The 57,671-nt window shown below is 69.2% G+C and carries 33 protein-coding genes, 1 pseudogene and 1 riboswitch (1 of these 35 running past the window's edge); of the genes and pseudogenes, 12 read left to right on the forward strand and 22 right to left on the reverse strand.

The features are described 5' to 3' along the window. Positions 1 to 105: 105 nt before the first annotated feature. From A5750_RS14915 to thiO, 4 genes and pseudogenes are all read right to left on the reverse strand, one after another. A pseudogene (locus A5750_RS14915) lies at positions 106 to 525 on the reverse strand (GDSL-type esterase/lipase family protein); the annotation flags it as partial. Continuing rightward, the gene (locus tag A5750_RS14920; RefSeq protein WP_067263770.1) at positions 522 to 1,280 is read right to left on the reverse strand and encodes a thiazole synthase; all 759 of its coding nucleotides are present in this window, start codon (positions 1,278 to 1,280) and stop codon (positions 522 to 524) included. The pseudogene A5750_RS14915 and the gene A5750_RS14920, both read right to left, overlap by 4 nt. Continuing rightward, positions 1,273 to 1,470 (reverse strand): sulfur carrier protein ThiS, encoded by a 198-nt coding sequence (thiS, locus tag A5750_RS14925; protein ID WP_066954536.1) that lies wholly within the window; start codon positions 1,468 to 1,470, stop codon positions 1,273 to 1,275. Before thiS ends, A5750_RS14920 begins: the two co-directional genes overlap by 8 nt. Beyond that, positions 1,467 to 2,480 carry a glycine oxidase ThiO gene (gene thiO / locus A5750_RS14930; protein WP_066954728.1) on the reverse strand — a complete coding sequence of 338 codons (1,014 nt, stop codon included), beginning with the start codon at positions 2,478 to 2,480 and terminating at the stop codon, positions 1,467 to 1,469. Before thiO ends, thiS begins: the two co-directional genes overlap by 4 nt. A 1-nt stretch (position 2,481) precedes the next feature. Further along, a riboswitch (TPP riboswitch) is annotated at positions 2,482 to 2,591 on the reverse strand. Positions 2,592 to 2,627: 36 nt separating this feature from the next. Here thiO and thiE point away from each other — a divergent pair. Next, positions 2,628 to 3,299 (forward strand): thiamine phosphate synthase, encoded by a 672-nt coding sequence (gene thiE / locus A5750_RS14935; RefSeq protein WP_066954539.1) that lies wholly within the window; start codon positions 2,628 to 2,630, stop codon positions 3,297 to 3,299. Here thiE and A5750_RS14940 read toward each other — a convergent pair. After that, entirely contained in the window at positions 3,271 to 3,903 is a 633-nt protein-coding gene (locus tag A5750_RS14940; RefSeq protein WP_066954542.1) for an NUDIX hydrolase, read from the reverse strand. The two genes, thiE and A5750_RS14940, sit on opposite strands and share 29 nt — an antisense overlap. A 134-nt stretch (positions 3,904 to 4,037) precedes the next feature. Here A5750_RS14940 and glnX point away from each other — a divergent pair, with 134 nt between their 5' ends. From glnX to A5750_RS14965, 5 genes are all read left to right on the forward strand, one after another. Next, positions 4,038 to 5,357, forward strand: a complete 1,320-nt coding sequence (gene glnX, locus A5750_RS14945; RefSeq protein ID WP_066954545.1) for a protein kinase G-activating protein GlnX — start codon at positions 4,038 to 4,040, stop codon at positions 5,355 to 5,357. Further along, positions 5,354 to 6,325: a glutamate ABC transporter substrate-binding protein gene (locus A5750_RS14950; RefSeq protein ID WP_066954548.1), complete on the forward strand. Its 972-nt coding sequence runs from the start codon at positions 5,354 to 5,356 to the stop codon at positions 6,323 to 6,325. The genes glnX and A5750_RS14950 overlap by 4 nt, the downstream gene beginning before the upstream one ends. Next, the gene (locus A5750_RS14955; RefSeq protein ID WP_066954551.1) at positions 6,325 to 8,604 is read left to right on the forward strand and encodes a serine/threonine-protein kinase PknG; all 2,280 of its coding nucleotides are present in this window, start codon (positions 6,325 to 6,327) and stop codon (positions 8,602 to 8,604) included. The genes A5750_RS14950 and A5750_RS14955 overlap by 1 nt, the downstream gene beginning before the upstream one ends. A 75-nt stretch (positions 8,605 to 8,679) precedes the next feature. Further along, positions 8,680 to 9,993 carry a DUF1800 domain-containing protein gene (locus tag A5750_RS14960; RefSeq protein WP_067263774.1) on the forward strand — a complete coding sequence of 438 codons (1,314 nt, stop codon included), beginning with the start codon at positions 8,680 to 8,682 and terminating at the stop codon, positions 9,991 to 9,993. Between the two features lie 12 nt (positions 9,994 to 10,005). Then, positions 10,006 to 11,187 carry a DUF1501 domain-containing protein gene (locus tag A5750_RS14965; protein ID WP_067263777.1) on the forward strand — a complete coding sequence of 394 codons (1,182 nt, stop codon included), beginning with the start codon at positions 10,006 to 10,008 and terminating at the stop codon, positions 11,185 to 11,187. On the opposite strand, the gene A5750_RS14970 is transcribed toward A5750_RS14965, so the two are convergent. The 3 genes from A5750_RS14970 to fgd are packed head-to-tail and all read right to left on the reverse strand — an operon-like array spanning position 11,176 to position 15,450. Then, the gene (locus A5750_RS14970) at positions 11,176 to 12,333 is read right to left on the reverse strand and encodes an acetate kinase (RefSeq protein WP_156659575.1); all 1,158 of its coding nucleotides are present in this window, start codon (positions 12,331 to 12,333) and stop codon (positions 11,176 to 11,178) included. The two genes, A5750_RS14965 and A5750_RS14970, sit on opposite strands and share 12 nt — an antisense overlap. After that, positions 12,326 to 14,422 carry a phosphate acetyltransferase gene (pta, locus tag A5750_RS14975; RefSeq protein ID WP_066954559.1) on the reverse strand — a complete coding sequence of 699 codons (2,097 nt, stop codon included), beginning with the start codon at positions 14,420 to 14,422 and terminating at the stop codon, positions 12,326 to 12,328. Before pta ends, A5750_RS14970 begins: the two co-directional genes overlap by 8 nt. A 14-nt stretch (positions 14,423 to 14,436) precedes the next feature. Then, positions 14,437 to 15,450, reverse strand: coding sequence for a glucose-6-phosphate dehydrogenase (coenzyme-F420) (gene fgd, locus A5750_RS14980; RefSeq protein ID WP_067263780.1), 1,014 nt, complete (start codon positions 15,448 to 15,450; stop codon positions 14,437 to 14,439). A gap of 45 nt (positions 15,451 to 15,495) precedes the next feature. On the opposite strand from fgd, the gene A5750_RS14985 reads away from it, so the two are divergent. Beyond that, positions 15,496 to 16,248 carry an MBL fold metallo-hydrolase gene (locus tag A5750_RS14985; RefSeq protein ID WP_067263783.1) on the forward strand — a complete coding sequence of 251 codons (753 nt, stop codon included), beginning with the start codon at positions 15,496 to 15,498 and terminating at the stop codon, positions 16,246 to 16,248. Positions 16,249 to 16,270: 22 nt separating this feature from the next. Further along, positions 16,271 to 17,020: a 4'-phosphopantetheinyl transferase superfamily protein gene (locus tag A5750_RS14990; RefSeq protein WP_156659577.1), complete on the forward strand. Its 750-nt coding sequence runs from the start codon at positions 16,271 to 16,273 to the stop codon at positions 17,018 to 17,020. Here A5750_RS14990 and A5750_RS14995 read toward each other — a convergent pair. Genes A5750_RS14995 through A5750_RS15005 form a run of 3 tightly spaced genes read right to left on the reverse strand, consistent with a single transcriptional unit; the run spans position 17,009 to position 32,250 of the window. Continuing rightward, positions 17,009 to 22,525 (reverse strand): biotin carboxylase N-terminal domain-containing protein, encoded by a 5,517-nt coding sequence (locus tag A5750_RS14995; protein WP_067263786.1) that lies wholly within the window; start codon positions 22,523 to 22,525, stop codon positions 17,009 to 17,011. The two genes, A5750_RS14990 and A5750_RS14995, sit on opposite strands and share 12 nt — an antisense overlap. A gap of 12 nt (positions 22,526 to 22,537) precedes the next feature. Then, positions 22,538 to 30,592 (reverse strand): type I polyketide synthase, encoded by an 8,055-nt coding sequence (locus A5750_RS15000; protein ID WP_067263790.1) that lies wholly within the window; start codon positions 30,590 to 30,592, stop codon positions 22,538 to 22,540. Then, positions 30,589 to 32,250 (reverse strand): acyl-CoA dehydrogenase family protein, encoded by a 1,662-nt coding sequence (locus A5750_RS15005; protein WP_066954577.1) that lies wholly within the window; start codon positions 32,248 to 32,250, stop codon positions 30,589 to 30,591. Before A5750_RS15005 ends, A5750_RS15000 begins: the two co-directional genes overlap by 4 nt. 300 nt (positions 32,251 to 32,550) lie before the next feature. Between A5750_RS15005 and A5750_RS15010 the strand changes: the two genes are divergently transcribed. The 3 genes from A5750_RS15010 to A5750_RS15020 all read left to right on the forward strand — a co-directional run bounded on the left by A5750_RS15010 (position 32,551) and on the right by A5750_RS15020 (position 35,145). Next, positions 32,551 to 33,993: an amidase family protein gene (locus A5750_RS15010; RefSeq protein ID WP_066954580.1), complete on the forward strand. Its 1,443-nt coding sequence runs from the start codon at positions 32,551 to 32,553 to the stop codon at positions 33,991 to 33,993. 239 nt (positions 33,994 to 34,232) lie between these two features. Then, positions 34,233 to 34,589, forward strand: coding sequence for a hemophore-related protein (locus A5750_RS15015; protein WP_066954583.1), 357 nt, complete (start codon positions 34,233 to 34,235; stop codon positions 34,587 to 34,589). A gap of 217 nt (positions 34,590 to 34,806) precedes the next feature. Next, positions 34,807 to 35,145 (forward strand): hemophore-related protein, encoded by a 339-nt coding sequence (locus tag A5750_RS15020; RefSeq protein WP_066954586.1) that lies wholly within the window; start codon positions 34,807 to 34,809, stop codon positions 35,143 to 35,145. Here A5750_RS15020 and A5750_RS15025 read toward each other — a convergent pair. The 11 genes from A5750_RS15025 to A5750_RS15075 form a co-directional block, all read right to left on the reverse strand. After that, complete coding sequence (locus A5750_RS15025) at positions 35,142 to 36,509, reverse strand: FAD-binding oxidoreductase (RefSeq protein ID WP_066954589.1); 1,368 nt, start codon at positions 36,507 to 36,509, stop codon at positions 35,142 to 35,144. The genes A5750_RS15020 and A5750_RS15025 overlap by 4 nt on opposite strands. Continuing rightward, complete coding sequence (locus tag A5750_RS15030; protein WP_066954592.1) at positions 36,506 to 37,531, reverse strand: NAD-dependent epimerase/dehydratase family protein; 1,026 nt, start codon at positions 37,529 to 37,531, stop codon at positions 36,506 to 36,508. Before A5750_RS15030 ends, A5750_RS15025 begins: the two co-directional genes overlap by 4 nt. A 4-nt stretch (positions 37,532 to 37,535) precedes the next feature. Further along, positions 37,536 to 42,857, reverse strand: coding sequence for a non-ribosomal peptide synthetase (locus A5750_RS15035; protein ID WP_067263791.1), 5,322 nt, complete (start codon positions 42,855 to 42,857; stop codon positions 37,536 to 37,538). Then, positions 42,850 to 49,731 carry a type I polyketide synthase gene (locus tag A5750_RS15040; RefSeq protein WP_231989207.1) on the reverse strand — a complete coding sequence of 2,294 codons (6,882 nt, stop codon included), beginning with the start codon at positions 49,729 to 49,731 and terminating at the stop codon, positions 42,850 to 42,852. The genes A5750_RS15035 and A5750_RS15040 overlap by 8 nt, the downstream gene beginning before the upstream one ends. Next, on the reverse strand, positions 49,728 to 50,819 hold the full coding sequence (locus tag A5750_RS15045) for an ATP-binding cassette domain-containing protein (RefSeq protein WP_067263792.1): 1,092 nt from the start codon (positions 50,817 to 50,819) through the stop codon (positions 49,728 to 49,730). Before A5750_RS15045 ends, A5750_RS15040 begins: the two co-directional genes overlap by 4 nt. Before the next feature lie 2 nt (positions 50,820 to 50,821). Further along, complete coding sequence (locus tag A5750_RS15050; RefSeq protein WP_066954599.1) at positions 50,822 to 51,865, reverse strand: FtsX-like permease family protein; 1,044 nt, start codon at positions 51,863 to 51,865, stop codon at positions 50,822 to 50,824. 320 nt (positions 51,866 to 52,185) lie between these two features. Continuing rightward, a complete protein-coding gene (locus A5750_RS15055) occupies positions 52,186 to 52,707 on the reverse strand; it encodes a GNAT family N-acetyltransferase (RefSeq protein WP_156659579.1) in 522 nt (173 codons plus the stop codon). Positions 52,708 to 52,711: 4 nt separating this feature from the next. Beyond that, entirely contained in the window at positions 52,712 to 54,934 is a 2,223-nt protein-coding gene (locus tag A5750_RS15060) for an MMPL family transporter (RefSeq protein ID WP_067263793.1), read from the reverse strand. 77 nt (positions 54,935 to 55,011) lie between these two features. Further along, complete coding sequence (locus A5750_RS15065; protein WP_231989213.1) at positions 55,012 to 56,091, reverse strand: polyprenyl synthetase family protein; 1,080 nt, start codon at positions 56,089 to 56,091, stop codon at positions 55,012 to 55,014. Positions 56,092 to 56,297: 206 nt separating this feature from the next. Then, entirely contained in the window at positions 56,298 to 57,170 is an 873-nt protein-coding gene (locus A5750_RS15070; protein ID WP_067263794.1) for an SAM-dependent methyltransferase, read from the reverse strand. A 5-nt stretch (positions 57,171 to 57,175) separates the two neighbouring features. Continuing rightward, entirely contained in the window at positions 57,176 to 57,538 is a 363-nt protein-coding gene (locus A5750_RS15075) for a DUF3054 domain-containing protein (protein WP_231989208.1), read from the reverse strand. 69 nt (positions 57,539 to 57,607) lie between these two features. On the opposite strand from A5750_RS15075, the gene A5750_RS15080 reads away from it, so the two are divergent. Further along, positions 57,608 to 57,671: the beginning of an SDR family NAD(P)-dependent oxidoreductase gene (locus A5750_RS15080; RefSeq protein ID WP_067263797.1), read on the forward strand. Its footprint extends 683 nt past the window's final position; only the first 64 of its 747 coding nucleotides appear in the window; the start codon lies at positions 57,608 to 57,610; the stop codon falls past the right edge of the window.

The raw sequence follows: 57,671 nt of genomic DNA on the forward strand, positions 1-57,671 counted from the left end.
CTTGCGGGGGGGCCTGTTCGTTTTTTATATGCTCGTGGCCGCCCGGCGGGTCGTCCAGGCCCCCAAACCCCCGGGGGCGGGGGGGCCCCCCCCCCCCCCCCCGAGACCGACCGCGCACAACGACTCGAACACCGCGTCCAGGGCCTGATTCCGCGCGTCCCGGTCCAGCAGCAGGGAAAGGCGCCGACCGAGCAACGGCAGGCGCCGGACGGCTCGCGGCAAGGAGGCGGCCATCAGCAGCGGGATGTAGCCGACGTCGTTGCCGCCGATCGTGATGGTCACCAGGCCTTCCGAGCCGTTCAGCGCGGTGATCTGGGGCGGCGCGCCGCGCTGGTGGTCGGCAAGCACGTGGGCGGTGGTCGCGCCGGAAAAGGTGACGTCTACCAGATCGAGGTCGCATCGCTGCGCGACCAGGTGCGCATAGTTGCGCGCCGAGCGGCCGGAGCCCCAGGGGGCATCCGCGGCACGGGGCCCGATGCCGGGGCCGGCGGCCATCGAACTGCCCAGCGCGACATAGCGTTTCATCGTTCGGGGCTGGACGCCTGGGCCCAGAAGCGCTTGGGAATCCGGCCCGCCCGCCGGGCCAGATAGCCGGCGGTGACGGCGGCGGCCATCGCGGCCGCCATCGTCGCCGGATCGGCGGCGCGGGTCACCGCGGTGGCCAACAGCACGGCATCGCAACCCAACTCCATCGCCAGCGCGGCGTCGCTGGCGGTGCCGATCCCGGCGTCGAGCACCACCGGAACGCCGGCCCGGGCGACGATCATCTCGATGTTGTGCGGGTTGGTGATGCCGAGCCCGGTGCCGATCGGCGAACCCAGCGGCATCACCGCCGCGCATCCGGCGTCTTCGAGCCGACGCGCCAACACCGGGTCGTCATTGGTGTAGGGCAGTACGACGAACCCGTCGTCGACCAATTGCTCTGCGGCGCGGACCAGTTCGACCGCGTCGGGCAGCAGGGTGCGTTCGTCGGCGATCACCTCCAGCTTGACCCAGTTGGTGTTCAGCGCTTCGCGGGCCAGCTGCGCGGTGAGCACCGCCTCGGCCGCGCCGCGGCAGCCCGCGGTATTGGGCAGCGGCGTGATGCCGAGCCGGTTGAGCAGGTCCAGCAGCCCCGTCCCGCCCTCCGCGTCGACCCGCCGCATCGCGACGGTGGTCAACTCGGTGCCCGACGCGACCAGCGCCTCCTCCAGCGCGGCCAGGCTGGTCGCTCCCCCGGTCCCCATGATGAGCCGCGAGGCGAAGCTGCGATCGCCGATCGTGAGCTTTGCTTCAGCCACCTTGCACCGCCGTCACCACCTCGAGCCGCGCGCCGTCGAAAAGCGTTGTCGTCCAGTTGGATCGCGGTAGCACGGCGTCGCCCATCGCCACCGCGACGCCCCGGTCCGGGTAGCCCAGCGACTGCAGCAGCGCGGCCACCGTGGTCTGCTCGTCGACGTCGACCTGCTGCTCATTGACCACCACGATCATGACGGGGCTCCGACCGGGGCCAGTTGAGAGACGATCTGTTCCGCGGTCCACGGCGCAAGCAGGAATCCGGATCGGCCGTGGCCGCCGGCCACCAGGGTTCGCTCGTCCAGCCGTTGCACCAGGGGCAGGTTGTCCGGTGTCATCGGGCGCAGCCCGGCGGCGCACTCGGCCAGCTCGTATTCGCCGAGCGCGGGCAACACCGCACACGCGTCGTCGAGCAGATCCCGCACTCCGGAGACCACCGGCGCGGTGTCGCGCCCGTGTTCGTACTGGGTGGCGCCGACGACCACCCCGTCCGCACGTGGAACCAGGTACACCTGCCGCCCGTGCACGCGGGCCCGAATGACGCGCTGCGGCACGGGCATACACCCCCGTCGCCAGCGCAGGCGCAACACCTCGCCCTTGACCGGGCGCACCGGCAGGCCAGGCCACAACGCGGGGGCGTCGATGCCGTTGGCGATCACGACCGCGTCGCCGTCGACCGTTAGGTCGTGCGCCGGCGGCGCCCACCGCACCCCCAGGCGCTCGCATTCCGCGGATAGGGCGTCCAGCACCGCGCGGTTGTCCACCGCCAGCTCGGTGGGGGCCCGAAAGCCGTGCCGGATGCCTTGCGCCAGCAGTGGTTCCAGATCCCGGGCGGCCGACTCCCAGACCACCGGATGCCCCTGCGCGGACAGCCAGTCGGCGACGGTGCGCAGGTCGGCGACGTCTGCCCGGTCGACGGCGACCACCAGCGACTCGCGCGCGGTGACCACCTGCGCCGGGAGCCCGTCCAGGAAACCGCCCTCGCGCCAGAGCCGCAGCGACTCCAGCCCCAGCTGCAGCAGCCGCTCCTCACCGGGCCAGCCCTCGCTGTGCGGGGCCAGCATGCCGCCGGCGACCCACGACGCGCCCTTGTCGGAAGTGCGGTGCACCCGGACCGACCAGCCGGCCTGGGCGGCGCGGCGCGCGACCGCCAGCCCGATGACGCCGCCGCCGATGACTGCCAGCGACCCGGGGTCTGATGGCATCCTGTCCATCCTGGGGCCTCCCTTCGCCGGCATGACCCGGATCAGGTGTGACGGTAAGGGCAGGCGCGCCCACTCTCAGACCCCGTTCCCGGGACTCCCGTGTCTGTATGTTCTTCGGCTCCCACGCTAGCGCGCTAGCGTCGCGGTGTGCATCAGCGAGTTATCCGCCTGGCATCCGCGCGGTTATATCTGTGCACCGACGCGCGCCGGGAGCGCGGCGATTTGGCCGAGTTCGCCGACGCCGCGCTGGCCGGCGGGGTCGACATCATCCAGCTGCGCGACAAGGGGTCGCCCGGTGAGCAGCGGTTCGGGGCCCTCGAGGCGCGCGACGAGCTGGCGGCGTGCGAGATCCTGGCCGAGGCGGCCCGCCAGCACGGCGCCCTGTTCGCGGTCAACGACCGGGCGGACATCGCCCGCGCGGCGGGCGCCGACGTGCTGCACCTGGGGCAGGGCGACCTGCCGCTGGAGACCGCCCGGGAAATCGTCGGGCCCGACATGTTGCTCGGGCTGTCCAGCCATGACTCCGGCCAGGCCGCCGCGGCCGCCGAGGGCGCGGCGGACTATTTCTGCGTCGGCCCGTGCTGGCCCACCCCGACCAAACCGGGCCGCGAGGCGCCGGGCCTGGGGCTGGTGCGGGCGGCCGCCGATCTCGGCGGCGAGAAGCCATGGTTCGCGATCGGTGGCATCGACGAGCGGCGACTGCCCGAGGTGCTCGGCGCCGGCGCGCGTCGGATCGTGGTGGTGCGCGCGATCACGGCGACCGCCGACCCCCTGGCCGCGGCGCAGCGGCTCAGTTCGGCGCTTGCAGCAGCGAGCTGATCCGCCGACTGAGGTGCGACGGCTCCTCGTCGGCGTCCCCCGGCATGCACCAGACGAAGACGCCGTCCTCGATCTCGATGGTGCGGGGCAGGTGCCGCCGTCGTTCGTCGGCGTGACCCAGGGGCACCAGGGCCGTGGCCGTGCGCAGCCGGTGCCAACTCGCGGCGAAGCCCGGATGCAGCGGCAGCTCGGCCACCTCGTCCTCAGCGACCCAGCGCATCTCGGCGCTTTCCCCGTTGGGCACGGTGTGCAGCAACTCGGTCGCGTCGGCGACCACGGTGGTGTAGGTCCAACGCGCGCCGCCGAGCCCGCCGACCTCGGCCGTGACCACCGTCGACCGCACGGTCAGCAGCTCGCCGTGCAGGCCGGCCTCCTCGTGCGCCTCGCGGACCGCGGTCTCCTCCGGGGTCTCGTGGCTGTCGCGGGCACCGCCCGGCAGGCCCCAGGTTCCGCCCTGATGGCTCCACACCGCGCGGTGCTGCAGCAGCACCGCGGGGGTCCCGTCCGGCCGCGGGGCCCGCAGCAGCAGACCGGCCGCGCCGAAGCGACCCCAGTAATGGGCGCCGCTGTGGGAGACCACCCAACCGTCACCGTCGCCCTGCACGAGTTCAGGATATGCACGTGATCGCCTGGTCAATTGGTCTGCCTCCACCCATCCGCCGCAAGATTCTCTTAGAATTCGCTTATAGAGGTTGGTGCAGCGTTCCAGTGGCCGCGAAAGTTGAGGGCTGATAACACGTGACGGTCGAGCTGGCGCACCCGTCGACAGAGCCGCAGGGGTCGCGGTCGCCGGCCGAACCAGCCCATCCGCGCTGGTGGTTCATCTCCACCACGCCCGGCCGCATCCTGAGCATCGGGATCGTCCTGGCGGTGCTCGGCGGTATCTGCGCGTTCGCCACCTCGACCACCATCAACCACCGGCAGCAGGTGCTGACCACGGTGCTCAACCACACCGAGCCGCTGTCGTTCGCCGCCGGGCGGCTGTACACCACCCTGTCGGTGGCCGACGCTGCGGCGGCCACCGCCTTCATCGCCGAAGCCGAGCCGCCGCCGGTCCGGCAGCGCTACGAGCAGGCCATCACCGACGCGTCGGTCGCGGTGACTCGCGCGTCGAGTGGGCTCACCGACGAACCGCTGGTGCAGCTGCTGGGCCGGATCAACGCCGAACTGGCCGTCTACACCGGCCTGATCGAAATCGCGCGCACCAACAATCGCGAGGGCAACCCCGTCGGGTCGTCGTATCTGTCGGAGGCCTCGGGCCTGATGCAGTCGACGATCCTGCCGGACGCGGCCCAGCTGTATCAGGCCACGTCCGAACGGGTGGACGCGGAAACCACCGCTTCCACTCAGATCCCGGCCCCGGTCATCCTGGTGGTCAGCGCCACCGCGGTCTTCGGCGCCTTCGCTCACCGATGGCTGGCCAGGCGCACCCGGCGCCGGATCAACCCCGGCCTGGTCGTGGGCGGTCTCGCTATCCTCGTCATGGTGGTATGGGTCGGAACAGCGCTGACCATCTCCACGGCCGCCAGCCGTAGCGCCAAGAACACGGCCGCCGACTCGCTGCGGATCGTGACCAACGTCGCGATCACCGCCCAGCAGGCGCGGGCCGACGAGACGCTATCGCTGATCCGCCGCGGGGACGAGGAGAAGCGCAAGCAGTCGTTCTATCAGCGGATCGACTCCATGCACCAACAGCTCGACCAGTACATGGCCCGCAGCGACGCCGTCGACAAACCCGACCTGGAAGGCGCCAACCAGCTGCTGTTGCGCTGGCGGCAGGCGAACGACCGGATCAGCTCCTATATCTCGGTGGGCAACTACCGGGCGGCCACCCAGGTGGCCCTGGGCAGCAGCGAGGACGACTCCACCCCGGCGTTCGACAAGCTCGAGGACCAGCTGGTGAAGGCCATCGACCAGAGCCGCACCCACCTGCGCAACGACGTCCTCAACGCGCGCAGCGGGCTGTCCGGCGCCCAGGTCGGCGGCGTGGTGCTCAGCCTCGGGGCCGCCATCGCGGTGGCGCTCGGCCTGTGGCCGCGGCTGAGAGAGTACCGATGAGGACGCGGCTGGCCCGGGCGGGCGCCGTCCTCGCGACGGCGGTCGTGCTGGCCGGATGCGGGCACACCGAATCGCTGACGGTGGCCAACGTGCCGACGCTGCCGCCGCCCACCCCGGTCGGCATGCAACAACTGCCGCCGGAGCCGCCGCTGCCGGCGGACGACCCGGCCCAGGGCTGCGACCTGACGGCGAGCCTGCGGCCCTTCCCCACCAAGGCCCAGGCCGACGCCGCGGTCGCCGACATCCGGGCCCGCGGCCGGCTGATCGTCGGGCTCGACATCGGCAGCAACCTGTTCAGCTTCCGCGACCCGATCACGGGCGAGATCACCGGTTTCGACGTCGACATCGCCGGTGAGATCGCGCGCGACATCTTCGGCGCCCCGTCGCACGTCGAATACCGCATCCTGTCGTCCGACGAACGCGTCACCGCGCTGCAGAACTCCGAGGTCGACGTGGTGGTCAAAACCATGACGATCACCTGCGACCGGCGCAAGCAGGTGAACTTCTCGACCGTCTACCTCGACGCCAACCAGCGCATCCTGGCCCCGCGCGATTCCCCCATCACCAAGGTGGGCGACCTGTCCGGCAAACGGGTCTGCGTGGCGAAGGGCACGACCTCGCTGCACCGGATCCGCCAGATCGACCCGCCCCCGATCGTCGTGTCGGTGGTCAACTGGGCCGACTGCCTGGTGGCGATGCAGCAGCGCGAGATCGACGCCGTCAGCACCGACGACTCGATCCTGGCCGGGCTGGTCGAAGAGGACCCCTACCTGCACATCGTCGGCCCGAACATGGCGACCCAGCCCTACGGCATCGGGGTCAACCTCACCAACATCCCACTGGTGCGGTTCGTCAACGGCACGCTGGAGCGGATCCGCCGGGACGGTACGTGGAACACGTTGTACCGCAAGTGGTTAACCGTGCTGGGGCCGGCACCCGCCCCACCCACGCCGAGGTACTTGGACTGATGACCGAGTCAGAGAACACCGAACAGCCGGAATCCGGGTCCGAAGACGTGAGCCCGGGCACCCAACCGCCGGACACGCAGGGCGGCGGCCCGACGACGGGGCGCATCCAGGCCACCCAGGCGCTGTTCCGTCCCGATTTCGACGACGATGACGATGACTTTCCGCACATCTCGCTGGGCACCCTGGACAGTGACGCGCACGACCGGCTGACGATCGGGACTCGGGTGCTGCCGCCGGTCAGACACCTCGGCGGCGGACTGGTCGAGATCCCCCGGGTCCGCGACATCGACCCGCTCGAGGCCCTGATGACCAGCCCGGTGGTGCCGGAGGCCAAGCGGTTCTGCTGGAACTGTGGAAAGCCCGTCGGCCGCTCCGGCAAAAAGAGCAAGGGGACGTCGGAAGGCTGGTGCCCCGCCTGCGGCAGTGCGTATTCGTTTCTGCCACAACTAAATCCGGGAGACATCGTCGCCCACCAGTACGAGGTGAAGGGTTGCATCGCGCACGGCGGCCTGGGGTGGGTGTATCTCGCGGTCGACCACAACGTCAACGACCGCCCGGTGGTCCTCAAGGGCCTGGTGCACTCGGGTGACGCCGAGGCGCAGGCGATCGCGATGGCCGAACGGCAATTCCTCGCCGAGGTGGTGCACCCGCAGATCGTGCAGATCTTCAACTTCGTCGAGCACAAAGACCGCAGCGGCAATCCGGTCGGCTACATCGTCATGGAGTACATCGGCGGGCAGCCGCTCAAGCACAGCAAGGACAAGAAGCTCCCCGTCGCCGAGGCCATCGCCTACCTGCTGGAGATCCTGCCGGCGCTGACCTATCTGCACTCCATCGGCTTGGTCTACAACGACCTCAAGCCGGAGAACATCATGCTCACCGAGGAGCAACTCAAGCTGATCGACCTGGGCGCGGTGTCGCGGGTCAATTCGTTCGGCTACCTCTACGGCACGCCGGGCTTCCAGGCGCCCGAGATCGTGCGGACCGGCCCGACGATCGCGACCGACATCTACACGGTGGGGCGCACCCTCGCCGCGCTGACGGTGAACCTGCCGACCCGCAACGGCCGCTACGTCGACGGCCTGCCCGAGGACGACCCCGTGCTCACCACCTACGACTCGTTCCGCCGATTGCTGCGCCGGGCCACCGATCCCGACCCGCGGCGCCGGTTCGGCAGCACCGAGGAGATGTCCGCCCAGCTGATGGGCGTGCTGCGCGAGGTGGTCGCCCAGGACACCGGGATACCGCGGCCCGGCCTGTCGACGGTCTTTTCCCCGAGCCGCTCGACGTTCGGGGTGGACCTGCTCGTCGCGCACACCGACGTCTACCTGGACGGCCAGGTCCATTCGGAGCGGCTGACGGCCCGCGAGATCGTGACCGCGCTGCAGGTGCCGCTGGTCGATCCGGCCGACGTCGCCGCTCCCGTCCTGCAGGCGACGGTGCTCTCCCAGCCGGTGCAGACCCTGGACTCGTTGCGCGCGGCGCGGCACGGAACGCTGGACGCCGACGGCGTCGAGGTCTCCGAATCGACCGAATTGCCGCTGATGGAAGTCCGCGCGCTGCTGGACCTGGGCGACGTGGCCAAGGCCACCAGGAAGCTGGACGACCTCGCCGAGCGGGTGGGTTGGCAATGGCGATTGGTCTGGTACAAGGCCGTCGCCGAGCTCCTCACCGGTGACTATGACTCCGCCACAAGGCATTTCACCGAGGTGCTGGACACCTTCCCCGGCGAGCTGGCGCCCAAGCTGGCGTTGGCCGCGACGGCCGAACTGGCGGGCGACGTCGACGTGCAGAAGTACTACCAAACGGTGTGGAAGACCAACGACGGGGTGATCTCGGCGGCTTTCGGGTTGGCCCGATGGCTTTCCACCGAGGGTGATCGAGCCGCCGCGGTGCGCACCCTGGACGAGGTGCCGCCCACCTCAAGGCATTTCACCACCGCGCGCCTCACCAGCGCGGTCACCCTGCTGTCCGGGCGGACGAAGAGCGAGATCAGCGAGGAGGACATCCGCGACGCCGCCCGGCGCGTGGAGGCCCTGCCGCCGACGGAACCGCGCGTGCTGCAGATCCGCGCGCTGGTGCTGGGCTGCGCGATGGACTGGCTGGAGGACAACAAGGCCAGCACCAACCACATCCTCGGCTTCCCGTTCACCGAGCACGGGCTGCGGCTGGGCGTCGAGGCCGCGCTGCGTAACCTGGCCCGGGTTGCGCCCACCCAGCGCCACCGCTACGCGCTGGTGGACATGGCGAACAAAGTCCGGCCCACGAGCACGTTCTAGATCGGCGGCTCTCCCCTTCACGTCGTGTGCAGCCCTACACAGGGAAAACATAGGTACATACCGCAAAGTTGACTCATGCCAGGGCAGTCCACCGCATGGATCACCGCGGCCCGCGGGCTGCGGCGGGCCGGGTTCGGGACGACCGGACCCGAGGTAGACGCCGCGCTCAGCACAGACTGGCCGGGCTACGTCGACGCCGTGCTGGCCGCGAATCCCGACGCGGACCAGGGTGCGGTCGCCACCCCGATGCCCGCTTTGCAGCCGCCCGCGCCGCCCGGGAAGGGCGCCGCGCCGGCGGCCCGCAAGAAGTACAACCAGCAGCTGTCCGAACAGCAGGCCGCGCTGTCCGACTGGTGGCTGCGCCGCATGGTCAGCGTGCGGCAGCCGTTTCACGAAAAGCTGACCCTGCTGTGGCACAACCACTTTGCCACCTCGGCGCAGAAGGTTCGAGTCGCCCCGTACATGGCCGCGCAGAACCAGAAGCTGCGCACCCTGTCGCTGGGCGACTTCCGGACCCTGGCTTACGCGATGCTCACCGACGCCGCGATGCTGCGCTGGCTGGACGGGCAGAGCAGCACCGCGAAGGCCCCCAATGAGAACCTTGCGCGGGAGTTCATGGAGCTGTTCGCCCTGGGCCACGGCAACGGCTACACGGAGGACGACGTGCGCAACGGCGCCCGCGCGCTGACGGGGTGGGTGATCGATGCCGACGGCCGCACCTCGATGGCATCCAGACGCCACGACGGCACGGCCAAGACGTTGTTCGGGCAGACAAGCAACTTCGACGCCGCCGGATTCTGCGACACCGTGCTGGCGCAGCCGAAATCGGTGGAGTACGTCGCGGGACGGCTGTGGCGGCAATTGGCCTCCGACGACCCGCCGTCACGCCGCGCGCTGGACAGGCTGGTCTCCGCCTACGGCCCCGGCCGGGACCTGCGAGCGCTGACCCGGGCAATTCTCACCGACGACGAATTCATCGGCGGCCGCGGAACCGTCGTCAACAGCCCGGTCGAATGGCTCGTCGGCGTGATGCGCGCGCTGCGGGTGCCCATCGACCCGGCCATCCGCAAGACCGCCGACGCGACATTGCGGGCGCTCGGGCAGCGGCCGTTCTATCCGCCGAGCGTCGGCGGCTGGCCACAGGGCCAAGTATGGCTGTCCACCGCCAGCGCCGAGGCCCGGCTGCGGGCCGCTGGCCGGCTCGCGCACGCCGGCGACCTGTCCGGCATCGAAAGCGCCGCCCCCCGTGACCGCATCGACGCGGTCGGCTACTTGATCGGTGTCGGAGACTGGTCCGATCGCACCGCCGGCGCGCTGCGGCCCCTGGTGCGCACCCCACCGCAATTGGTGGCGGCCGCCGTCAACACACCCGAATACCTGACTTCCTAGCGAGATCCGACGATGCCCGAGATGAACCGCCGCAGATTCCTGGCCGCCAGCGCCGGCGTCGGCGCGGCCGGCCTGTTGTCGACGGCGGTGGCCGTCAGTTGGCCCGACCTGATGCGCGCGGCCCAGGACCGGCCGCTGCCCGACGGCGCGGGCGTGCTGGTCCTGGTCACGCTCTACGGGGGCAACGACGGGATCAACACGTTGATCCCCTACGCGGACAACGCGTACCACGATGCCCGGCCGGAGCTGGCCTACGCCCCGGGTGGCGTCCTGCACCTCGACGATGCGCTGGCACTCAACCCCGCGCTGAAGGGCCTGGCCCAGCTGTGGGACCGGCGGCAACTGGCGATCGTGCGGGGTGTGGGCTATCCGCGGCCCGACCACAGCCACTTCCGGTCCATGGACATCTGGCAGACGGCGTCACCGGCCGAGCCCGTGTCGACGGGCTGGATCGGCCGCTGGCTGGACGCTACCGGTGACGACCCGCTGCGCGCGGTCAATATCGGGCCCGTCCTGCCCCCGCTGGCTGTCGGTGAAAAGTTCACTGCTGCCGCGCTTTCCACCACCCCGGCGCCCGGCAGACAGGGGCTCGACGCGCTGCTGGGCGCGCTCGGAATCGACGACCCTGATGACACGCCCGCAATGGCCGCCGTGTGCAAGTCGTACCGCGCCACACGCACCACCAGCAAGACCTTCGCGTCCGTGAAAGCTGATGGACACCAGCGCAATTCGCTGTCCACGCAGCTGAGCATGGTGGCCGGGGCAGTGCGGGCCCGTGTGCCGACCCGGGTGTACACGGTGCAATTGGGCGGCTTCGACACCCACGCGGGCGAGCGCGACACGCAGCAGCGCCTGCTCGGGACGTTCGACGAGGCGGTCACCTCTTTCCTGCGGCAGGTGGCCGGCTCGAACGTCGTCGTGATGGCCTATTCGGAGTTCGGGCGCCGGGTGCGCGCCAACGCCTCGCAAGGCACCGATCACGGCACCGCCGGCCCCGTCTTCGTCGCGGGCGCTCCCGTGCGGGGCGGGTTCTACGGCGAAGAACCCAGCCTGACCGACCTCGACAACGGGGACCTGAAGTACCGCACCGACTTTCGCGACGTGTACCACGAGCTGCTCGCGCGAACTGTCGGGACCGATCCCACGCCATCCGTCGGCGCCGGACGCAAGAGCCTCGGCTTCCTAACCGCTTAGTGCGCCAACGCACTCGCGGGCGATGGCGAGTTCTTCGTTGGTGGGTATCACCAGCACGGCGATCGGCGACGCCTCGGCTGAGATCTGCCGGGGGCCCTTCCCGCCGCCGAGGTTGCGGCGCTCGTCGAGCACGATGCCCAACTCCTCCAGCCCGGCCAGCGCGTCGCGGCGCACCGCCGCGTCGTTTTCCCCGATGCCGGCGGTGAAGGTGATGGCATCGGTGTGTCCGAGCACCGCGAGGTAGGCGCCGATGTACTTGCGCAGCCGGTGAGTGAACACGCTGTAGGCCAATTGGGCTGCGCCGTCGCCCGATTCGATCATGGTGCGCAGCCGACGGAAGTCGCGCTCGCCGGACAGGCCCAGCATCCCCGACCGCTGGTTGAGCATGGATTCGACCTCGTCGACGCCCATCTTCGCCGTGTGGCAGAGATAACTGACGATGCTGGGGTCGATGTCACCGCTGCGGGTGCCCATCACCAGGCCCTCCAGCGGCGTCAGGCCCATCGACGTGTCGAGGGGCCGGGTGCCGGCGATCGCCGAGGCGGAGCAACCGTTACCCAGATGCAGCACAATCTGTTTCAGGCCGCGCAGGGGCCGGCCCAAGAAGGCGGCGGCCTGCTCGCTGACATACCGGTGCGACGTGCCGTGAAACCCATAGCGGCGGATCCGCCAGCGTTCGGCCAGGCCGCGGTCGATCGCATAGGTCGCGGCCGCGGGCGGCATGTCATGGAAGAACGCCGTGTCGAAGACCGCGATGTGCGGAACGTCCGGAAGCAGCTTGCGCGCCACCTCGATCCCTTTGACCGCGGGGGGATTGTGCAGCGGCGCCAGTTCCGACAGTTCGTCCAGCTTGGCGAGCACCGCGTCGTCCACCGGTGTGGGCTTATAGAACGTCTGGCCACCGTGCACGACCCGGTGGCCCACCGCCACCAAATCGCAATCGCGTAGGTCGACGCCCTGCTCGGATAGCGCGTCGAACGCTTGCCGCAGCGCCGCGTCGTGGTCGCGCACCGGGGACGACTCCTCCCCGATCCGTTCCACGTTGCCCGTCGCCCGGGCCTTGCCGGAGTCGGGTTCGACCAATTGGTACTTCAGCGAGGACGAGCCGGAGTTGATCACCAGCACAGTCCGGTCGGCGTTAACCACGGGCACCCTGCGCCTGAATCGCGGTGATGGCAACCGTGTTCACGATGTCTTCGACCAACGCACCCCGGGACAGGTCGTTCACCGGCTTGCGTAAGCCTTGCAGCACCGGCCCTATCGCGATCGCCCCCGCGCTGCGCTGCACCGCCTTGTAGGTGTTGTTGCCGGTGTTGAGGTCGGGAAAGATCAGCACGGTGGCGCGGCCGGCCACCGGCGAGTCGCGCAGCTTGGCGGCCGCGACCGATGGCTCGATCGCGGCGTCGTACTGGATCGGACCCTCGACGGGCAGGTCGGGAGCCCGGGAGCGCACTAATTCCGTTGCTGCCCTTACCTTGTCCACATCGGCTCCGGCACCGGAGTCGCCGGTGGAATAGGACAGCATGGCCACCCGCGGCTCGATGCCGAATTGCGCGGCGGTACGCGACGAAGAGATGGCGATGTCGGCCAGCTGTTCCGGCGTCGGGTTGGGGACGATCGCACAGTCACCGTAAGCCAGCACCCGGTCGGGCAGGCACATGAAGAAAACGCTGGAGACGGTGGAGACGTCGGGGATGGTCTTGATGATTTCGAAGGCCGGCCGGACGGTGTGCGCGGTGGTGTGGGCGGCGCCGGACACCATCCCGTCGACCATGCCGTTGTGCACCATCATGGTGCCGAAATACGTGGCGTCGCACATGATCTCGCGAGCGTGCTCGACCGTGATCCCCTTGGCCTTGCGCAACTCGGCGTACTGGTCGGCGAACTGATAGCGCAATTCGCTGGTGCGGGGATCGATCACCTTCGTGTCGCCGAGTTCCACGCCGAGTTCCGCTGAACGCAAACGGATTCCGGCTTCATCGCCCAAGATCGTCAAGTCGGCGATCTGGCGCTGCAGCAGGCGGCCGGCCGACTTGAGGATACGGTCGTCGTCGCCTTCGGGCAGCACGATCCGCTTGCGATCCGCGCGCGCCAGCAGGTGCAGCCGGTGGGTGAACATCTGCGGGGTGGTCACGGTCGGAATCGGAATGGCGAGCTGCGCCAACATATCCCCGATATCGACGTAGCGGTCCATCAGCTCCAGCGCCGTGTCGATCTTGCGCTGCGAGGTGGCCGTCACGCGGCCGCGGGCCGAGGCCGCGGCGCTGGCCGTATCGTAGGTGCCCAGCGTGGTGGTGATGATGGGCAGCCGGAGCCGCAGTCCGGCCACCAGCGCGCTGATCGACGGATGCAGCTCGAACCCGCCGTTGAGCACCATGCATGACAGCGACGGAAAGCCTTCGGCCGCATGGGCGCTGGCGACCGCCAGCACCACGTCCGAGCGGTCGCCGGGGGTGATGACAGCCACCCCGTCGGCCAGCCGTTCCAGCACGTGATCGGCGGTCATACCCGCGACCATCACGCCCAGCACTTCACGTCCCATCAGCGCGGTGTCACCACTGACCAGGGTTCCGTTCACCGCCTTCTGCAGGTCTGAGACCGCGGGAGCGGGCAGCAGCGGCTCGTTCGGCAGCACGTAACTCTGCGGGATGACCGCGTGCAGCGCCTCCGCGACGGCGCTCACCTGCGACGGCTCGCAGCGGTTGGCCACCACCGCCGCGGTGTGGGCGTGCTGGGCGGCCAACTCGTCCAGACACGCCTGCACGACATGCACGACGTCCTCGGCGGTGCGCCCCTTGGCCCGCACCACCAGCAGCACCGGTGCGCCGAGATTGACCGCGATGCGCGCGTTGACGGAAAGCTCGGCGGGGCTAGCGACGTCGGTGTAGTCGCTGCCGACGATCACCACCGCGTCGCACGCTTCGGCCATCGCGTGGTACCGGTCGACGATGTCGGTGAGCGCGGCGTCGCGGTCGGCGTGCAACTCCTGATAGGTCACGCCCACGCACCGCTCGTAGGGCAGGCCCGCGGTGCTGTGCGCCAGCAGCAGCTCGAGGATGTAGTCGCGGTCTTCACCGAACCGGGTGATCGGCCGGAACACCCCGACCCTGGCCACGGTCGCGGCGAGGTGGTGCATGATTCCCAGCGCGATCGTCGACTTACCGGTGTCCCCCTCGGGCGCCGCGATGTAGATCGCGGAGGGTTGGGAATCCGGCCGCCGGGAGGCCTCGGGCACGCTGAATGCCCGCCCTATGAGGCCAGCCTGCGCAGCCTGGGCGCGAGGTCCTTCTCGAACAGCTCCAGGAAGCGACGCTGGTCGTGGCCGGGCGCGTGGAACACCAAGTGGTTCAGGCCCCATCCCACGTACTGGGCCACCTTCTCGACGGCCTCGTCGGGGTCCGACGCCACGATCCAGCGCTTGGCGACCTGCTCGATCGGCAGCGCGTCGGCCGCCTTCTCCATCTCGATCGGGTCTTCGATGCTGTGTTTCTGCTCGGCGGTCAACGACAGCGGCGCCCAGAACCGCGTGTTCTCCAGCGCCAGCTCGGGATCCGGGTCGTAGGAGATCTTGATCTCTATCATCTTGTCGACGTCGTCGACGTTGCGTTCCGCGGCGGCGGCGCCTTCCTTGACGGCGGGGATGAGCTTGTCCTTGTATAGCTCTTCGCCCTTGCCGGACGTGCAGATGAAGCCGTCGCCGGCGCGACCCGCGTATTTGGCCACCGCCGGGCCGCCGGCGGCGATGTAGATGGGCACGCCACCCTCCGGCACGTCGTAGATCGAGGCGCCCTTGAGGCGGTAGTACTCGCCGTCGAAGTCGACGCGGTCACCGCGCCACAACTCCCGCATCAACCGCACCGATTCGCGCAGCCGCGCGAAGCGCTCCTTGAACTCCGGCCAGTCGCCCTCGTAGCCGGTGGCGATCTCGTTCAACGCCTCTCCGGTGCCGACGCCCAGGAAGATCCGGTTCGGGTACAGGCAGGCCATGGTGGCGAACGCCTGCGCGATCACCGCGGGGTTGTATCGGAACGTCGGGGTGAGCACCGACGTGCCCAGCACGATCCGTTCGGTACGCTCCCCGACCGCCGTCATCCAGGCCAGCGAGAACGGCGCGTGCCCGCCCTCGTGCCGCCACGGCTGGAAATGGTCGCTGACGGTCGCGCTGTCCATGCCGTGGCCTTCGGCGGCGACGGCCAGTTCGACGAGCTCACGAGGTGCGAATTGTTCGGCGGACGCTTTGTATCCAAGTTTCAGTTCAGCCACGGGTCATTTCTACTCCTCGTGGCGATCGCTCCTAAACTCGCGGGCATGGGACCGGCGCCGACTCTCGTTCAAGTCACCGACACGGTGTACCTCGCTCAGGGCCACGCCGTGAACTGGACGGTGGTCGCCGACGACACCGGCGTGATGCTGATCGACGCCGGCTATCCCGGGGACCGCGACGACGTGCTCGCTTCGCTGCGGGAACTGGGCTACGACGCCGGCGACGTGCGCGCCATCCTGCTGACACACGCACACATCGACCACCTGGGCTCGGCGATCTGGTTCGCCAACACCTACGGCACGAAGGTGTACTGCCACGCGGACGAAGTAGGGCACGCGAAGCGCGAGTACCTGGAGCAGGTCTCGATTTTCGACGTCGCACTTCGCATTTGGCGCCCCCGATGGGCGGTGTGGGGCCTGCACGTGGTGCGCAGCGGCGGCCTGATCCGAGACGGCATCCCGTCCACCCGGCCGCTGACCGCCGAGGTGGCCGCCGGTCTGCCGGGCCGCCCGATGGCAATTCCCACCCCGGGACACACCGGCGGGCACTGCTCGTATCTAGTCGACGGTGTGCTGGCCAGTGGCGACGCGCTGATCACCGGCCATCCGTTGCTGCGTCGCTGTGGGCCGCAGCTGCTGCCGGCGGTGTTCAGCCACAGCCAGGACGATTGCGTCCGCAGCCTGGCCGCGCTGGCCCTCCTGGAGACAGAGACGCTGGCGCCCGGCCACGGCGACTTGTGGCGCGGTCCGATCCGCGAAGCCACCGATCGGGCGACCGCGCTTGCCCGCGGGGGATGAGGTGGAAGTCCGCTGGCTCGCTATGGGCGAGGACGACCTGCCCGCCGGTGAACAATGGCTGACGCCGGCGGAGGCGGCCAGCCTGGCCGCGCTGCGGTTTACCAAGCGGCGCAGCGAATATCTGCTCCGGCGGCTGGTCGCCAAGCACGCCGTCGCCGCGGTGAGCGGCCGGCCCACCGACCCGGCGGCCCTCGCCGGCATCGAGATCCGCAACGCGCCCAGCGGCGCCCCATACGTGTGCGTCGAGGGAACCACGCTCGAGTTGGAGGTGTCGATCACCGACCGCGCGGGTTGGGCGGTCTGCGTGGCGCGCCCGGCGGCGGGCGAGGGCGCGGAGTCGCCGGTCGGCTGCGACCTGGAGCTGGTGGAGCCACGCACACCGGGCTTCGTTCTCGACTTCCTCACCGCGACCGAGCAGGAACTCGTTGCCTCGCGCGCCGCCGGCGAAGAGCGAGACATGGCGGCGAACCTGATCTGGTCCGCGAAAGAAAGCGCGCTCAAGGTGTTGCGCACCGGACTGCGCCGGGACACCCGCTCCCTGGAGGTGGCGCTGGCGGCCCCGCGCGGTGACGGCTGGGGCGAGCTGACGGTGCGCGCCGCGGAGGGGACGGTATTTCCGGGCTGGTGGCGGCGAGACGGTCGTTTCGTGCTCACGGTGGCCACTGAGGTGATCGCGGCGGCGGCCGAACCGCCTGCCGCCCTTGGCGATCCCGGCGTGCTGGCGGCGGCCCAACCGCGGCATTCTTGGCTCGACCGGCCGCTACAGGGTTGACATTCCCCGGTCTAGCGCGTCGACGAGGTAGGGCCGCAGCCCGCGGGCGGTGATGATGTGGTTGACCGAGCCGACCGCCAGCGCGCGCTCGACCGTGTGCACGCGATCGAACTCGTCGGCCACTTCGCTGAGCTTCTCGGCGTGGACCGCCGCCGTGAGCTCGGCGAGGTGGGCCCGCGCGCTCGCGGCATCGGAACCCATTGCGTCGCGGGCTGTTTCGGTGGCCTCGCGGACTCGCGGATCGGAATCGGTGCGCGCCTCGACGTCCCGGACAAAGACGGTCGCGGCCGCCGGTGCACCGCCGATCACGGAGGCGAATGAGCCCTCGACGGCGGCGATCTCCAGCCGGTCGTTGAGTTTCGTCGAAAAGACCACGAACGCGCCGCCGTGGTAGCGGGACACCACGACGAAGACGATCGGCCCGCGGAAATTCGTCACCGCGCGGCCGATTTCGGCCCCGTATTCCAGTTGCCAGCGCCGCATGGATTCCGGCGAGCCGTCGAAACCGGACAGGTTAGCCAGCACGACGACCGGGCGGTTGCCGCTGGCCGCGTTGATCGCGCGGGCGAGCTTGCGGGACGACTGGGGAAACAGCGTTCCCGACGACCACGAGGTGGGGCCGCCCGCGGGCACGAATCCGCGCCGGGGCACGGTGTGCGACTCGATTCCGAGCAGGCACACCGGGATTCCGCCGATGTGGGCGTCCCACACGATCGCGGTCTCCGCGCCGCGCCAATGACTCCAGCGTTCCAGCGGCGCGGAGTCGGCGTCGGCCGCGGCCCGCATCACCGAGCGCATGTCGAACGGTTTCTTCCGCTCGGGATTGTGTTCGGCGGAGAAGATTTCGCCAACCGTTGCCATGTCGCATCCGGAGTGCGGCGCGGATCGCACGTCACGGTCCACCGGGTCGGTGGTGGTGCGCCGGCGCGGCCACCGCTCGCCGGGCAGCACGTAGGTGTACTCGTAATGGCGCAGCAGGATGTCGCAGGCGTCGGCCAGCGTGGGAGCCCAATACTGGCCCTGTCCGTTGGGTCCCATGATGCGGTCGAAACCGCCGATACCGAAGTTGTCTTCGGCGGACACCCCGCCGGAAAAGTCCAGTGCCTGTTTACCGGTCAGCACCATCGCGCTGGCCGGCGTCATCACCAGGATGCCCCGCGTGTGCATCAGCATCGTCGACTCGCCGTTCCAGTACGGCTGCGCGCCCACGTTCACCCCGGTGACAACGATGTTCACCTCCCCGCCGGACTGGGTGAACTCGATGAGACGGCGCAGGACGGCGGCGATCCAGTCCATGTTCTCCGTGCCGCTGTCCATCGCGATCTTCGCCCCGGAAGACAGCGCGAACCACTCGACCGGCACCCGCATCCGCTCGGCCAGATCCAGCGCAGCGATGATGCGCCGGCATTCCGGCTCGGCCAGGTTGCCCAGTCCGCGGGTCGGATCGCCGAACAGCGCCACCCGGGTCATGCCCTCCGGGATTTTCTCGGTGTCGTTGCCGAGCAGGCCGACGACGATGTTGGCGCTGTTGTTCCCGTACGGCCGCGACACCGGTGCCAGGCTGCCCTGCTCGTCCAGGTCGTGCTCGACGAACCGCCCGGCGGGAAACCGGGATACGGCCCCGGGCGGAGGCGTGAGCATCCGCACGATCTCGTACGGATAGGGAGCACCAAAGCGATTGGCGCGCAATAGCTTCTGCTGATACGCCGTCAACGGGCGGACGGGCTGCTTGTCCGGCGGGCGTTCGCGTATCGTCATGCCCCCGTCTAAGCCCTCCAGGTCGAGCACGGCATCGCGACCGTCGGGGTAGCGCACACGCAGCACCACCTTCTCCAGCCCGGCGCCGACCGCCAGCGGTGCCAACGATCCGGCCAGTTCGTCCCACGCCGCGCGGGAAACCTCCCACGGGGGCCGCACGTAGAGCACCATCCGGTTGGTGGCCGGCCGGTTGCGCGCCTCGAACGTGGTCAGCGCTTCCTGCATCGCCGATAGAGCCAGCAGACCCATCAGCTCCAGGCGCGGGTATCGCACCGCGCCGCCCGCGGCCCGCACCGGCGTCAGGTCACGCACTTCTGCGAGCGCGAAAAGCCGGTGATCGGTGGGATTGTCGTGGGCCACCGCGTGGAACACGTACACGTCTTCGGCCGAGCGCAGCCGCCGCAGTTCGAAGTTCGCCAGCCGCCACAACTCGAGCCGCTTGGCCAACATCGGATGCAGATTGCGATAAAGCGCGTCCTCGACGAATTGACCGTCCCGCTGCCGGTAGGTCACGTGGTGGGTGCGGAAGCGCTCCGGCGCGGCCCCGTCGAGGGTTGTCACGGTCAGATCCAGGCGCCACAACAGGCGCCCGAAATGGCATCCGGCGAGCAGCTTTTCGGCTTCCGCGATGACGGTGTCGATATCCGCCGCCTCGCCGTGCCGCCACAGCTCCAAATCCACCACGACCTGCCGATCGGGGTCGGCGGTCCGCAACTGCCCGGCGATCGCCGCGGACAGCTCGGGCAGTTCTGCCCAGGGCGCGTACGCCGTGACCAGGTGAACGTGCTTGCTCTCGAAGTTGTAGTCCGCACTGCCCAACATCCATCCGTCATGTTCACCGACGGCCACGTTGCGCAGTCGCCGGATCCGGTAGAACCGGCGGATGTACACCTCCGCCAACACCCGGTGCAGCCCCGGGTCGCGGCTGGAACGCCATCGCCGCAGCAGCTCGGCACGCAGCGGCTGCGGGCATGCGACGAGGCGGTCGATCCGGCGGGACCGGCCGGCGCCGTCGGGTTCGTCCCGCAGCGCATCGAGATCGCGCTGCACACGGGAGTACTCGTGGGTGACGGTCGCCGCCAGCAGCGGCTCGTCGAAGTAGTGGAACCGCACATCGCGAGCCAGGTCCGCGACGTTGCGCTGGCGACCCTGCATGGCCGCCAGCCGGTCAAGCCGGGACCGCATCTCGGGGTCGGCCACCTTCGCCAGCTCGGCACGGTGGCGGAGTCGGCGCTCGAGGATGGCGGTCACCGCCCCGGCCAGCTCGCCGACCCGGCGAAATGAGCGGAACATCCAGACAACGGCTTCCTCGAGCTCGGGCGTGCGTTCCAGCCCACGCACCCCGTACCGCGATAGCGCGTGCTCCAGCCGGCGCCGATACGAGTCCGGCAGCCCGGCCCGGTCCGCGTCCAGCCACTGCAGGAACGACAGCAGGTACTCCCGAGTACTGCCGTCGACGAGCGCCTCCTCGGGCTCGACCTCGCCGCGCGGCCGGTACAGCGACCCGACGTCGATGAACAGGTCCAGCAAGCTGTCCTCGCAACGCAACAGGTCGGTGTCGGTGGGCGTCGCGATCTCGCCCAGCCGGCGCTGCCGGCTCAGCATGGCCTGAACCGAGGTGGGATCCAGGTCGTAGCCGAGCAGGTAGGAGCGCAGCGCGCCGTACACGCGCTCGCACGCCGGCGTTCCGGGTGGCTCCGCGACGCGCAGGCCGGTGAAGTCGACAGCGGCCGCGCCGACGCGCTGACGGGCGTCGGACGTCGCGATGCGGACCACCGGCGCTCCCGCTTCCACCTGCACGTTCGCGCCGGCTTCGACCGAGGCGACGGTGCCGGCGAACGGCGCTGTGAGAGTGGTTTCCATCTTCATGCTCTCCAGCACGGCGAGCCGGTCGCCCTCGACGACCTGGTCACCGGGCTCGACGAGGACCGAGACCACGAACGCGGGCCCGGGGCTGCGCACCAGGCCCCCGTCGTCGCGCGACACGGTGTGCGCGACGCCGTCGATCTCGACGCGCAGGGTGGCACCTTCCACCACCGACAGCACCCGGTGCGCCACGCCGCCGACCACCACCCGCCGCTCGTAGCCGTCGCGGTCGGAGACCGTGACGTCCGCGGTGCCGGCGCCGGTGACGCGGTAGGTACGGGCACCGGTGCGGTAAACGTCCACGATGTATCGCTGGCCCCGGTAACGCAGGCGGCATCGGTGTCCCACCTCTGCCGAGGTTTCGGCACCGCCGCGGGCGGCGCGGGCGTGGAACGCGGCCCGCTCGGCGGCCTCTTCAAGGTCGTACGACTCCACGGCGGCGACCAGCAGGGCGACCGGGTCCGGGGCGGGCAGGTGCGCCCCCTCCGCGGTCAGCCGGTCCAGCCAGTGGTTGTCGAAACACCCGTCGCGCACCTCCGGTCGATTGAGCAAGCTCAGCAGGAACGAGCGGTTGGTGGTGCCACCTTCCACCACGATCGTGGTGTCGAGCAGTGCACGACGCAGCCGGGCGAGGGCCTCGGTGCGGTCACTTCCCCAGGCGACGATCTTGGCGATCATCGAGTCGAAGTCGGGCGGGATCCGGTCCCCTTCACGCACGCCCGCGTCGACGCGGATCCCGTTGCCGGTCGGCAGGCGCAGGCAGGTCAACCGGCCCGGCGCAGGGGTGAACGCCTCCTCGGGATCCTCGGCGCATACCCGGGCCTCGATCGCATGCCCGAACACCTGCGGCGGCGCGCCGACCAGCCGCCCGCCCCGAGCCACGTGCAGCTGCAGTTTCACCAGGTCCAGCCCGGTGGTCACCTCCGTCACCGGGTGCTCGACCTGCAGCCGGGTGTTGACCTCCATGAACAGGAAGTCCCCGGTGCCCGGGTCGACCAGGAACTCCACCGTGCCGGCGTTGCGGTAGCCCGCCGCGGCGGCCAGGCGTACCGCCGCTTCGCGGATCGCCCGCTCCCCCTCGGCGTCGAGCACCGTTGACGCCGATTCCTCCAGCACCTTCTGCCTGCGGCGCTGCAAGGTGCAGTCGCGGACCCCTGCCGCCCACACGGTGCCGTAGTGGTCGGCGATCACCTGTACTTCGACGTGACGGGCGGCCGGCACGAGCTTCTCCAAAAACACCGTCGGGTCACCGAACGCCAGCTGCGCCTCGGCCCGCGCCGAGGGCAGTGCCGCGGCGAGTTCGGCGGGGCTGTAAACCGTTCGGATCCCGCGGCCGCCTCCGCCGGCGGCCGCCTTGACCAGAAGCGGATAGCCGAGCGTGGTCGCGAGTGCGCTGGCGTGGGCCACGTCGTCGACCGGCCCGCCGCTCCAGCACACCACCGGGACGTCCACCTGCTCGGCGAGCCGTTTGGCGGCCACCTTGTCCCCGAGCCGCCGGATGGTGGCGCTGCCCGGCCCGACGAAGACGATGCCGGCCTCCTCGCACGCCTGCGCGAAAGACGCGTGCTCGGCGAGGAATCCCCACCCGACCCACACGGCGTCGGCCGCACTCTCGCGCAGCGCCGCCATCACCGCCGGCTGGTCGAGGTAGCGCGACCGGCGGGTGCCGTCGGCCGGGTCGGCGAAGGTCGCGGTTCCCAGCAGCACGGCCTCGTCGGCCTGGCGCACATACCAGGCGTCGGCGTCGGCGTCCGTATAGAACACGATGGTCCGGATGGGCGGTTGGTCCCCGGCCTGATTGAGTTCGGCCACCGCGGTCAGCGCGCGAACCGCGGGTTCACCGCGGTTGACGATCGCCAGCCGGCGAATCTCGTTGTCCATAGCGAACTTCCCTCAGCCGCGCATGACAGCGCGGATCGGGGCGACGACGTCCGCGGGCGGTGGCTGCGGCAACGGCACGGTGCGGTATCCGTCGAGCCGCAGCACCGGCCTGCCTTCGTCGTCGCGGACGGTGCAGACGAAACCGCCGCGCCCGTCCGGCCGCGCGGTCGCTACGAGCCCGGCCCCTTCGGTCGGGGTCCCGTTCAGGTGCAGCGCATCGACATGCAGCGGCAGGGCCAGGACACCCTCGGTGCCGGCCTCGAACAGCCCCACGGTCTGGAAGCACAGCTCGACGAGTCGCGGCCCGATCAGCACCGGCTCGCCGGTTTGCGGTGGCAGCTCGGCGGCGAATCGGGCGGCCGCGCCGTCGTCGCACCTCCACGCCGAACCGACCACCCGATAGGCCGGGCCGTGGAAGTAGAGCCGGTAGACCTGCTCCGGGCTCAGGGCGGGCACTTCGCCACCGCCAGCAGCGCCGCCGTCGGCGAGGGTCGCCGGCTCGGCCGTCAGCCGCACCGAGCCGGTGAAGTGCACGGTGCGCTGCGGCTGGTCGCTGCCGGGCAGTGTGCGTTCGGCCGACAGCCGGCATTCGGCGACGAGGTCGTCCCCGTCGGGGCGTACCAGGGCCGTCACCGTCAGGGTGCGCGGCTCGTCCCGATAGAACTTGAGCGGGGCCCGGAAGTCGACGTTCTCGATGGCGGCGACGTGCAGGTCGGGCGCCAGCAGCCGCGCGGCTTCGGCGAAGGTCTCCATGCCCATCACGCCGGGCAGCACCGGTGTGCCCTCGATGCGGTGGTGATCCAGGAACGGCCGGGTGGCCGGGTCGAGGGTGGTGTGCAGCACCAGCCCGTCGTGCACACTGGCGCGGACGACCTCGCCGATCATCGGACCGTCCGGCGTCAGCGAGGCCGGGTTGACGCCGCCGGTGTCGTGCGGTTCGGCGGTGAGCCCACCGAGCGCCCCGGCGACGACGACCTCGCCGTCGGTCAGGCCGGCGCCCAGTTCGCGCCTGATCCACGCCACCCCCGCCTCGGGCGGCAGCATCTCGACCCCGGCGGCCGCCATGATCTTCGGGATCGATCCGCGGGTGGCCATGCCGATGCCGCCCCAGGCGGTCCAGTCGATCGCCAGCGTCCTTACCTCCGGACGGGTGCGGCGCAAATTGCTCAGGATCTTGCACTGCAGGTCGTTGGCGGCGCTGTAGTCGGTCTGGCCCATGTTGCCGAACCGGCCGGCGACCGAGCTGAACGCCACGACGGCGCCCAGCGGAAGGTCGGCATGCAGCACGTTGAACAACCCGTCACCCTTGACCCCGAGCACCAGGTCGAACTCGGCGGGCTCCTTGTCGGGGAGCCCGTGGCTGACCTCGACCCCGGCGGCGTGCAGCAGGACGTCGACGCGGCCGCTGGCCTCCCGCACCTGCGCCATCACTTCGTCCACCGCGGCCGCGTCGGTGAGGTCGACGCTGTGGTAGCGCGCCGAACCACCGGCGGCCTCGACGGCACGAATTGCGGCCAGCGCGGCCTGCAGGCGCTCCAGGCGGGCCAGTTCCCGCTCGATCAGGACCGGTGTCGGGCGCTCGCCCCGCGCGCGCATCCGATCCGCCAGTTCGACCTTTAACCCGTCGCGGTCTTCGGTGTACCGGCGCAGGTCGGGGTCTGCCGGGTCGGGTTCCGGAGTGAGGTCCAGCAGGTGGAAGGTGCCCCGCCAGGCCGCGGCGAGATCGGCGGTGATCGCCGACACGATGCTGCCGGCGGCCCCGGTGACGAGGAACACCGGGTCGGGGCCGAGAGGCTCGCTCGCCTCGGCGGAGAACGGTCGCTCCGCGAGCCCGACGCCCCAGCGGCGGCCATCGGCGTGACCGACCTCGACGCAACCGGGGTCGCGCAGGGTCTCATCGATCAGCGCGTCGGCCAGCGCCGCGGTCTTGCGGTTGACCGGGAAGTCGACGGCCTTCACCAGCGCCTCGGGGCGCTCGCGCCGGTACGCCTTGGCGAACCCGGTGACCGCGCCACCCAGGGGGCAGGTCGCCCCGGTCGCGTCGTAGCCGTGGTATCCACCCAGCCGGGTGGCCACGACCAGGAACGGGCTGCGCTCGTACAGGTGCCGCATGGTGGTGTAGAGGTTGCGCACCCGGCGCCGCAACGCTTCTCGCCAGCCGGCGAGGTCCAAGCGCTCCAGCGGGCCCTCGTCGTCGAGGGCCGCCAGCCAGTAGACGCCGTCGACCTCGTCGCTCAGGACGGCGCTGACGTCGTCGTCGGGCCGCAGCGCGACCACGTCGACGCCGAGCCGGGTCAGCCGGGCAGTCAGCGCATCGGCGACGCCGCCTTCGTCGCCCATGACGGCGACGCGCGTGCCCTTGCCGAGCGTGACTCCGGTGGGCACGCAGGCCGCGAGCTCGGGTCGCAGCGCGGGTACGGGCACCCGTCGGGTGATCCGGTCGGTGGCGGCAACGTCGCCCTCGATGGTCGGCGGCACCGCGACGGCGCTTTGCGCCGCCTGCGCTGCCTCAGCGGGCGCTTTTGGGTGGGCCTGCGCCTCCGCCTTGTCGCGGATCCAGGCGATCACATGGTTCAGCGTCGGAAAATCACGAAGCTTGAGGTTCTCATCACGAGCCACCCCGTAGTGCCCCCGGATCGCAGCGAAAATCTCGGCCTGCTTGACCGTGTCCACCCCAAGATCGGCCTCCAAATCCAAGTCCAGATCCAACAATTCACGCGGATAGCCGGTCAACTCGGCCACCGTGCCCACCACCACATCGATGACGTCGTCCCCAGCCGGGACCGCCGGGGCGGCCGCCACCGGGGCCGGCGCCGGGGCCGACGCCTCGGCGGGAGGAGCCGCCACACCGGCCTTGTCGCGGATCCAGGCGATCACATGGTTCAGCGTGGGAAAATCACGAAGCTTGAGGTTCTCATCACGAGCCACCCCGTAGTGCTCCCGAATCGCAGCGAAAATCTCGGCCTGCTTGACCGTGTCCACCCCAAGATCGGCCTCCAAATCCAAGTCCAGATCCAACAATTCACGCGGATAGCCGGTCAACTCGGCCACCGTGCCCACCACCACATCGATGACGTCGTCCCCAGCCGGGACCGCCGGGGCGGCCGCCACCGGGGCCGGCGCCGGGGCCGACGCCTCGGCGGGAGGAGCCGCCACACCGGCCTTGTCGCGGATCCAGGCGATCACATGGTTCAGCGTGGGAAAATCACGAAGCTTGAGGTTCTCATCACGAGCCACCCCGTAGTGCTCCCGAATCGCAGCGAAAATCTCGGCCTGCTTGACCGTGTCCACCCCAAGATCGGCCTCCAAATCCAAGTCCAGATCCAACAATTCACGCGGATAGCCGGTCAACTCCGCCACCGTGCCCACCACCACATCGATGACCTCGTCCCCCGCGGGCACCGCCGCCGACAGCACGGCCGGTTCCGGCGCCGACAGCACGGCCGGTTCCTGCGCCGGGGCGGGCACCTCGGCGGCTACCGGAACCCGCGGGGCCGGCACCGGCGCTCCGGTGTCCACGATCCGCAGCCGGTGCTGCACGATCTCCAGGTCGGCATCGGGCCTGCCCGACACCTGCGCGAGCCAGCGCCGCCAGGCGGTGCGGTCGATGATCCGGTACTCGTAACCGAGTTCGTCCGGGGGCCGGTGACGGCCGTCGGGAACCGGGGTCCAGCGCAGTAGCGTCATCGCGATCTGTGAACCGAACCCGGCGCCCAACCGGAGCGCGTATTGCACCGGATAGCTTCCGCCCACCGACAGGTTCAGCCGGCCCAGCTCCGGGTCGGGTTCCTTGAAGTTCGGGACGGGGGGAACCAGCCCGGTCTCCAGCGACTTGATCGCCACGATGTCCTCGATGCCGGCGCCCATCGCGTGCCCGGTGAAGCCCTTGGTGTTGGTGATGACCACGGCGTCTGCGTCAGACCCGAAAACCCTTCGCAGGGCATTGATTTCGGCCGCGGCGCTGCCCCCGCGGGCCGGCGTGTATGTCTCGTGTGAGACGAACACGGTGTTCGGCGCGATGGCGTGGCGGTCCACGCCGCGAGCTTCGGCCTGGGCAACCAGGTGTTCCATGACGCCGCCGATGTGCTCGACGTCGAGCCTGGTGCCATGGAAGGCGCTGTTGGCGGTGACGGTGCCGAGGACCTCGCAGATGGGTTGCAGCCCGCGTTCGGCGGCGGACTCGGCGGACTCCACCACGAAGGCGGCCGCGCCCATGCCGAGAATCATGCCGTGCCGCCGCCGGTCGAACGGAGTGGCGGCCTCCTCGACGATGTCGTCGGTGGCGGCGGCGCCGGACGCCAGGAAGCCGGACCCCAGCCAGGGCAGCAGGGCGTCGGAGCTGGCGTCGTCGGCGGAGACGACGATCACCCGGCGGCAGCGGCCGACCCGGATCCAGTCCTCGGCGAGCGAGGTCGCCTGCGTGGTGCTCGCGCATGCGGCATTGACCTGCGTGTTGGGCCCGCGCGCGCCGATGATCTCGGCGAATTGTGAATGGCCCATCGCCAGGCAGCGGAAGATGAACCGGCGGTCGAACCGGTACGGGTTGGACTCGCACGCGTGACGCAGCTCGTGGATGCGCCGGTCGACCTCCGTCACGGCCGGTTCGTCGCCGCTCATCCGGGCGCGCACCGCCTCCAGTGCGAGGAGATGCTCCCGGTTGCTCCGGTCGACGTAGTAGTGCTCGAGGTCGCGGGCGAAGTTGTCGTAACCCGGGAACGCGGAGGCGAAGATGACGCCGGTGTCGTCGCGCATCGAGTCGGGCAGCCCCCACCGGTCGGGCAGCTGGGTGCCCAGCGTCGTGGTCTTGTAGTGCATGACCAGCGGGATTCCGGCGTCGCGCAGCGCGTCGAAGCCCGCCCCGATCGCCAGCTTGGTGGTCGAGTCCAGCGCGGCATCGCGGGCGGTGTCGACCGCGAACTCGGCGACCACGTCCAGCGGTGCGCTGCGCCCGGCCAGTTTGATGACGTCGGCCTCGTTGTCGATCGTCTCGAACGTGGGGTCGCCCGATTCCCGCTTGACCAGGCGGGTGATGTGCCGGTCGAGCATCGACCGGCGGAGCCGGTGCGGGATGGTGTCGATGAACTGTTGACCGTCGAGGATCCGGGCGACGTTTTCGTCGTCGAAAACGCGCTCGACACCGGGCAGCCCAAGCGCCGCACCGGTGATCACCACCGGTGCTTCGCTGATCATCGCGGATCTCCCATCCGGCATTGCGGCTTGCGGGGCGCTCGCCACGGCGGCGGTGGCCGTACCCGCCGCGGCAGGCGAGCCGAATCCCAGCCCGGCGGCATACAGCCCGCACAGCGCCCGGTTGAACGAGGCGACATCGCCGGTTTTCGGGTGATTGGTGAAGAGCGCCAACACATCGTCACCGAGCACGTCTTCGACGAAGCCGTGCAGCGCCTTCTTCGGGCCAACCTCGACGAAGACGCGGGCGCCCGCGTCGTACAACGTGCGCAGTCCGTCGACGAACCGCACCGGCGAGGCCACCTGACGGGAGAGCAGGTCCAGCACGGTGTCGAGGTCGGCGTCCGCCGGATAGAAGTCACCGGTCACGTTGGACACCACCGGCAGCCGGGGCGCGCTCATGCCGAGCCGGCGCAGGGCGGTCTTCAGTGGTTCGCTGACCGGCGCGACGATCGCGGTGTGGAACGCGTGGCTGACCGGGAGGCGGGAGGCGCTCATGCCGGCGGCCTGCAGTGCGGCGACGGCACGCTCGACGGCGTCGGTGGCGCCGCCGATGACAGCCTGATTGGTGCTGTTGATGTTGGCGACGACGACGTAGCCGTCGGTGGCCCCGACGATCCGCTCGATCTCGGACAGCGGACCGGTCACGGCCGCCATCGCACCGTTGTCGGGACCGGGCAGGTCGGCCATCGCCCGGCCGCGGACGCTGGCGGCTTCCAGGGCGGCGTCCAGCGACAGCGCGTCGGCGGCCATCAAGGCGCCGTATTCGCCCAGGCTGTGGCCGATCACCATGTCCGGCCGCACGCCGTAGGCATCGAGCAGCCGGGCCAGGGCGAGATCCGTGGCCAGGACGGCCGGCTGGGTGATCTCGGTTTGCATGAGTTGCTGCGAGAGCCGTTGCGCAACAGCCTCATCGGTGCTGTCGGTGAAGATGTAGTCGGTGAGCGGCTTGTCCAGCAGATGTCTGGTGACGCGGTCGGCTTCGTCGAACATCGCTTGGACGATCGGCTCCCGGGCGCGCAGGTCGGAAAGCATGTTGACGTATTGCGAGCCCTGACCGGTATAGAGGAACGCGACCTTGCCCGGTGCGCCGCGGCCGACGAAGACGCCCTGCACCCGCAGCATCCGCCACACGGCCGGGTCACCGTGCCGCAGCGCGCCGGCTGCCTTCGTCGCCTTGGTGGCGAGGTCGGCCGCGTCGGCATAGTCGATGGCAACCCGAACGGGCGCGCTCGCCAGGGTGGGGTCCGGTGGGGCCACCGCGGGGGCCTGGCCGGCCGACGCCCGTGCGGCAAGCCGGTCCAGCTGTGCGGCGACGTCGGAGTCATCCGCGCCGCCGACCACCGCCGCGCCCCGCAGCGGGGCCTTCGCCGCGACGGGTGCGTCCGTCGCCGGCGCGGAGCGCTGCTCGATGGTCGCGCCCGGGTAGGAGCGGGCCTCCCCCGGCGGGCGATGCCGACCGGGCACATACTCCTCGAGCACGGCATGGAAATTGGTGCCGCCGAACCCGAAAGAGCTGACCCCGGCGCACCGCACCCCGTTGTCCGGTGCCGGCCATTCGCTCAGTTCGGTGTTGACCCGGAACGGGATGTCATTCCAGTCCACGTTGGGGTTCGGCTGCTCGAAATGCAGGCTGGGCACCAGCACCTTGTCGTGCAGGCTGAGCACCGTCTTGAACAGGCCGGCGGCACCGGCCGCGCCCTTGAGGTGGCCGATGTTGGACTTGACCGAGCCCAGCGCGATCGAACCGGGCTGCGCGCCGGCCTTACCGAAAACGTCTGCGAGGCTGGCCAGTTCGGTGGCGTCACCCACCCGGGTGGACGTCCCGTGTGCCTCGACGCAGGTTGCCGCCGCCGGATCGAGGCCGGACACCGCCCAGGCGCGCTCCACCGCGAGCCGCTGGCCCACCGGATTGGGCGCGGTGATGCCCTTGCCACGACCGTCACTGGAGCCGGCGATGCCGAGCAGCACCGCGTAGATCCGGTCGCCGTCGCGTTCCGCGTCGGACAACCGCTTGAGGACGAACAGCGCTGCGCCCTCACCCATTACGAAGCCGTCGGCGCCCGCGTCGAATGGGCGGGTGCCGGTCGCCGACAGCGCACCGATCTTGCAGAACTTCACGAACCCCGCCGGGTCCATGTTGCGGTCGAGGCCGCCGGTCACGGCGGCATCGAAGTCGCCGGCCTGCAATCCCCGCACGGCGGCCGACATGGCGGCCAGTCCCGAGGCGCAAGCCGCGTCGGTGGTGAAGTTGGGGCCGCGGAAGTTGAACAGGTTCGCCACCCGGCCCGCTGCCACGTTCGCGAGCTCGCCGGGCATGGTGTCCTCGGTGATTTCGGAGATTCCACCCAGGAACGAGGCCCGGGTCTCGGCGAGCACGGCGTCGCGCACCGGTTCCGGCAGCGCCGCGAATGACGGTGCGGTGCATAACTTTTGAATCATCGCCGGAAACTGGATCCGCAGGTTGGTCCGGTGCTGCTTGTCGCCGCCGATGGCGCTGCCGATGATGACCGCCACTCGTTCGGGGTCCACCGTCCAGTCGGGCCACCCGGCTTCGAGCAGGGCGGAACGGGCGGCCGCCACCACCCACTTCTGACCGTCGTCCATCTGCGCGCTGACCGCCGGTGGGATGGGTAGCCGCCACGCCAGCGGCTCCCACGTGAAGTCGCGGACCCACCCACCGATTCGGGAGTAGGTCTTGTCGGGCGCGTGGGGGTCGGGGTCGTAGTAAAGCTCCGGATCCCAGCGCTCGGGCGGCACGTCGCTGATGCTGTAGCGGCCGGCCTTGATGTTGGCCCAGAAGGTGGCGGCGTCGGGCGCGTCGGGCATGATCGCGCTGACGCCGACCACTGCGATCGGCTCCTGTTGCGTGGTCGTCATGATGATCCGGCCTCTCTTCGATACAGCGCGTCCCCCACCCGGTCCATGTCATCCAGCAGGCCGGCCTGGGCGGCCCGCACCCGGTCGAGCGGCAGCGCGACGGCGAGGTCGGACCCGGTCCCGGCGCCGGTCACCCACCGTGAGCCCTCCTCGGCGACCTTCAGCGCCGCGTCGCGCGCGAAAACCCGGCTGATGGCGGCCAGCGCGGCCGCGTCGAAGCGGGTGTCCGATTTCTCCGGCAACGCACCGGTTGCCGCCGCGGCGGCGCGGCGGGCCAGTGCGCCCGCGCACTCGGCGTAGCTGATCAGTTCGCCCAGCCGCAACAACACGTGCTGGCTGCGCGTTAGCCGGCCGACGCGGCACGATTCCAGCACGGCGGCAAGGCATTCCAGCGCCAGCGCCGCCGTGGGCCCGCCACATTCACCGGGGACATCGTCAAGTGCGCGAGCCGCGTCGCGGTAATAGGCGCCGGACGTCTTGAGGTGCTGCTGCCAGCGGCCGCGCGCGATCGTCATCTCCATGATCTCCGAGGTGCCCTCGTAGATCGTGGTGATCCGGACGTCGCGCTTGATCTTCTCCACCAGGTACGGACGGGTGTAGCCGTATCCGCCGTGTGCCTGGATCGCGGCCTCGGCGGCCGCGTTACCGGCCTCGGTGGCCAGGTATTTGGCGATCGCGCCCTCGGTGTTGAGCGCGCCGCCGGCGCCCTCGCCGCTGTCGATCCGGGTCGCGGTTTCCTCGATGAACGCGCGTGCCGCCTCCAGCCGCACCGCATGCGGCACGATCAGCTTGTGGGTAAAGCCTTGCTTGTTCGAGAGCGGCGCGCCGCCCTGCACCCGCTCGGTGGAGTAGGTGATCGCCCGGTCCAGGGCCGACCAGCCGCCACCGAGCCCGAATGCGGCGACCATCACCCGCGTGTAGCCGAAAACCTGTTGGGCCTGGGCAAGTCCGTGGCCCTCCTCCCGGCCCACCAAGTGCTCCGCCGGGACCAGCACGTCATCGAGGAATAGCGCTGCGGTGTCGGACAACCGGATGCCGTGCTTGTCCTCCGGGGGCGCCGACGAGAAGCCGGGGGTGCCCTTCTCCACGACGAACCAGGACGGTCCGCCCGGCGCCAGGGCCAGGACGGAGTAGGCATCCGCGATGGAGCCGTTGCTGATCCACTGTTTGCGCCCGTTGAGCCGGTAGCCGGTCACCTGACCGTCGGTTTCCACCGGTGTGGCGGTGGTGTTCATCGCGGCCAGGTCGCTTCCCGCCTCGGGTTCCGTTGCGGCGTAAGCGAATAGAATGCCCCGTTCGGCGATGCGCCCCAGCCACTCCTTGCGCTGCTGCGCGGTCGCGCCGACGACGATCGGGTCGCTGCCGAGGAACGTGGCCAGCACGGCGGTGGCTACGCCGATGTCGAACCGGGCGAGTCGTTCGCAGACACGGTAGGAGTCGAACGCCCCGCCGCCGAATCCGCCGTACTCCTCCGGGATGAAGACCAGCTGCACGCCGAGGTCTTCACCGCACATCGCGCGAACGGTTTCCTCCGGGCAGACGTCGTCGTGGTCGAGGTCCAACCGGCGAGCGTCCGGCAGGGCCTCGGCGAGAAAATCATCGAGTGAGGCCAGCATCATTTCGAGGCTGTCGCGGTCCAGGCCGACGTCGGTGGTCATCGCTTTGCCCCCGGCCCCCAACTGGCCATGACGATCAAGCGCCACGTGCCAAACGCGGCGGACGACATGGACTTTTCCATTGAAAATGTCCTCCCTGGCAGGCAGTGACTCCCCTCCCACCGCTGCTTCTAGTCATTCTTTGACCCTCCGGGTATCGCGGACGAGAGCCGAAAGTCCTATTGCCGCAGGAGACAAGTCCTCGCTGGCCTGCATGAATTCGTTCTCGGCGGCATCGGTCAAGGTGTGCGTACACTCGGCGGGGTATTTAGTCCGACGGGGGGTTGGCGCGAAAGGGCGTGCATGACCGCCGTTGATGATCAGGGCCTGGGCTTTGCCGGGGTGGCGCGGCTGGCGCAGCTGGTGCGCGATCGCGAGGTTTCGCCGCGAGAGCTGGTGGAGTTCCACTTGGAGCGGATCGCTCAACTCGATCCGATTTTAAATGCGTTTCGGGTCGTGCTCGCCGAGCAGGCGCTGGCAGAAGCGGCGCAGGTCGAACGCCGGCTGGCCGCAGGCGAGGTGCTGCCGCTGGCGGGCGTGCCGATCGCGGTCAAAGACGACACCGATGTGGCGGGAGTGTCGTCGATGTGCGGCACCGCGATCGACACCGGCCCGGTGAGCCGCGACAGCGCCGCCGTGCGGCGCCTTCGGGAAGCCGGGGCGGTGATCATCGGCAAGACGAATCTGCCCGAGTTCGGCGCCGTCCCGATGTGCGAGTCCCCCACCTGGGGTGTTACCCGCAATCCTTGGCACCTGGAACGGACAACCGGAGGTTCCAGCGGCGGTTCGGCGGCGGCAGTGGCGGCCGGCATGGTGCCCGGCGCGCTGGGCACCGACGGCGGCGGGTCGGTTCGCATCCCGGCCGCGTGCTGCGGAGTGGTGGGCCTGAAGGGTCAGCGCGGGTGGATCAGCACCAAGCAATCGCCGGAGCGGGCCTACCGATTCCACGGGCTGCATCACATCGGTGCACTGGCCCGCAGTGTGGCCGACGCGGCGCTGCTGCACGACGCGATGGCAGGCCTGGAGCCCAACGACGAAATCGTCTCTGCGACACCGCCGCCGACACTCATCGAGGCGGTGTCGCGCGAGCCACGGCGCCTGCGGATCGCCATGTCCTTCAAACCGGTCATCCCGGTGCCGGTCAGCGACGAAGTGCGCCGACCGGTATTGGAGACCGCCGAGCTGCTGCGCTCGCTCGGCCACGAAGTCGTCGAGCGCGATCCGGTCTATCCGCCGGCCGCCGTCCTTTCGGTGTTCGCGCTGATGATGCACGGCCTCGCCGATGAAATCGAGCGGCTGCCCACACCCGAGCTGTTGGAGCGGCGGATTCAGGCCGAGGGACGTACCGCCCGGCTGATCCCCGACTGGCTGGCGCGCCGCGCGCTGGCCGCCCGCGACCGAATGAGCGAGCGCGGGCTGCGGCCCGTCGCCGATTTCGACGTGCTCTTGACGCCGGTATTGGGTAAGCCGCCGGTGCCCGTCGGGCACCTCGAGGGGCTGGGACCGACTCGCGCGATGGCGCGGGTGTTGGGGTTCATGCCATTCACCCCGACGCAGAACTACACCGGGCAACCGGCCATGTCGGTCCCGGTCGGAATCTCGCCGAACGGGCTGCCCGAAGCGGTCCATCTGGTGGGGCGGCCCAACGATGGGTTGACGCTCATTTCGCTTGCCGCGCAACTGGAGTCGGTGCGCCCGTGGGCACAGCACCGCCCACCGGCTGCGCGGTATCGCACACCGGCTTAGGGTTGGCTCCCCAAAGATCGTGCGTCGGTGGGCTGCGCGGGCCTTATTTATGTTGCGCTGCATGCGATTTGACCGGCGGACAATGCGTGGAATTGCATGACGAAAGACGTCTTATTTCGCCGCTAATGAATTCTTAGATACTCCAGAGCCCGGAAGGGACCCGTACCCCGAAACAGGCGCTAGGCTGACATAATCATCGCCGCATTTATCGCGGTGCTTCCCGTTGAAAGGTTATTCACATGGTCACGTCTTCGTGGACCAGATTGGCAGTCGCGACTGGTGGTCTGGCGTTATCCCTCGCCACTGGAGCCGGCATCGCGTCCGCGGATCCCGCTCCCGCTCCCGATCCCGATCTGGAACGGGTCATCAACTCGACCTGTACGTACGATCAGGCGACGGCGGCGCTCAACACGCAATATCCGGACGATGCCGCGAAATTCAACGGATCACCGATTGCGCAGGGCTTCTTGCATCAGTTCGTCGATTCGCCGCCCGATCAGCGCCGGCAATTGGCTGCGCAGATCCAGGGCATGCCCGACGCGCAGCCGTACCTCCAAACGATGAAGAACGTCGCGAAAATCTGCAACAAGTACTGAGCACCCGGGCCCGGGCCGCACCAGGCGCATTGGCCGGCCCGGGCCAGGTTGGACCAAGGGCCGAAGGGCCTCGGAATTTGGGCCGATTGGCGGGTTGTCGAACGGCGTGCGCGGGGTGAGGCTGTAGTTGTAACGAATCAACTACTGACCGAAAGAGGCGAGCTCCTTCAGATGTCGCCGAGACCGGCATCGACGCCTCAGTAAAGGGGGGTAAACAATGATCACTCCGTCGTTGGCCAAATTGGCCGTCGTACTTTGTGGACTGGCATTGCCGTTCACCAATGGAATCGGAGTCGCATCCGCCGACCCCGACATCACTCCGGCCGTCAACAGCCCGTGCAACTACCAGCAGGTGGTGGCGGCGCTGAATGCGGAGTTCCCGGGTCCCGCGGCGCAATTCAACGCTTCCCCGGAGGCCCAGGCCTGGTTGCACGATCTCGTCGCTGCGCCGCGGCCCAAGCGCCGGCAGTTGCTGCAGGACATGGGAAACAACCCCGACGCCGCCCCGTTCCACGGCATTGTCGTGCCGTTGGCCAACTCCTGCGGCAACTACTAGCTGTCCGCTGCGGGCTCGACGTTCTGGTTCAGCGCGAAGCGGTTGTCCGGATCGAGGCGAGCCTTCAGCTTGGCGAGTCGGCGGTAGGTTGCTTCACCGAAGCTCGCCCGGATGCGCAGCGGCCCTTCGTCGCCCACGAAATTGAGGTACACGCCGGTCGGACCGAGGGGGCGCAGCGTTTCGTACGCTTCATCCGTCCACAGTTTGCACCGTTCGGTGTCGGCGGGGTCCGTCCACGTGGTGATCAGGTGCACGATGTAGGGATAGTTGCGGGTCGAAAAGGCGGTCGCCTGCGGCGGAACGCGGCTCGCAACGCCGCCGAGCCGGATCAGGTGCACGTGCGTCTGCGGCGCGGGGCGCGTCCGCCCGAGCATCGCGATCCGCCGGATCGCGTCGTCGGATAGCTCCGTGAGAAAAGTCGACTTCCAATAGTTCAGCCGCCCGAACGGGGCCGTGTGGTCGAGGGCCTGTTGCCAAGTGGGATAGGCGACTTCGCGTTGCAGCGCCATCACCGGTTCGGTGGCCGCCCCGGCGACCTGCGCGAGCGCGCCGACGGCGGCCCGACCGATCTCGTCGGGTCTCGTCGAGCAGCTCAGTATCGTGACCAGCCGGCGCCCCGAGCCCTCATCGGTGCCGAAGTCGACGAGGGACGCGAGGTGGTCGTCGGCGTTGTTCATCTGGGCGCGAAAGTGTTTCAGCACGGCCTCGGCGTCGGTGTCGTCGTAGGCTCGCATGCCCCCGATGACCTGATCGACCGGGTGCAGATCGAGCACGAAGTGTGCGACCACCCCGAAGTTGCCGCCGCCGCCCCGCAGTCCCCACAGGACCTCCGCGTTCTGTGCCCCGCTGACGTACAGCACCTCCCCGTTGGCCAGCACGAGCTCCGCTGCGGTCAGATTGTCACAGGTCAGGCCGTATGCGCGGGCCAACCAGCCGACCCCGCCGCCGAGCGTGAAGCCGCCCACACCCGTCGTGGACACCACCCCGCCGGGGCAGGCCAGACCGTGGCGGCCGGTGACCCGGTCGATGTCGCGCCAGGTTGCGCCGGGCTGGACGACCGCGATCCGGTGCTCGGCGTCGACGACGACGCCGCGCATGAGGGAGAGGTCGATGAGGATGCCGCCGTCGGTCGAGGAGTGTCCGGCGACGCTGTGCCCGCTGCACCGCACCGCGATCTCGGCTCCGGAGCCGACGGCGTAGCGGACGGCGGCGACGATGTCCGCGCGGGAGCGGCAGCGCAGCACGACGGCGGGCCGCTTGTCGACGAGGGCGTTGAAAACCTGCCGCGCCGAGTCGTAGTCGTCGCTGCCGGGGTGGACTATGTGGCCGGTGAAGCCCGGTATCGCGTCGATCGCGCGTGTCATCTCCGTATGCGTGCCCGGGAATCCGCGGGTTGTTCCGGCAGGTAGTGGTTTTCCAGGTACCAGTCGTAGGCACTCTGGGCGGCCGTCCGAAACGGCGTATAGGGGACGCCCAATTCGGTGCGGGACTTGCTGCCGTCGGCGTAGATGCCAACGGACGACAGCCGCATCTGCTTGCCCCCGACGGGCAGTCGTGGGCCGACCACGAAGCGGGCCGCGCCCACGGCGGCCGCGGCCACCGGTATGGTCCACGCGGGGAGCACGACCCGCGGCCCGGGCCGGCCGGCTATGTCGTTGACGGTCGCGAAAGCCTCACGGAAGCTGAGGTTTTCGCCGGCCAGGATGTAGTGCTCACCGGCGCGTCCCCGCTCTGCGGCGGCGATGTGGCCCGCCACCACGTCGCCGACCGCCACAAAGTTGGTGCCCCCGGGTGCGGCGACCCGCAGCCGTCCCCGTGCGGCCTGGACGAACATCGCACTCTCCGTGCCGTTGAGGTCGCCCGGCCCGATGACGACCGACGGATTGACCGCCACGGCCGCAAGGCCGGCGGCGACGGCGAGGCGCAGCTCGGATTCGGCGAGGTGCTTGCTGTAGCCGTATGGAAACTGGCGCGGACGCAGGTTGAAGCGGTCGGACTCGGTGAGCAGGTGTCCGGGCTCCGGCACCCCGAGCGCGGCGAGGGAACTGGTGAGGACGAACCGTTTTACACCCGAGCGCAGGGCGGCGCCCAACATGTTGCGGGTACCGCCAATGTTGGTGCGGTAGAGGAGATTTTGCCCGCGGTAGCGCCAGTAGTCGGAGATCGCGGCGGTGTGGAACACCCAGTCGCAGCCGGCCATCGCGGCGGTGAGGGTGTCCATCTCGTCCAGCACGTCGCCGACGCACGTCTCGCAGTCCAGGCCGGCCAATGCAGCCAGCGACGACGTCGACCGCCGCAGCACGCGGACATCGATCCCTCGTTTGACCAAGGCGGCCACCAGGTTCGACCCCACGAACCCGGTCCCTCCGGTGACGAATGCGCGCATGGGATCAGAAACGGTAGGTCGTGCAGCCGACCTCGACGCCCGAGCCGACGGTGAGTATCAACGCGACGTCGCCCGGTCGCGCCAGCCCCTGCCGCCGGGCTTGCTCCAGCCCGTACGGCACGGACGACGTGAACGGGTCGCTGTCCGCGGCGAGCTCGACGAACCTCGATCTCCGGATGCCGATCTGGGCGGCCAGTTCGTCGAGCGCCTCCGGGGACAGATACGGCGGGAGCACCGCCGCGATGTCGGTGGGGTTGAGTCCCTCGAGGGCCAGAAGTTCCTTGGCAGCGGCGGGAATACAACTCAGGTAGATCGCGGCGAGGTTGGGGTCACGCTCGATCTGTAACCCGGCCCGCCCGTCGCGCTGCTGGGTGTAGGTGGCCAGGGCCCCGCTGTACTCCGGGTGGTGCTGGAACACGAAGCGGCCGAAGCCTTCCGGGCCGTCGCTCCTGCGCAGCAGGACCGCCGAGCCCGTCTGGCTGATGCCGCGTTGCGGATAGCCGCTGTCGGGGCCGTTGTTTTCGATCTCCGAGGCCATCACCATTGCGTGCTCCACCTTTCCCGCCCCGATCATCCCCGCGGCGACCTGGCAGGCGTTGAGGAAGCCGACGGCGCCGTTGAGGACGTCGAAGGCGAAGGTCTTGGGCCCGTCCGGGGAGTCCACCTCCCCGTTGATGTCCAGTTCGCCGGCGACGAGCGCGGCGACTGCCGGCTCGCTGAGGAACTCGTCGCGGTAGATGCCGGAATTGATGATCAGCCCCAGCGAGCTCCGATCCAGGCCGCTGCGTTCGAGGCACGCCTCTGCGGCCTGGACCGCGAGCTGGATCGAGCTGGGGGAAGCCGGTTGCTCGGCCGGAGCGAGGCCGACGCCGTCGATGCGCACGCGGGGCATCGCCGGAGCGGCTTTGTGGTTGCCGTCGGTCGCCATGCCGGGGGCGTGGCCGCCGCCGGCACCCCGGCGCATCCGGTCGGGCAGGTCGTCGAAGGTGTACAGCGCTGCGCCGACGGTCTGTCCGGAGCCGGTGATCGAAAAGACCACATTGTCACCGGAATTGATCCGATTGCTCAGGATGTAGTCGTTCAGGGCGACGATGTGGGTCGTGGTGGCGGTGTTCCCGCGCTCGGCGATGTTGTAGATGGTGTTGCCCCGGTTGGCCGCGCCGTCCCCGAACATCTGGTTGATGGCGACGACCGCGTCGTTGAGCGAGGCCTCGGACGTCTGGTGCATCACCAGGTGGTCGGTGGTCTCCGGCCGCCAGCCGTGTCGCTGCATTACCCCGGCGACGTAGGGCACCGCGTGCTTGACCGCGATCGCGGTCTGAGTAACGGAGTCGGTGAACATGATGGCACCGCCGTGCGGGCCGTCGGTCACCTTCGCGATGCACAGCTTGCTGTAGCGACTCAGGGTGGCCATATCGATGTCGTGGAAGCCGACCTTGTTGTTCGGCCCGCGCTCGAGGACCACCGCCGCACCGGCGTCGCCGAGGGTCAGGCACGCGATCCGCGGATCCATCGGCCCCTCGATTTCCTTCTGGGCGGTCTCGCACAGGTGACTGATGTATTCGCCGCTGACCACCAGGGCGTTCCGAATCAGCCCGGTCTGCAGGAATGCGTCGGCGACGGTAATGCCGGTGAACATTCCGGCGCACGCGTTGCTGATGTCGAAGGCCAGCGCATTGCCAAGGCCGCATTGGTCGCGGAGCCGCGTGGCGGTGCTGGGCTCGAAGCTGAACCGGTGCCCGAGTCCGTCACGCCGGGAGATGTTGCAGGCGATGATTAGGTCGATCTCCTCGCGCCGATAGCTGGACCGCGACAGGCAATCTTCGGCCGCCTTCCTGGCGAGGTCGATCGAGAACTCGTCCTCGCCGACCACCCGCCGGTTCTTGATGCCGGTCAGACGTTCCAGCGGTATGCGAATCTCGTTGGTGCACTCGGCCATAACCGTCTTCGTCGACACGGTCCGCGCGGGAAGGTACACGCCGATGCTTTCGATCACCGTGTTTCGCTTCTCCTCGGGTGTGGCCTGCACCGATTGCTCCGGTGCCGGCGCCGTGACGACGGCCTCGGTGGGGGCTTCGGGGTGACCCGTTGCATCGCCGGCGAGCGGACCGTATTCGGCGGCGAGCTCGGCGATGGTGCCGTAGACGAACATCGACTCCGGCCGCAGCGGCAGGCCTGCCGCATTCGCCCGCACCGCGACCTCCAGGCTTTGGGTCGAGGCACCACCGAGAGCGAAGAAGTCGTCGTTGACGCCGACACGCTCGAGATCCAGTACGGCGCACCAGATTTCGGCCAGCAACTTCTCGGTGGGGGTGCGCGGAGCGACGAATGCCGGCTCCTGCGGCCCCGATGCCCTGTCGGCCGCGATCAAGGCTTTGCGATCCACCTTTCCGCTCGACGTGAGCGGCAGCGAGTCTGTCACCTCGAAGACCGCGGGCATCATGGCGGCGGGAAGCAGGTCAAGCAGGAACCGGCGCAACTCCGCGGTCGACGGAGCCGCGCCGCCGGCCGGCACGACATGCGCGACGAGGATGGGGTTCCCGCGGCTGTCGGTTCTGATCACCACCGCGTTCTCGGCCACCGCGGGGTGTTGGGCCAGCGCGGCCTCTATCTCGCCGGGCTCGATCCGGAAGCCGTGGATCTTCACCTGAAAGTCGATGCGTCCCAGGTAGTCGATGTTGCCGTCCGGCAGATACCTGGTCAGGTCGCCGGTGCGGTAGAGCCGCTGGCCGGGGTGTGCGGTATCGCCGCCGAACGGGTCGGCCACGAAGATGGCGCCCGTCAGATCCGGCCGGTTGAGGTAGCCGCGGCCGAGCCCCACCCCGCCGATGTACAGTTCGCCGGGCACACCGATCGGCACCGGTTGCAGGTGCGCGTCCAGGATGTAGGCGCGGATGTTGGCGATCGGTCGCCCGATCGGCACCAGCGTGCCGGATTCGCCTCGCTCGCAGTGGAATGCGGTGACGTCGATCGCCGCCTCGGTGGGCCCATAGAGGTTGTAGAGCTCGGCGTCCAGCGTGGCCATGAAGTGGTCGCGCAGGTCGTACGGCAGCGCCTCGCCACTGCAGATCACCCGGCGCAGTGCGGTGCACGCGGCCACCCCGGGCTCGGCGAGGAAGCGGCGCATCATCGACGGCACGAAATGCATTGTGGTGACGCGCTGTTCGACGATGGTCCGAACCAGATACGCGGCATCCTTATGCCCCTCGGGCTTGGCGATGACCACCCGGGCCCCGACGATCAAGGGCCAGAACAGTTCCCAGACGGACGGGTCGAAGCTCACCGGCGTCTTGTGCAGCACCCGGTCGTCGGCGGTCAGCCGGTAGGCGTCCTGCATCCACAGCAGCCGGTTACGAATCCCGGCGTGGGTGTTGAGCGTTCCCTTCGGCTTACCCGTGGAACCGGAAGTGTGGATGACGTATGCGAGGTTTGCCGACGTCGTCTCGCAGACCGGGGCGGCGTCCTCGCCCGACGGCGCCGACGGATCGTCCAGGCAGAGCCGGTGACCGGTGAAGCCGGGCGGCAGGTGCTCCAGTTTGCTCCGGTGGGTGACGCAGACCGGCGCGTCCGGTACGTCGTCCAGCATCGCGGCCATCCGCTGTGCGGGCTGCGCGGAGTCGAGCGGCATGAAGGCGCCGCCGGCCTTGAGGACGCCCAGCACGGCCACCACCAGATCCTCGGAGCGGTCCAGCAGGACGGGCACGACCGTCTCGGGCCCCACGCCGAGCTCGCGCAGCCGGTGGGCGAGACCGTTGGCCCGGCGGTCGAGTTCCGCATAGGTCACGTCGCGGTCCTCACACGTCACCGCGACGGCGTCCGGGGTGCGCACGACCGTGGCGGCGACCATCTCGTGCAGGCAGGCCGGGCCGTCGTAGGTGACCTCGGTCTGATTCCAGGCGGCCTGCTGGCGGCGCTCCGCCTCGGTGAGCAGCGGCAGCTGCGAGACCGGCCGGGCGGGGTCGGCGACGATGCCGCCGAGCAGGGTGGCGAAGTGCCCGGCCAGCCGCTCGATGGTCGCGGCGTCGAAGAGGTCGGTGTTGTATTGCAGTACGCCGGAAAGCTTTCCGTCGTGTTCGCCGACCTCCATCATCAGGTCGAACGGCGCGCCGCCCTGCCCGACATGGAGGGTCTCGAGCGGCAGCCCCCCGGGTTCCGGGCCGGCGTCGTCGGTGAAGCGGCGCGTCTGTTCCCAGGCGAACGAGACTCCGAACAGCGGCGTGCGGCTCGGGTCGCGCGGCGGCCGAAGCCGCTCGACGAGCAGCGCGAAGGGATAGTCCTGGTGTTCGAGGGCACCCTGCACGGTGTCCTTGACGCGGCCGAGCAGGGTCATGAACGTCGGATCGTCGTGCAGGTCGGCCCGCAGGGCGACCGGGTTAGTGAGGTAGCCGACCAGGCCCTCAAGCGCGACCCGGTCACGGCAGGCGAACGGGGAGCCGATCACCAGGTGACCCTGGCCGCTGTAGCGGTGCAGCAACGCGGCGTAGGCCGCCAGCAGTGTCATGTAGGGCGTCGCGCCCACCTTGCGGCCCAGTTGAATGATCCCGGCCGTCACCGCGGGGTCGACGGTGAACCGGCGCACGGTGCCCGGGTAGGTCTGGACGGCGGGCCGCGGCCGGTCGGTGGGCAATTGCAGGACCGGCAGTTCGCCGGCCAACTGGTCACGCCAGTAGGCCCAGAGGTCCTCGCCCTCGGCGCCCGCGAGCATCAGGGCCTGCTGGTCGGCATATTCGACGAAGCTTTCCGCGGGTGGCGGAGGCGGGGTCGCGCCGTGCTCGGCGGCGTACAGCAAGCGCAGCTCGTCGAGAATGATGTCGATGGACCAGAAGTCGACGGCGATGTGGTGCAAACCCAAGAGCAACACATGTTCGTCGGGTGTGCGCTCGAGCAGCGTCAGCCGCAGCACCGGGCCGGTGTACAGGTCGAAAGGACGGTTGGTCTCGCGCCGGATCCACTCGTCGACGTCGGGCTCACCGGGGCCGAGGCGGTGCCGGGCGATGCGCACCGGCCATTGCGGATGCACGAGCTGGACCGGTTGTCCGTCGCGCTCGGCGTACGTGGTCCGTAGCGCCGGATGCCGGTCTACGAGCGCCTGGGCCGCGCGTTCCAGCGCCGCGACGTCGAGCTCACCCCTGATTCGGCCGGCGTACGTCACGTTGTAGGCGGCGCTGGCCGGTGCGAGTTTGTGAATGAACCACATCGATCGCTGGCCGTACGACTGCGGATGCACCGAGGCCGACTCCTCGGCCTTCTGCATCAGCAGCTGAGCGAGCAGTGCCCGCTTTTTCTCCGGAGACAGACCGGCGACGTTGATGGGCTTGTCAGTCATCGCCGGCGTCCTTCGCGGCAAGCTCGGCCCCTCTTTCGGCCAAGACCTTTTGGAGCAGTTCGTCCACGGCGTCGTCGGAAAGCTCCGGCACCTGGGTCAGCAGGTCGATGCCGCCCGACGGCGCGCCGTCGGCTTGCCGGTGGACCGTTGGCTCCGGAGTGGCCAGCCGCGGCACCACCTCGTGCGTCGCGGGTGCGCCGGCCGCTTGCTCCGGCAGATGTTCGCGCAGCCACTCGGCGAGGCTGGCCACGCTGGGACCCTCCAGCAGTCGGGTGACCGGCACCACGAGGCCCAGGTCGCGTTCGACCTGCATGCGCAGCTCCAGCGTGATGAGCGAGTCGACGCCGAGGGTGTTCAGCGGTGTCTGTTTGTCCAGGTTCGCCGGTGCCAGACCGAGTTTGCCGGCGACGAGCTCGGACAGATAGGTCTCCAGCAGCCGTTGGCGCTCCTCCGGCGTCGCGCCCTGCAGTGCGTCGTAGAGTCCGGCTCCCGGCCCGGTTGCGGGCTCGGCCTCCGGCTTGTCGGCCGAGGGCGCGATTCCAAGGTCCGCGAGCAGCGGCGGCTGCAGGTCGGGTTGCCAAACCGCCCAGTCGATGTCGAGAACCACGGCCTGCGTGGCCGACCGCTCCAGCAACGACGACAGCGCCCGGAGGCTGTCGGCCGCGGACATGGCCGCCACGCCGTATTGGGCGAAGTAGTCTTGCAGCTCGGACCGGGTGAAGAAGCCGAGCCCGGCCCATGGCCCCCAGTTCACGCTCAACGCCGGCCGGCCTTCGGTACGTCGGTGCCACGCCAGCGCGTCCAGGAAGGCGTTCGCGGCCGCGTAGTTGGCCGCCCCGGGGGGACCCAGCAGGGACGAGGCCGACGAGAACAGCACGAAGAGGTCCAGGTCGGCGTCTTTGGTCAGCGCGTGCAGGTTCCAGGCGCCCTGAACCTTGGGCGCCATGACCTTGCGCAGCTTCGCCTCGTCGAGGCATAGCAGGATGGCGTCGTCGGCGATCCCGGCCGCATGCACCACCCCACGCAGCGGCGGCATCGATTCGGCGATCGATTCCAGCATGGCCGTGACGTCGTCGGCTTTCGCGACGTCGCCCTTTGCGATGGTCACCTCGGTGCCGGCCGCGCGCAGCGCGTCCAGCGTCTGCTGCGCCTCCTCCGAGGCGCCGCCACGTCCCATCAGGACCAGGTGCCGGGCGCCGTGCTCGGCCATCCACTTGGCCACCACGAGTCCCAGCGCACCGAGGCCGCCGGTGACGAGATAGGTGGCGTCTTGCTTGAAGGACGTGGTCTCGGAGGGTTCCGGCTCGTCGTAGCGGGTCAGTCGTTCGACATAGCGGCGGTCGCCCCGCAGTGCCACGTCGCCATCGCGGTCGTCGGCCCACATCTCGCGGAACAGGGCTTGGACCTCTTGTTGGGCCTCTTCCGCCCCGCCACCGGCGGACAGGTCGACACAGGTGCAACGGAGTTCCGGTTGCTCGTGGTCGATCGTGCGGGCCATCCCCCACACCGGAGCCTGCGCGATCGACACGGGCTCGGCTTCGGGCGCCGAGGTATCGGTCACCTGCGTTCCCCGCGTCACCAGCCACAGCCGTGGCGACGGCGACCAACCGGCCCGCGCTAGTGCCTGCACCAGATGCACGACGCTCACCGGGCCCAAAGTTGTTGCCGAATCCAGGGATTCGAGTGAGGTCTCGGCCGGCGGTGCGGCGAGCAGGTCCCACAGGTGCACCACCCCCCGGCACGGTGGCCGGTCGTCAGTGAAGGCGTCTTCCAGCAGCTGTTTGAAGTGATCGGGATGCGTCGGGTCAAGGCGGTAACTGTCCGGGGTGAGACGCTCGAAGTCGCCGTTCGGTGCCGGCTCGACGAACACGCACCGCTGAGCATGCGATTCGAGGTGCTTCCGCAGGGTGTCCGCGGTGTTCGCGCCGTCGCTCAGGATGAGCCAACTGCCGGCCTCGTCCGGCCGGCTCGACCCGTCCCGGTCCGCCGGACTGGAGGCGGGCTGCCAGCGCAGCCGATACATCCGGTCGCGCAAGCCCGCGGCCTCGGTCGCGCCCGGGGCCTGCGGCAGCGGGCCGGTGCCGTTCGGGGTGATCGCCCCGACGTCCAGCCAGGAATGCACACGCTGCCACGGGTACGTCGGTGCCGTCACGTAGTGGCTGCCCGGGGGGTAGATCGCCTCCCAGGTGACCGGCTGACCGAGGGTGTAGAGGGTGCCGAGCGACGTCAGCGCGGTTGCCCGTCCCCCGTCGTCACGCCGCATCGACGGCAACGCGGCGCAACTGACCCCCAGGTCCTGGGCGTCCTCCCGGATGGAGTTCAGCAGGACCGGGTGCGGGCTGATCTCGACGACCGCGTCATGGCCGCCCTCCAGCAACCGGCGCAGTGCGGGGGAGAAATGCACGGGCGAGCGTAGGTTCTCCGCCCAATAGTCGGGGTCGGCCAGGCGGTCGGTGAGCAGGTCGCCGGTCACCGTCGAGTAGATGGGTATCGCCGGCGCGGTCGGCCGCAGTCCGACGAGCCCGCCGCGCAGAGCGGGAACCAACGGATCCATCTGCGGGCTGTGGGCGGCCACATCGACGTCGACCCATCGGCAGAACCGGTCACGCTGCTGCAGCACCTCCATCAGCTTTGCCAAAACCTTTTGATCCCCGGACAAGACCGTCGATCGGTAGCTGTTGCTGGCGGCGATCGAGACCTTGCTTTCCTGGCCGGCGATGAGCTCCTGCGCTTCGGCGGGGCTGAGTTCCGCGGCCATCATGGTCCCGCGGCCGCGCACGGTTCGGAGCATCAGTGCGCGGAAGCGGATCACCCGTGCGGCGTCTTCGAGGCTCAGCGCACCGGCGACGTGCGCCGCCGCGACCTCACCCATGCTGTGCCCGACCACCGCGGTCGGCTCGACCCCCCAGGAGCGCCATAGGGCGGCCAGCGCGACCTGCATGGCGAAGATCGCGGGCTGGATCAGGCTGATGTCGGTGATTTCCTCGTCCTTGGCCAGCAGCTCGACGATGGAATGTCCCAGGTGGGGCATGAGCGCGCGGTCGCAGGCCGCCAAGGCGTCGCGGAACACGGGCTCCTCGGCCTGCAGTCGCCGCCCCATGCCGTGCCACTGTGAGCCCTGCCCGGGGAAGGCGAAGACCACCCTGGGTCGCTGGCCGGTACGGCACTGTCCGACGGCGAACCCCTGCCGTGACTGCCCGTGCCGGTAGGCGTCGAGCGCCTCCGACATCGCGGCGGGCGAGTCGGCGACGACGGACAACCGATGCTCGTAGTGGCCGCGACGGACGCCGGCCGTATAGCAGAGGTCGGCGAGCGCCACCCCGGACGCCAGCGCCGACTCGTACCGTTCGGCCAGTGCGACCAGGGCCTCGGGGGACCGCGCGGAGATCGGCAGCAACTCGGCTCGATCCGGTGCCGTGCCGCGCTCGGCCGTGGCGGCCCGCGCCTGCGGGGCCTCGGTCAGCACGGCGTGCGCGTTGGTGCCGCCCATGCCGAACGAGCTGATACTTGCGACCGCCCGCCCACCGTTTTTCGGCCACGGGGTCAGCGTTGTCGCCACCCGCACCGGCAGGCTGTCGAAGGGGATCTCCGGGTTGGGTTCGGCGAAGTTCAGGCTCGGCGGAATCTCCTTGTGCTGCAAGGCCAATGCCACCTTGATCAGCCCGGCCACTCCGGCCGCCGCCTCCAGGTGCCCGATGTTGGTCTTGACCGAGCCGACCAGGCACTGGCTGCCCGGCGGACGGCCGTCCGCCAGTACCGTGCCCAGCGCGTTCGCCTCCATCGCGTCGCCCAGGAATGTTCCGGTGCCGTGCGCCTCGACGTACTGGGCGGTGCCCGGAGAAAGGCCGGCGCGGCGGTAGGCCGCGGCCACCACGGCTTCCTGCGCTCGCCGGTTGGGTGCGATCAGCCCGTTGGTCCGGCCGTCCTGGTTGATGGCGGTGCCCCGGATCACGGCATAGATCGGGTCGTTGTCGGCCAGCGCCCGGCTGAGCGGTTTCAGGACGACCATTCCGGCGCCTTCACCCCGTACGTACCCGTCCGCGCCGGCATCGAAGGTCTTGCAGCGGCCGTCGGGCGCCATCACCTTGGCCTTGCTGAAGTTGATCATCAGCGCCGGCGACAGGATGACGTTCACTCCTCCGGCCAGCGCCACCCCGCACTCGCCGTCGCGCAGGCTGCGGCACGCGAGGTGGACCGCGACCAACGACGACGAGCAGGCGGTGTCGATCGCCATGCTCGGCCCGTGGAAGTCGTAGAAGTAGGAGAGCCGGTTGGCGGCGATGCTCAACGCGTTTCCGGTGCCCGTGTAGGCGTCGACGAGCTGCATCTGGTTGCCGCGGAGGTTCGCGTAGTCGGTGGTCGCGATGCCGACGAACACGCCGGTGTCACTGCCGGCAAGCCGCTCCGGCACCTGCCCGGCGTCTTCCAATGCCTCCCAAGCCACCTCGAGGATCAGCCGCTGCTGCGGATCCATCTGCGCCGATTCCCGAGGCGAGATGCCGAAGAATCCGAAGTCGAACTCGTCGACCTCGGGCAGGAAGCCGGCCCGTCGAGTGACCGAGGTGCCCGGCACGGACGGATCGGGGTCGTAGAAGGCATCGGCGTCCCAGCGGTCCGACGGGACCTCGCTGATCGCGTCCACGCCTTCCGACAACTCGCGCCAGAATGCCGCCGGCCCGTCGGCGCCCGGAAAACGGCACCCGATGCCGATGATGGCGATCGGCTCGTCCGCGGCGGGCGGGCTGGTCTCACCGACGGTTTCGGCGGTGCGGTCGACCGCGGTGCCCTTGCCGCCCAGATGGCGGGCGAGCAGCTCGATCGTCGGGTGTTCGTAGGCGATGGTGGGCGAAAGTTCGCATCCGAGCCAGGTTTCCAGAGCGCCGGTCAGCCTGATGGCACGGACCGAATCGAGGCCGTAGTAGGCGAACGGCCGGGATGGGTCGATATCCGTCGCGGGAATGCCGAGTTCACGAGCGAGCTGGGCGATCAACCATTCCTGGATCTCCGCGACGGTGCGCCCGGCGTGTTCCGGCGCGGCGGCCGCGGGGTGGGTGTCGGGCAGCGGTGCGCGCCATTCGGCGACCGGCTCGAACTGGCCGTCGAGGAATTGCTGCCGGCATGCGGACCGCTGGATCTTGCCGCTGGACGTGGTGGGAATCCGCAACGGGTCCACCAGAACAACGGCGTCCGCCTGAATCTCATGGTGTTCGGTGATCGCCGTCCGGATGGTGTCGACGATCTGGTTGAGGTCGGCGTCGCCGAGATGATAGCCGCTCACCTCCTGCACGACCACAACCCGTTCGGGGGCGTCCGGTCCGGCCGCGACCGAAAAGACCGCGCCCCGGCCGCGCATCAGTGCCGGGTGACAGGCCTGCACGGTGAGCTCGATGTCCTCGGGATAGTGGTTGGTGCCGCGAATGATGATGAGATCCTTGACGCGACCCGTCACGAACAACTCACCGGAGCGGAAGAACCCGAGGTCCCCGGTGCGAAGGAACGGGCCCCGGCCGCTGTCCGAAAGATGCGCGCGCAACGCCTCTTCCGTCACTTCGGGCTTCCCCCAGTAACCCTGCGCCACGCTCGGCCCGGCGACCCAGATCTCGCCGACCTCGTCGGCCCCGCAGGGCCGCCGGGTCTCGGGATCGACGATGATGACCTCCTGACCGCCCGGCGGCCGGCCGCAACCGACCAACGTCAACGCGCTCGGGTCTTCCGTCGCGATCTCGACGACCCGGCGTTCACCCAGCGCCGCGCGATCTATGTGCAGAACCACCGGGACCGGGGAGTCCGACCCGCCGGACACCAGCAGCGTCGCCTCCGCCAGCCCATAGACCGGCGCGAACGCCTCGGGCCGAAAACCCGCCGGGGCGAACGCCTCCGCGAAGCCCTGCATGGTCGAGGGACGCACCGGCTCGGCACCGCACATGGCCGTCGACCAGTTGGACAGGTCGAGGGCGGCACGCTCCTCAGGGGTACTGAGTTCGATGCACAGGTCATAGGCGAAGTTGGGGGCGGCGGTGATCTTGGCGCGGTGCCGGGATATCGCTTCCAACCACCGCATCGGGCGCTTGATGAACGCGTTCGGCGGCATGAGGACGGAGGTACCGCCGACATAAATGGTCTCGAGGACGCCGCCGATGAGGCCCATGTCGTGGTAGGGCGGCAGCCAGAACACACCGGTTGCCTCCCGGTCGAATCCCGACTTCCACGACTGGCGGATGGTCTCCAGATTGTGGGCGAGGTTGCCATGCGACAGCACAACGCCTTTCGGTGCGGCCGTGGAGCCCGAGGTGTACTGGATCATCGCGATTGTGCTGGAGTCGATCCCGGGTGGAACCCACTGCGCCTCGTCGCCCCCCGTGTCGGTGACGAACCACTGCAGCGGACGTCCCTTGACCAGACCGTCCACCGTCGCCTTGATTCGCGCTTGCATCTCTGAGTTCGACAGAGCGAAGCGCGGTTTGGCATCCGCGACGATCGAGGCGACGCGCGGAACCAGGTGCTCGCGCGCCGGCGGATGCACCGGTACGGCGATCGCCCCCGCGTAGAGGCACCCGAACAGGCCGGCGATGAAATCCAGACCCGGGGGGCACAGGACCAGGACGCGCTCGCCCGCGGCGCCGTGGCGCTGCAGGTTGGCTGCGATCCGCTTTGCCCTGGCATCCAGCTCGGCATAGGTCAGCTGGCTGACTTCGGTCTCCTCGCCATCGCGAGAGTAGGTGAACGCGACCCTGTCCCGATAGCTTTCGGCCCGGTACCGCAACTGTCCGACCAGCGTCGGCGCCATGAGTGACGACGCGTCATGCCCTGTTTCCGAGGCTGATTCGGCGTGGTCGTCTGCGTGCTCGGCGTGCTGCCTGTCGGCGGTGCTCATCTCGTTCCCTCTGTCGGTCCCGGGGCTGCTACTTCTTCGCCGAACCGTGACATCTGCGTCGCTCCATCAAGGAGTGAGTGGTTGTGGTTGGTATTTCCTTGGCCCGGAGCCATTTTCGATCGGGCAAGGGTGCCCTCGGTGTAGGTCTCGAGTAGTACGCGGAATTGCTCCACCGTGTAGCCGGTGACGACCGCGTCGGTGCGTGCGCGTACCGTCGCCGAGCGGGCCATCCGGAACAACGGCCCGAGCTCGCCGACGTACTCGCCGGGCGAGGCGACCTTGACCAGTTCCCCGGTCCCGTCACCCGATTCGCGCATGACTTCCAGTTCGCCGTCGGTGACGACGTAGATCAGGTCCCCCATGCTGCCCTGCTCGAACAGCACCGAACCGCTTGCCAGATGCAGCGTTTCGGGCTCGGAGTCGGTCAGTTGCACATCCGGCATCAGCCTGACCACGCGGTCGGCGAACGGCAGGATCCGGGTGTCATGGGTGGCGACCACGACAATGCGCTCGCCGCTCGCCAACTCCCTCAGCAGCCGCAGGACCCCTTCCGCGCGGGCATAGTCCAGGTGGGCCGTGGGTTCGTCGGCCAGGATCAGCGGTGGGTCCAGCGCGATCGCGCGGGCCACCGCCACCCGTTCGCGCTCGCCGCCGCTGAGGTCACCGGGCCGGTGCGTCATGCGGTCCTGCAGCCCGGCGCGGGCCAGCAATTCCTTGGCGCGCTCGCGCGCCGCCCGCCGCGACCAGCCCGCCGCCCAGAGTGGCACCGCGACGTTCTCCACCGCGGAAAGGCTTGCCACCAGGTTGAACGACTGAAAGACGATGCCCACGGTGCGGCGCCGGTACGTGGTCAGCCTGCGGCGGTCCAGCGTCGTGACGTCGGTGTCACCGACCTGGACGCGTCCGCTGGTCGGGCTGAGGATGCCGCCGATGCACGACAGCAGCGTGGTCTTCCCACATCCGCTGGGGCCCAACAGAATCACCAGCGATCCCGACGCAACCTCCAGATTCAGACCGTCGATGACGCGGTTCGGCTCCCCGCCGTTCGAGTATTCGACGACGAGATCCTTGATGCGCAAATCACCCATGACTATCCGGCCCCAAACGCCATTACCGGGTCGATCGCGACCGCGCGCCGCAATCCCACCAAACTCGCCAACAGGCCGACCCCCACCGCGGTCCCCACCAGCGACAGGAAGGCCGAGGGGGTCACCACCACGAGCATCGGAAACAGCGGGCCGAGGAGCACGGCCAGCAGCCCGCCCAGCATCGCCGCAACCAACGCGACGAGCACCGCCTGCAGCATGAGCCCGGCGAGCACCGACTGGGTGGTGACACCGAGGGCTTTGAACACCGCGAAGTCTCGGGTGCGCTCCAATGCGGACAGGTAGATCAGCGATCCCACGATCGACGCGGCCACCGCCCACAGCAGGATCACCAGGTACGACATCGCCAGCCGAGCCATATGCAGCGGGCGAATCATGTCATCGACCGCGGCGGCGCGGTCCACGACGCGATAGCCGGCGGGCACTTGCGCGGGTACGCCGCGCAAGCCGATAGCCGAAATCACGTGCTGCGCGGAAAACATCAACCGCTGCGCCGTCGCGACGGTCACAAACGCATTGGGTTGACCTGCGAGCGTGGTGGACTTGTTGACCAGCCCGACGATCCGCAGCACCTGCGATCCCACCTCGACCTTGTCCCCGATGGATCGCTTCAGTGTGGTCGACATGGCGACCTCGTCAGGATTCGACGGTGCCCGCCCCGCCACGATCGGCGGCATCCCCTGTTCGGGCAGGCCGTAGACGTTCAGGTTTTCCGGTAGGCGCCGGTCTTGCAGGATCGTGTTGCCGTAGACCACCGGGATCGCCGATTCGACGCCGGGAAGCTGGGCGACGTCCTCGAGTTCGGCCTGCGGGAACCTCGATGAACCAATGAAAGGTCCGACCGCGCCCGCCTTGATGAGGTAGTGGTCGATGCCTATCGAGTCGGCCAGGCGCTGGGCCTCGACCCGGGTCCCGATCATCAGCCCCGTGATGATGAGGGTCATCGCGAACACCATTCCGGTGCCGACGGCCGCGATGATGAAGCGTCGCTGCCGCCATTGCATGTCCCGTATGGCGGTGATCAACATCGGCGCGCGCAACCGCTCTTGCAAGCCACCAATAGCCCACACGGCTTGACCTCCCTTTTCTTTCCCACCAAGCGTCGCCCGGGACGAGGCAAGTCGCGTAGAGCCGAAGGGCCTTGATCGGACGGACCTACGCCCCGCTTTTATGGCGGCCCGGATTCGATGTAGTTGAGCGATACCCGCAGTTCAGGGGCGCTCAAGCGGCAAATTCGCGGGCGCGCGATCGGGCGGGGAAATGTGACTGAGAACCCAATGACCGAATACGGTCCTTGCAATTAGGCGCGCGCCCAATAACAGCCGAGACGCAAAGATATTCTGCGGCCTCACTGACCGTCGGGAACCAGCCACTTCTCGAATGCGATCGGGACGAACGGCCCCCAGGACGGCAGCGGGTCGGCGGGCACCCGGGTGTACCCGGTCGCCTCGTACAGCGCCTCGGCCTCGGGTTGGCGGTTGCCGGTGATCAGGTAGAGCCGCCGGTACCCGCGCGCGGCGGTCTCCGCCTCCAGCGCCGCCAACAACACTCGCGCGTACCCGCGGCGCCGATGAGCGCGGTCGGTCCAGATCCGCTTCAGCTCGGCGGTTTCGGCGTCATAACGCCGGAATGCCCCGCCGGTGACGGGCACGCCGTCGAGCACCCCGATCAGCAATCCGCCGTCCGGCGAGGCCAGCTCGGCCTTCGGCACCGGCAACCAGGACAGGTGCGTGCTGGGCGTGCCGCCGTAACGCTGCGCGTACTCGTCGGCCAGCTCGGCCAGCAGGGGCCGCGCCAGCGGTTCGTCGTGGGTCGCCGACACGAACCGCAACTGGTGACGACCGGCCGGCGGGCTTGATTCGTGCACCACGTGATCATCCAACGCCTCTGACCGCGACACATTCCACTCGGGCATCCTCCCGCCGGCGGAGCCGCGCCAGCGGCGCGGGCGCCCACCAGTTCAGACCGCCGAACACGTGCATGAAGGCCGGGACGAGCAGCATGCGCACCAAGGTTGCGTCGACCAAGACGGCAAGAGTCAGACCGACGCCGAACATCCGCATGAAGGAAACCTCCGCGGAGGTGAGGGCTGCGAACGAGATCGACATCAACAGGGCTGCCGCCGTGATGATCCGGCCCGTTCGCGCGACGCCCAGCGCGATGCTCTCGTCGTTGTCGACACGCGTGCGGTCCGAGGCCATCCAGTACTCGCGGATGCGGGACAGCAGGAAAACCTCGTAGTCCATGGACAATCCAAATGCGATGCAGAACATCAACACCGGGATGTTGGCCACCAGCGTGCCGGTCGGGGTGGTGCCCAACGCACCCAGATGCCCGTCCTGGAAGATCCACACCAACGCGCCGAATCCGGCCGTCAACGACAGCATGTTGAGCAGCACGGCTTTGACGGGTAGCACCACGCTGCCCGTGAGCAGGAAGAGCAACACCAGCATGACGCAAGCGACGAAACCGAACAGCAAGGGCAATCGCGACGTAATCGCGTTGACCGAGTCGCGATTCATCTGTGCCATCCCGGCCAGCTCGACGTGACGGGCGCCGGCCAACGGGATCGCATGCAAGCGATCCAACTGCGCGCCGGACGCCGGCGAATACAACGGCGCGCTGCTGGCCACCGTCAAATAGGCACTGCCGTCTGCCATTCCGGCGGGTGCCGACGGCGGCCCGTTGCGCTCACCGGCGATGAAGGTTCCGGTGGGTGCCGACACCGCCGAGACGTCGGGTACAAGCGACAGCCGTGCGGCGTACTCGTCAAGCTCTCGCGTCGTCAGGCCGTCCGTGCGGGGGATGACGACCCTGATCTCGGAATCGGCACCGAAGTCGTGCCGGATCCGGTCGCTGACGGCGCGCGCCGACGATGACGCCGGGAGCACCCGATCGTCGGGATAGCCCCATTTGATGCCGAGGAACGGCGCGCCCAAGGCGAGCAGAAGGGCGATGATCGCCAAGCCGATCGGGACCGCGTGACGCATGGCCAGCTTGGCCGTCCGGTACCAAAAGGTGTGCTCGATGGTCGCCGGCGGTGCTTGGGGGCGCCGAAAGAGTTTGCGGCCCAGGTGCCAAACATTGAGTGCGTCAAGCCGGTCGCCGAGTAACACGATCACCGCGGGCGCGATCACCATCGCGGCAAGGGCCGCGAACGCCACCACCGCGACGCCGGCGTAGGCGAACGACCTCAGGAAATACATCGGGAATATCACCAATGCGGCCAGTGCGAGGGCCACCGTCAGGGCGGAGAACAGCACGGTGCGTCCTGCCGTGGCCATGGTGCGCGGGAGGGCTTCGGCGGGGGGCAGCCCGCCGGCCAGTTCGTCGCGATAACGGCTGATGATCAGCAGCGTGTAGTCGATGCCCAACGCCAGAGCCAATGCCACCGCCACGTTCACCGCGAAGATGGAAACGTCGGCGACCAAAGCGACCGCGCGCAACACCGCGAGGGAACCCAGGATTGCGAAGCCGCCGACGAGAATCGGCAGGGCCGCGGCCAGCAGGCCGCCGAATACCCATACCAGCGCGGCGAAACTCAACGGGATCGCAACGGATTCCATTCGCAACAGGTCATTTTGGGTCTGCCGGTTGAGCTCTTCATAGATGATCGCCATGCCTCCGGCCTGCACGATCACGCCGTCGCGATCGCGCACCAGCCGCTCCGCGAGCTCCCGGGCATGCTTGGGCGCGCTGCTTTCCCCGCCGGTGAGGGCGGCCACGATCAGCGCGGACTTGCCGTCGCCGCTGACCAACCCCGGCTGGGGCGCATTCCACGGCGACGCCACCTGCGCGACGAACGGCGACTGGGCCAGCTGCCGGACGATGTCCACGCCCACCGTCCGAGCGGGTCCTTGGGTGACGCCGCTCTGCGAGTGCACCAGCAGCGTCATCTCCATGTCGCCTTGATGGAACTTCTCGGCCAGAACCGCTGTGGCGCGCGCGGATTCGGCCGTCTGGTCCAGAAATCCACCGCCGGGCAGAGTCGCAGCGGCCGGGATACCGAAGACGGCGGCGAGGACCGCCAGGAACATCGCGCTTGCGATCACTCGTCGCGGAGCGGTGATGGCGATCAGGGCCAGTCGCGATAGCATGCGCGTCCTCCGGGATGATTAGCTGTCGATCCCCCCGATCGTTCTGGGTCAACTCCTCTGGCCCCCGGTGTGGTTCGCTATTCGCGGCGCTGCACGCACGCGACCGCCATCTCGGCCAAAGCGCTGCAAACGGCTTCGTTGATCTCCATGCCGTAAACGTCATCGAGTGCGGATGCAACCCGCCGGCTGATCATCTGTTCGATCATTTCCACGGCCCCCGTTGCGGCGATCAATCGCTTCCAACGCCGCAGCGCGGCGTCATCGAGTTCGTCGAGGTTCATGAGCTCGACGAGAAGGCGGCGGGTAGGTGCGTCGGCCAGCTGGTAAGCGGCCACGATGAGGCTGGTCGCTTTGCGCTCGAGCAGGTCTCCCCCGCTTGGCTTCCCAGTCGCCGCCGGCGAGCCGAAGACGCCCAATACGTCGTCGCGGAGTTGAAACGCCTCGCCGACGGCGCCGCCGTAGCGGCCAAGCCGGGCCAGCGTTCGGTCGCCGCAGCCGGCCATGGCCGCGCCCAATTCCAGCGGACGGCGCACCGTGTAGTTGCCCGATTTGCGCCGCGCCACGTCCAGCACCGCATCGAGCGTCGGGAAGCTGCGGAGATCGGCCGCGAGATCGGCGAATTGACCTATCGCCAATTCGGTCCGCATGGCGTCGTAGCGTGGCCACACCCGCTGCAGGCGGCGGGCTTGGATACCGCTTTCGCGCAGCATCTGCTCCGCCCAAATGAGGCAGATATCGCCCAGTAGAACGGCCGCCGACTCGCCGAATTTCTCCGCGCACGAGGCTGGTTCGCGTTCGCGGTGCCACTGGGCCAGTTGCACGTGCGCCGCCGGACGGCCCCGTCGTCGCGCCGAACGGTCCATGACGTCGTCCTGGATCAGCGCGAAGGCGTGCAGTAACTCCAGACTCGCCGCGGCCGTCAGCGCGGCTCCGCTCGGCGGGGCGCCGCACAGCCACCCGAGATACATGAAGGTCGACCGTAGACATTTTCCGTTCGACAGGAACTGCGCCAGTATGTCGCCGACCGCGTCGAGGCCCGCGCCGGCGAGGTCGGTGGCGCGGCGGGCCGAGACAAACTCCGCGACGGTGCCCAGCACTGCGGTCCGCAACCCCGCGCGCCACTCTTCGCCTCCCGGAGCGCCGCTCGCGGGCACCAGCGCGGGGGCGTGCGGTTCGGCGCGGACCGTCGGTTGCGAAAGCACGCCAGGAAGACGGTTCGAAACACGCAAGCTCAACGTTTCATGCCCCTCTCATCGCAGCTCATAAAGCGGGTACGACGTTAGGGCGCATCGGGTTCAAGGATTCGACCCACCAATTTAAGTTAATTAAACGTTAACTGACTTAAAGAGCAGGCGACCTGTGGTTATGCCCGCGTGGCGGTGAGGTATTCGGGTACGAACTCCGTGTCCCCGGGTCGGTGGCGCCGCCTTACCGGCCGTCCCACCACCCCCAGCAGCTCGGTGACGTTGCGCTGCACCGTCTCCCAACCGTGGGCGGTCAAATACTCCGGGACGTAATGGTATTGCCCCGGATGGGTCAGGCTGGCCAGGTCGACGTTCACCCCGTTCTGGCGCAAGCCATCGACGAACGTCCTTTCCGCCTCCAGCTGTAACGGTGTCCAGATGGGCATGTGGTCGGCGGCGAACCGGCTGCCGGCGGCGCTCATCGCGGTGACGCCCTGCAGCACGCGGTCCTGCACGGCGGGAGTCAGATACCCGATCAGCAGCTGCTCGGCGATCCACACCGCGGGTGCGGTGGCGTCAAAGCCGACCCGCCGCAGCGCGGCCGGCCAATCCTGGTGCAGAGCGACGCCCACGGCGCGCCGGCTCGCCGTCAGTTCGGCGCCCAATCCGCGCAGCGCTTCGGATTTGAAGTCGAGCACCTCGGGCCGGTCGATCTCGTAAACGGTTGTCCCCGGCGGCCACCACAGCCGGTATGGGCGGGTGTCGAGACCCGATGCCAGGATCACCACCTGGCGAAGGCCAGCCCTCCCCGCGTCGGCGACGAACTCGTCGACGAACCGGGTGTGCGCCGCACAGACGTCCAGGAATCTCGAACCGTCGGCGTCGTCCGCGCCGAACAGGTCGTCGTCGATCACCCGCACGAAGTGGTCGACGCCGGCGGCCCGCACCAACGGTTCGGCAAACGGATCGTCCAGCGTCCCCTTGTTGGTGGCGACGGCCCGCGCGGCGGCACCGAATGCCGCGGTCACCGCCACGCCCGCTGTCGCTGCCATGGCCTTTACCCGCCGGACCGGCGCCGCAGCGTCAGCCCGACGACCGCCCGCCAGCCGAGCAACAACAACGCGGTGACCGACGCCGCCACCACCACGAAACTCACCGCAACGCCGGCGGAACTGGCCTTGCGCAACACCATGCCGACGACGACGGTGCACAGCCAGACGACCACCCCGGTCGGCACCACCTCGGTCGGGCGCCGCCAGGCGCGGGATGCCAGCCAGCCCACGACGGTTCCGGTGAGAAACGGCCAGGCGGTCGTCGCGACGCCGGCGAGGTTGAGTCCTTCGTCGTGGCTGCGACGCCCGGCGGCGCAGAACGCCAGCACACCGATGACATCCATGGCCAGCCACAGGAGCCGTCGCATGCAGCGAGAGTACCGGGCAGGCCGCCGCCCCTTGACCCTGCCGCCGCGCTGAACCTAGATTCGTCGCAAATGAATGCACATTCACAGCGGCGCCTGGCCGTGGTGACGGGCGCCGGTTCGGGCATCGGCAAGG

It is taken from the genome of Mycobacterium sp. 852002-51613_SCH5001154 (assembly GCF_001667425.1).
Classification (GTDB): domain Bacteria; phylum Actinomycetota; class Actinomycetes; order Mycobacteriales; family Mycobacteriaceae; genus Mycobacterium.

Bases quoted from the DNA above. Each gene is read 5' to 3' on its own strand.
- thiS (WP_066954536.1), bottom strand. From the start codon at position 1,470: ATGATCGTGGTGGTCAATGAGCAGCAGGTCGACGTCGACGAGCAGACC.
- thiO (WP_066954728.1), bottom strand. From the start codon at position 2,480: ATGCCATCAGACCCCGGGTCGCTGGCAGTCATCGGCGGCGGCGTCATC.
- A5750_RS14950 (WP_066954548.1), top strand. From the start codon at position 5,354: ATGAGGACGCGGCTGGCCCGGGCGGGCGCCGTCCTCGCGACGGCGGTC.
- A5750_RS14955 (WP_066954551.1), top strand. From the start codon at position 6,325: ATGACCGAGTCAGAGAACACCGAACAGCCGGAATCCGGGTCCGAAGAC.
- A5750_RS14960 (WP_067263774.1), top strand. From the start codon at position 8,680: ATGCCAGGGCAGTCCACCGCATGGATCACCGCGGCCCGCGGGCTGCGG.
- A5750_RS14965 (WP_067263777.1), top strand. From the start codon at position 10,006: ATGCCCGAGATGAACCGCCGCAGATTCCTGGCCGCCAGCGCCGGCGTC.
- A5750_RS14985 (WP_067263783.1), top strand. From the start codon at position 15,496: ATGGGACCGGCGCCGACTCTCGTTCAAGTCACCGACACGGTGTACCTC.
- A5750_RS14990 (WP_156659577.1), top strand. From the start codon at position 16,271: ATGGGCGAGGACGACCTGCCCGCCGGTGAACAATGGCTGACGCCGGCG.
- A5750_RS14995 (WP_067263786.1), bottom strand. From the start codon at position 22,525: ATGGACAACGAGATTCGCCGGCTGGCGATCGTCAACCGCGGTGAACCC.
- A5750_RS15000 (WP_067263790.1), bottom strand. From the start codon at position 30,592: ATGACGACCACGCAACAGGAGCCGATCGCAGTGGTCGGCGTCAGCGCG.
- A5750_RS15005 (WP_066954577.1), bottom strand. From the start codon at position 32,250: ATGACCACCGACGTCGGCCTGGACCGCGACAGCCTCGAAATGATGCTG.
- A5750_RS15010 (WP_066954580.1), top strand. From the start codon at position 32,551: ATGACCGCCGTTGATGATCAGGGCCTGGGCTTTGCCGGGGTGGCGCGG.
- A5750_RS15015 (WP_066954583.1), top strand. From the start codon at position 34,233: ATGGTCACGTCTTCGTGGACCAGATTGGCAGTCGCGACTGGTGGTCTG.
- A5750_RS15020 (WP_066954586.1), top strand. From the start codon at position 34,807: ATGATCACTCCGTCGTTGGCCAAATTGGCCGTCGTACTTTGTGGACTG.
- A5750_RS15025 (WP_066954589.1), bottom strand. From the start codon at position 36,509: ATGACACGCGCGATCGACGCGATACCGGGCTTCACCGGCCACATAGTC.
- A5750_RS15030 (WP_066954592.1), bottom strand. From the start codon at position 37,531: ATGCGCGCATTCGTCACCGGAGGGACCGGGTTCGTGGGGTCGAACCTG.
- A5750_RS15035 (WP_067263791.1), bottom strand. From the start codon at position 42,857: ATGACTGACAAGCCCATCAACGTCGCCGGTCTGTCTCCGGAGAAAAAG.
- A5750_RS15040 (WP_231989207.1), bottom strand. From the start codon at position 49,731: ATGAGCACCGCCGACAGGCAGCACGCCGAGCACGCAGACGACCACGCC.
- A5750_RS15045 (WP_067263792.1), bottom strand. From the start codon at position 50,819: ATGGGTGATTTGCGCATCAAGGATCTCGTCGTCGAATACTCGAACGGC.
- A5750_RS15050 (WP_066954599.1), bottom strand. From the start codon at position 51,865: ATGTTGATCACCGCCATACGGGACATGCAATGGCGGCAGCGACGCTTC.
- A5750_RS15060 (WP_067263793.1), bottom strand. From the start codon at position 54,934: ATGCTATCGCGACTGGCCCTGATCGCCATCACCGCTCCGCGACGAGTG.
- A5750_RS15070 (WP_067263794.1), bottom strand. From the start codon at position 57,170: ATGGCAGCGACAGCGGGCGTGGCGGTGACCGCGGCATTCGGTGCCGCC.
- A5750_RS15075 (WP_231989208.1), bottom strand. From the start codon at position 57,538: ATGCGACGGCTCCTGTGGCTGGCCATGGATGTCATCGGTGTGCTGGCG.